Raw genomic sequence first — 56,964 nt, 5'->3', positions numbered from 1 at the left:
GCGCTTTCAGGTGAATACCCTGTGTCGGACAACGAGACGATCCGCTTGTGCGGGAAGCTGGTCGGCCGCCTCGGGATCAATGACCGGCGCCTGTTGGGGGCCGGCTTTGTACCGGAGGAGCGCCATGGACATGCAGCAGTGTCGGAGATGAGCCTTTCCGACAATCTCCTCCTTGCACGGAGCCGGTCCGACCGCCGGGCGTTCCTCGGCGGCGGGGTCATGAACGTCATCCGGCACGGCGCGATTCAGCGGGCAACCCAGCGGATCTGTGAAGAGATGGATGTCCGCAAGAGTGGAGAGGATCCGCGCGCTGGCTCACTTTCCGGCGGCAATCTTCAGAAGTTCATCGTCGGACGCGAACTTGATCGTCAGCCGGCAGTCCTGGTCGTCAACCAGCCGACATGGGGCGTCGACGCAGGCGCGTCGAGCCGCATCCGTCAGGCACTCGTCGACCTTGCCAACGCAGGTTCTGCGGTCATCGTCATCAGTCAGGACCTGGACGAGATATTCGAGGTGGCCACCAGCATCGCGGTGATTTCCGAGGGGAGGCTTTCGCCATCATACCCCGCGCGCGAACTAAGTCGTGAAAGGATCGGCCTGCTGATGGGCGGTGTCCATGATTCGACGCATGCGGAGGCGTCCCATGCGCATTGAACTGCAGAAACGGGACCGGGGAGGGCGCCTGTTCTCCTTCATATCGCCTCTCCTTGCGCTGGCGCTGACGCTGTTCTTCGGCGGCCTGATGTTCTGGTTCCTCGGCAAGGACCCAGTCGATGCGCTCTACAGCTTCTTCGTGGAGCCGTTGCTGGAGGTTTGGTCCCTGCATGAACTGGCCATCAAGGCTGCGCCGTTAATCCTTATCGCGGTCGGTCTTGCGGTCTGTTACCGCTCCAACAACTGGAATATCGGCGCGGAGGGACAGTTCACCATCGGCGCGATAACAGGTGCTATCCTCCCGGTCCTCTATCCGGATTGGCACTCGCCAGCGATCCTGCCGCTGATGCTCGTCATGGGTGCGATCGGTGGAGCAATCTATGCCGGCATTCCGGCGCTCCTGAAGACACGCTTCAACACGAATGAGATCCTGACGAGCCTGATGCTCGTCTATATCGCCCAACTGTTCCTCGACTGGCTGGTAAGGGGTCCCTGGCGCGATCCGCAGGGCTACAACTTCCCGCAGACTAAGGCCTTCGTGCCGGAAGCCGTCCTGCCGGAGATCCTGGATTCCGGGCGCGCCCATCTCGCCATCGTCTTTGCGCTCGTCGCGGCGGTGGCCATCTGGTTCATGATGCGGTTCATGCTGAAGGGTTTTCAGGTGTCCGTGATCGGGCAATCGGAACGTGCGGGCCGTTTTGCCGGCTTCTCATCCCGGCGGATGGTCTGGTTTGCGTTCTTGCTCTCCGGAGCGCTGGCGGGTCTTGCCGGCATTTCCGAGGTCTCAGGCTCCATCGGGCACGTGCAGCCCGCAATATCTCCGGGCTACGGCTTCACGGCCATCATCGTTGCTTTCCTGGGCAGGCTGAATCCGCTCGGCATCATCGCTTCCGGATTTGTTCTCGCCCTTACCTATCTCGGAGGCGAGGCGGCTCAGCTCTCGATCGGCATTTCGGACAAGGTGAGCCGCGTCTTCCAGGGGCTTCTGCTGTTCTTCGTGCTGTCCTGCGATACCCTGATCCACTACCGCATCCGCCTCGTCTGGCGTCAGGCGACAGGAGCCGCCCATGCTTGAGGCGATCCTCTTGACGGTAATCACCGCTGCGACGCCACTTGTCATCGCGTCGCTCGGCGAACTGGTGACGGAGCGGGCAGGCGTGCTCAATCTCGGCGTCGAAGGCATGATGATCATGGGGGCGGTCGCCGCCTTCGCCGTGACACAGGCGACCGGCTCCCCCTATATTGGCGTCGCTGCGGGCATCATCGCAGGCGGGTTATTCTCGCTCCTGTTCGGTGTCCTGACCCTCACGCTGGTCGCCAATCAGGTTGCGACGGGGCTTGCGTTGACGATCTTGGGACTGGGGCTTTCCGGGCAGATCGGGGAGAGCTTCGTCGGGCAGCCAGGGATCAAGCTGCAGCCAATCGCCATCCCACTGCTTTCCGAAATTCCTCTTCTCGGGCCATTGCTGTTCCGGCAGGATATCATCTTCTATCTGTCTGTCCTGCTCGTAGGCGGCATCCACTGGTTCCTGTTCAGGAGCCGCACGGGCCTGAAGTTGCGGGCGATCGGCGACAATCATGGCTCCGCCCACGCGCTGGGGATCAACGTGATCCGGACCCGTTATCTCGCCGTCATGTTCGGCGGCGCCTGCGCCGGGCTCGCCGGCGCACACCTGTCGCTTGTCTACACCCCGCAATGGGTGGAGAACATGACGGCCGGACGCGGCTGGATCGCGTTGGCACTCGTCGTCTTCGCGTCCTGGAGGCCGCTTCGTGTGCTTGCCGGCGGATATTTGTTCGGGGCGGTCACCATCGGCCAATTGCATGCGCAGGCGCTGGGGATCGGCATACCTTCGCAGCTTCTGTCCGCCATGCCCTATGTCGCGACTATTGTCGTCCTGATCATCATCTCGCATAATCGGCGCACGACGCTGATCAATACTCCCGCCTCGCTCGGAAAACCCTTCGTTCCCGAACGTTGAGGCCTGTCCCGCATCCAAGTCTTCAAGCCAACAGAGGTCGAAAAATGAAGAAACTGATCATTGCACTTGCCGCCTCGGCCGCCCTTCTCGGCGGCTTCGTCAGCGGCGCCCAAGCCCAGGACAAGACGAAAGTCTGCTTCATCTATGTCGGCTCCAAGACGGATGGCGGCTGGACGCAGGCGCACGATATCGGCCGTCAGGAACTGCAGGCGCACTTCGGTGACAAGATAGAGACACCGTTCCTCGAAAACGTTCCGGAAGGCCCGGATGCCGAGCGCGCCATCGAGCGCATGGCCCGCTCAGGTTGCGCGATGGTCTTCACGACCTCCTTCGGCTTCATGGACGCGACCATCAAGGTGGCCGAGAAGTTCCCGGACGTGAAGTTCGAGCACGCTACCGGCTTCAAGGCCGCTGAAAATGTCGCCACCTACAATTCGCGCTTCTATGAAGGCCGCTACATCCAGGGCCAGATCGCCGCGAAGATTTCGGAAAAGGGTGTGGCCGGTTACATCGCCTCGTTCCCGATCCCCGAGGTGGTGATGGGCATCAATGCCTTCATTCTCGGTGCGCAGTCGGTCAATCCTGACTTCAAGCTCAAGGTCGTCTGGGCCAACACCTGGTTCGATCCGGGCAAGGAAGCCGATGCGGCCAAGGCGTTGATCGACCAGGGCGTCGACGTGCTGACGCAGCATACCGATACCACCGCGCCCATGCAGGTTGCGGCAGAGCGCGGCATCAAGGCGTTTGGCCAGGCATCCGACATGATCAAGGCCGGACCGGAGACCCAGTTGACCGCGATCGTCGACACCTGGGGTGCCTATTACATCAAGCGTACGCAGGCGCTGCTGGACGGCAACTGGAAGTCCGAGCAGATCTGGGACGGCCTGAAGGACGGCATTCTGACCATGGCGCCCTATACGAACATGCCGGATGACGTGAAGGCGATGGCAGAAGAAACCGAAGCAAAGATCAAGTCGGGCGAGCTGCATCCATTCACCGGACCGGTCAAGAAGCAGGACGGTTCTGACTGGCTCGCGGAAGGCGAGAAGGCCGAAGACGGCGCTCTCCTCGGCATGAACTTCTACGTTGCCGGCGTGGACGACAAGCTGCCGCAGTAAGGCAATGGCATCATGCAGGAAGGGCGCCTTCAAGGGCGCCCTTTTTGTTGCAGCGAGAAACAAGCCGTTTATCGCCTGTCAATCGAGTTGCTGCTAAGTGCCGCTCGACTGAATCGAGGAAATCCATCATGACCCGCACCTGCCTGGCCGTCATTCTTGCCGCTGGCGACAGCACCCGCATGAAGTCGTCAATGTCGAAGGTTCTTCACCCCGTGGCTGGACTGCCGATGATCGGGCACGTGATGCGAGCTGTCGCCTCGGCCGGGATATCGGACGTCGCCCTCGTGCTCGGACGCGATGCAGATGCGGTGGCCAAGGCGGCTGAGATCGATGGGGTGGCAGTCCGTACCTTCCTGCAGACGGAACGGCTTGGAACGGGCCATGCGGTCTTAACTGCGCGTGACGCGCTCTCTGCAGGCTTCGATGACGTTCTGGTCACCTATGGAGATGCGCCGCTTGTCACCGCGGAGCCGCTGGCAGCAGCGCGGGCGGAAATCGCGAAGGGGGCAGATGTTGCAGTCATCGGATTTCACACGGAGCGCCCCACAGGCTACGGGCGGCTGCTCGTCAAGAACGGCGAACTCGTCGCCATCCGCGAGGAGAAGGACGCGACCGAGGAAGAGCGACAGGTCACCTGGTGCAACAGCGGCATCATGGCGATCAATGGTCACAAGGCGCTCGAGCTTCTGGATCGCATCGGCAACGACAACGCCAAGGGGGAATACTACCTGACCGATCTTGTCGAGATCGTCCGCGCTGCCGGCGGCAAGGCTGTGGCGGTCGATGCGCCCGAAGCCGAAATGGCCGGCTGCAACAATCGCGCCGAACTTGCGGTGCTGGAGAGGCTTTGGCAGGAGCGGCGCCGGCATGAGATCATGCTGGCGGGTGTGACCATGATCGCGCCCGAAACAGTTTTTCTTGCACATGACACGACCATTGGCCAGGACGCGGTGATCGAGCCGAACGTCGTTTTCGGACCCGGGGTCACGGTGGATGCCGGCGCCGTCATTCACGCCTTCTCCCACCTCGAGGGAGCACATGTCAGTGCTGGCGCAACGGTCGGTCCGTTCGCGCGGCTGCGTCCGGGCGCGAACCTCGCGGCAAAGGCGAAGGTCGGGAACTTCTGCGAGGTCAAGAAGGCCGAAATTGGCGAAGGGGCGAAGGTCAACCACCTGACCTATATCGGCGACGCTGTCGTAGGCGCGCATGCGAACATCGGCGCGGGCACGATCACCTGCAACTATGACGGCGTCAACAAGCACCTGACCCAGATCGGCGCCGGCGCCTTCATCGGCTCAAACTCGGCGCTGGTCGCGCCGGTCGCGATCGGGGAGGGCGCCTATGTAGGCTCCGGAAGCGTCGTGACGGAGGACGTGCCGGCGAATGCCCTTGCGTTGGCGCGCGCGCGCCAGGAAATAAAGCCTGAGCGAGCCAAGGCGATCCGCGAGCGCGCGTTGGCCCTCAAGGCCGCCACCAAGGCGAACAAGTGAAGCGCTCCACGGTAACCTTCCGACACGCAAAGTGACCGGCAAGGGAATTGCAGCAGTCCGTTTATCGATTAGAACTCCCGCGACATCACGGGAACAATGAGGTTTTGAATGTGCGGGATCGTTGGCATTGTCGGTAAGGAGCCAGTGGCGGATCGATTGGTGGATGCGCTGAAGCGGCTCGAATATCGAGGCTACGACTCGGCCGGTGTTGCGACGATCCACGAGGGACACCTGGCCCGCCGACGGGCGGAGGGCAAGCTGGTCAATCTGGCGAGGAAACTCGCGGCTGATCCTTTGCCAGGAAATGTCGGCATCGCCCATACCCGCTGGGCCACCCATGGCGCTCCCAACGAGACCAATGCCCATCCGCATATCGTGGACGGCGTGGCGGTCGTTCACAACGGCATCATCGAAAACTTCTCCGAGCTGAAGGAGCGGTTGCTGGCTGAGGGGGTCACTTTCGAGACGCAGACGGACACGGAAGTGGTCGGCCAGCTGATCGCGCGCAACCTGCGGGCCGGAATGGGGCGGCGCGAGGCCATGCAGGCCATGCTGAAGGAGATCACCGGCGCCTATGCGCTGGCCGTCATCTTCGCGGATGATCCGTCGACCATCATGGCAGCCCGCTCCGGCCCGCCGCTGGCAATCGGGTTCGGTGATGGCGAGACCTACCTCGGTTCAGATGCGATTGCGCTTGCGCCGCTCACGAACGAGATCACCTACCTCGTAGATGGCGATTGGGCCGTTATTGGTCGCGAAGGAGCCTTCATCTTCGACCATGAGGGCAACCGGATGGAGCGGCCACGCCAGATCACGCAGGCCGCCGCCTATTTCGTCGACAAGGGCAACCATCGGCACTTCATGGAGAAGGAGATCCACGAGCAGCCGGAAGTGGTCTCCCATGCGCTCGCGCATTATGTCGATCTCGGCAATCACACCGTCGATCCGGCGGCCACCGGGCTCATCGATTTTTCCTCCCTGCGCGGCCTTGCGATCTCTGCCTGCGGCACGGCCTATCTTTCCGGGCTGATCGGCAAGTACTGGTTCGAGCGCTATGCGCGCCTGCCGGTCGAGATCGATGTCGCTTCGGAATTCCGTTATCGCGAAATTCCGCTTTCCGCTGACCAGGCGGCCCTCTTCATTTCCCAGTCCGGCGAGACCGCCGATACTCTTGCGTCGCTTCGCTACTGCCGCGAGGCCGGGCTGAAGATCGGCGCGGTCGTCAACGTCAAGGAATCGACCATCGCACGGGAATCGGATGCCATCTTCCCGATCCTCGCGGGGCCGGAGATCGGTGTTGCTTCAACGAAGGCGTTCACATGCCAGCTTACCGTCCTGGCATCGCTCGCGATTGCCGCCGGCAGGGCACGCGGGACGATATCGGAGGCCGAGGAGAAACAACTGATCAAGAGCCTGGCGGAGATGCCGCGGCTCATGAACGCCGTGCTCAACACTATCGAACCCCAGATCGAAGCGCTGGCGCGCGAACTCTCGCGCTACAAGGACGTGCTGTACCTCGGTCGCGGCACCAGCTACCCGCTTGCGATGGAAGGGGCGCTTAAGCTCAAGGAAATTTCCTACATCCACGCAGAGGGATATGCGGCCGGGGAACTGAAACACGGCCCCATCGCGCTGATTGACGAAAACATGCCGGTGATCGTGATCGCTCCCCACGACCGGTTCTTCGAGAAGACCGTTTCGAACATGCAGGAGGTCGCGGCGCGCGGCGGCAAGATCATCTTCGTCACGGACGAAAAAGGCGCCGCTGCCTCGAAGTTGCCGACCATGGCGACAATTACGCTCCCGAACGTGGCTGAGATCGTTTCGCCGATGATCTACTCTCTGCCAATTCAGCTTCTCGCCTACCACACCGCCGTCTTCATGGGCACGGATGTGGATCAACCGCGCAACCTTGCGAAGTCCGTGACTGTGGAGTGAGCCACTCGCCGAGCGGGCGAGACCATCCCATCGGGGCGCCCCTGGTGCGCGCAGTGGGGTGCCTAAATCTGGATATCCCGCCCTTGCATGGCGGGGTCCCCTCGGGCATGGTCGCTTCGACCTGACCACTTTTATGCGATGCAGCATGACGGCGAGACGATGAACGATAGCCCAGAGCGCATTTCGCTGGCGACGCGCATCCGCAACAACTTCCTGACCGGATTGATCATCTGTGCGCCGCTGGCCATTACCATATGGCTGACCTTCAGCTTCATCCGCTGGGCGGACAGCTGGGTGAAACCCTATATTCCGGCTCGCTACAACCCGGAGAACTATCTGGACGTGGCCATGCCCGGGTTGGGGATGGTGATCGCGATCACCCTGATCACTCTGATCGGTTTCCTGGGAAAGAACCTGATCGGCCGCTCGATCGTCAGCTTTGGCGAGTCGGTGCTGCACCGTATGCCCCTCGTCCGAACGATCTACAAGAGCCTGAAACAGATCTTCGAGACGGTGCTGAAGGAACAGTCCACTTCCTTCAAGAAGTGTGGGCTGATCGAGTTTCCGAGCCCCGGCAGTTGGGCACTCGTGTTCATTTCCGGCGACGCCCAGGGCGAGATTGCGGCCCGTCTGAACGAGCACGGCGAGGAGATGGTCTGCGTTTTCCTGGCGCCGACGCCGGTGCCGACTGCAGGCTTTCTCATGTTCGTGCCGCGCAGCAAGATCGTCATGCTGGACATGACGCCGGAGGAGGGGGCCAAGCTTCTGATCTCGGGAGGGCTGCTTGCGCCAGAGTATCGGCCGAAAGCCGGTCCGACGGTGATTTCATCGAATGTCAGCCCGCTCCAAGGAACCTGACGGCTTCATCGCGGCGGAACAGATAGAGCAGGGTGCGGACGTTCTTCCCGCGTTCGCTAGTCAGGTCCGGATCCTTCTCGATGAGATAGCCGGCATCCTTGCGGGCGATCTCCAGCAGGTCCGCATGGGCCTCAAGGCTCGCGATACGGAAGCCGGGCGTCCCGGATTGACGCGTGCCTAGGAGTTCGCCTTCACCACGCAGCTTCAGGTCCTCTTCCGCGATCAGGAAACCGTCTTCGCTGTCGCGCAGGATCGACAGGCGAGCATGTCCCGTCTCGCTCAGCGGCCCCTTGTAGAGAAGGATGCAGGTGGAGGCGTCTGCTCCTCGGCCCACGCGACCACGCAACTGGTGTAGCTGGGCGAGTCCAAATCGCTCGGCATGCTCGATGACCATGATCGTCGCATCCGGCACATCAACGCCGACTTCGACTACCGTTGTTGCGACGAGCAATCGCACAGTGCCGGCTTTGAAGGCAGCCATCACGGCATCCTTGTCCGCTCCGGACATGCGGCCGTGGACCAAGCCGACGTCGCGGCCAAACTCCTTGGCCAGCACGGCGAACCGCTCTTCTGCCGACATCAGGTCCGAAGCCTCCGACTCCTCCACCAGCGGGCAGATCCAATAGGCCTTCTTGCCCTCTGACAACGCGGTCCTCAGCCGAGCGACAATCTCACCGGTGCGCTCCGTCGGGATCGTTACGGTCTGGATGGGCTTGCGCCCTGCCGGCTTCTCAGTGAGCTTGGAGACGTCCATGTCACCGAAGGCGGCGAGCACAAGCGTGCGCGGTATGGGTGTCGCCGTCATCACCAGCATATGCGGCGTGACGCCCTTCGCCGTCAGCCGAAGCCGCTGGTGGACACCGAAGCGGTGCTGCTCGTCGACCACGGCCAGAACCAGATCGTGATAATTGACCGCATCCTGGAAGAGAGCGTGGGTGCCTATGATGATCTGGGCCTCACCCGAAGCAATCCTCTCGACGATCGCGTCTCTCTCGCGACCTTTCGTCCGTCCCGTCAGGACGTCCACTGAAAGGCCGACGGCCGCCGCCAGCTTTGATATGGTCGCATAATGCTGTCGGGCGAGGATTTCCGTCGGCGCCATCAGCACCGCCTGACCTCCGGCCTCGACCGCGGCAGCCATCGCCATCAAGGCGACGAGCGTCTTTCCCGCCCCGACATCGCCCTGCAGCAGGCGCAGCATGCGATCTTCGCCCGCCATATCATTCAAGATATCGGCGACGGCACGTTCCTGGCTGTCGGTGAGGGCGAAGGGGAGGGTGGAGCGTATCCGGTTCGCCAACTGGCCCGTCGAACGCACGGGTCGGCCAGGCACCCGGCGAAGGCGCTGGCGCACCAGCGCGAGAGACATCTGTCCGGCCAGGAACTCATCATAAGCGAGTCGCCGCCGAGCAGCGGACCGCGGGTCGGTGTCGGTTTCGTCACGCGGATCGTGCAGCCGGCGAAAGCTCTCGGAAAGGCAGGGAAACCCTTGACGCTCCACCAGGGTGGCATCGAGCCAGTCCGGGAGTTCGGGCATGCGGACCAGGGCGGCATCCACCGCTCTCCTCAGGACTTTCGGTGAAAGGCCGGCGGTGAGGGGATAGACCGGCTCCACCAGCGGCAGGTTGTCGGCCTCCGACATCTTCACCATGAAGTCCGGATGGACCATCGAAGCGCGCCCGTTGAACCAGTCGACCTTGCCGCTCACCATGACCTCTTCGTCGAGCGGCAGCGCTTTCTCCAACCAATTGCCCTTGACGCGGAAGAAGGTCAGGGCAAGTTCGCCCGTCTCGTCGTGAAGGAAGACACGGTAGGGCAGGTTCGCTTTTCCCGGAGGCGGCGGCTGGTGGCGGTCGACCCGGCCCTGGATGGTGACGATGGCGCCCTGCGGAGCCAGCGCTATCCCCGGCCTGTTGCGGCGGTCGATGATTGAAACGGGCGCATGGAAAAGAAGATCGATGATGCGGCAATCCTCCGCATCCTCTCGTCCCGTCACGCGCGCGATGAGTTCCGCGAGCTTGGGACCGACGCCCGGAAGGGATGCAACGGGCGAAAACAGCGGATCGAGGAGGGCGGGGCGCATGGGCGGCAAAATGCGATGGATTTCGACCGCTTTGCAAGGTGACGAAGCGGAAATTCCGACCTATATGGTCCGGGCTACACAAGGACTTTTCCATGACAGGACTGACACGCAGCAGCGCGGACCTCAGCCCCCGCCGTCGCCGCATCCTCTACCGCTGCTGGCACCGCGGCATTCGCGAAATGGATCTCGTCTTCGGCCAGTTCGCCGAAGAGGAGATCGCGGCGCTTTCCGACGCTGAGCTCGACGAGTTCGAAGCAATCATGGGCGAGGACGATCACGATCTGCATGCCTGGATCACGGGCGCAAAGCCGCTGCCCGAGCATTTGCAGACGCCGCTTTTCGCGCGAGTTGCTTCTTTCAGGCCAGACTTCGATCCGGTGACGACGGCGAGCCTGCAGGCGAAGTCAGAGCGATAGAAAATGATCCCAGGTTTCGATGCCAAGAAAATTGCCGCGGCCGGCAGCTCGCTGACTATCGGCAACGTTCCGCCCGGCATGGAGGCGCTGCTTCTGGCCGAGATGGCCAGGGCAGGTCAGCCGGTAGCCTTCATCATGTCGGATGGCCAGCGGATGGCCGATATCGAGCAGATGCTCGGCTTTATCGCGCCTGAAATCCCCGTCCTGACGCTGCCGGCCTGGGACTGTCTTCCCTATGACCGCGTCTCGCCCGGTGCTGATGTCTCCGCGCGTCGCTTGGCGGCGCTCTCCGGACTTATCGCCCATGCGCGCAAGCCGCATCCGGCGATCGTCCTCGTTACCGTCAATGCCATGCTGCAGAAGATTGCCCCCGCCGAGGTGATCGAAAGCCTGGCATTCTCGGCACGGCCGGGTAACAGCGTCCGCATGGACGATATCGCCGCGCGATTGGAGCGCAACGGTTTCGATCGCGTGCCGTCGGTGCGTGAGGTGGGCGAATTCGCCGTACGCGGCGGCATTCTCGATGTGTTCGTTCCAGGGAACGAAGAGCCCGTCCGCCTCGATTTCTTCGGCGACACGCTGGAGACCATCCGGACATTTGACCCCGCCAGCCAGCGCACGACGGGGCAGGCGCGCTCACTCGACCTCAACCCGATGAGCGAGGTGTCGCTGACACCGGATACCATCAGCCGGTTCCGGACCAACTACCTGTCGCTCTTCGGCGCCGCCACACGAGATGATGCTCTCTACCAGGCAGTCTCGGAAGGACGACGCTATGCGGGGATGGAGCATTGGCTGCCGCTCTTCTACGAGCGTCTCGATACCGCGTTCGACTACCTGAAGGATTTCCGTCTCGTTACGGATCATACGGCCCGCGAGGCTGCCAACGAGCGTTCCAAGCTGATCGTCGACTACTACGAGGCCCGCCGCGACAGTGGCACGCAAGGCAAGGGAGCCGCTGCTCAGGCGGCGCCCTACAAGCCGATACCACCGGGGCAACTCTATCTGGATGCAAAGGCATTCTCCACCGCACTGGATGAGGTGAATTCAGTTCGGCTGACGCCATTCAACGAACATGACACCCAAGGCCGCCGCGTCATCGAGCTTGACGCACGGGTCGGTCCGCGCTGGGCGAAATCGCAGGCCGAAAAGGATGATCGAGACGAGCGCGTCAACGTCTTCGACCTGGCGGTCAAACACATCTCCGAAAGGCGATCTGCCGGCCGTAAGGTGCTAATCACGGGTTGGTCGGCGGGATCTCTCGACCGGTTGTTGCAGGTCCTCGAAGAACACGGGCTCCAGCGCGTCAAGCCGATCGAAGCGTTCGCTGATCTGGAGAAGCTCGAAAAGGGTGAAGCCGCATCGGCCGTTCTCAATCTGGAAGCAGGCTTCGAAACCGACAGCTTCGCCGTCATCGGCGAACAGGACATCCTCGGTGACAGGATGGTCCGCCGCGGCAGGAGACGAAAGCGCGGCAGCGACTTCATCTCGGAAGTCTCCGGTCTCGACGAAGGGTCGCTCGTGGTTCATGCGGAACACGGGATCGGGCGCTTTGTCGGGCTCGTGACGATCGAGGCGGCCGGCGCGCCCCGCGCCTGTCTTGAACTCCACTATGCCGACCAGGCCAAGCTGTTCCTGCCGGTCGAGAATATCGACCTCCTGTCCCGCTACGGATCGGATGCCGCCGAAGCGGCGCTGGACAAGCTCGGCGGTGGAGCCTGGCAGGCCCGCAAGGCGAAGCTCAAGAAGCGCCTGCTGGACATGGCCGAAGGGCTGATCAGGGTCGCAGCCAGCCGGATCACGCGTCGCGCGCCTGTTCTAGCGGCCCCTGACGGCCTCTACGACGAGTTTGCGGCCCGTTTCCCCTATGACGAAACCGAGGATCAGGACAGCGCCATCGAGGCCGTCCGGGACGACCTGGCGGCCGGCAAGCCGATGGACCGGCTTGTGTGCGGCGACGTCGGCTTCGGCAAGACGGAGGTCGCCCTTCGCGCGGCCTTCCTCGCCGCAATGAACGGGGGCCAGGTGGCTGTCGTCGTCCCAACCACACTTCTGGCGCGGCAACACTACAAGACATTTCGGGAGCGCTTCCGCGGCCTTCCGATCAAGGTGGCCCAAGCCTCCCGTCTGGTCCCGACCAAGGAACTCAACCAGGTCAAGAAAGATCTGGCAGAGGGGAAGGTCGACATCGTGGTCGGCACCCACGCGCTTCTAGGAAGCGGCATCAGCTTCGCCAACCTCGCCCTCCTGATCATCGACGAGGAGCAGCATTTTGGCGTCAAGCACAAGGAGAGGCTGAAGGAGCTCAAGAGCGACGTGCATGTGCTGACGCTTTCGGCCACCCCGATCCCCAGAACGCTGCAACTGGCGATGACGGGTGTCCGCGAACTCTCGCTCATCACCACGCCGCCGGTGGACCGCATGGCGGTGCGCACCTTCATCTCGCCCTTCGATCCGCTGGTGATCCGCGAGACTCTGATGCGCGAGCACTATCGAGGCGGCCAGAGCTTCTATGTCTGTCCGCGCCTTGCCGACCTGCCCGACATCCAGGCCTTCCTGCAATCGGATGTGCCGGAGTTGAAGGTGGCGGTCGCGCACGGACAAATGGCGTCCGGTGAACTGGAAGACATCATGAATGCCTTCTACGACGGAAAGTACGACGTCCTTCTGTCAACGACGATCGTGGAGTCGGGGCTCGACGTACCGACCGCCAATACCCTGATCGTCCACCGCGCCGACATGTTCGGGCTAGCCCAGCTCTATCAGTTGCGCGGCCGTGTCGGGCGCTCGAAGGTACGTGCGTTCGCGCTGTTCACACTGCCGGTCAACAAGCAACTTACGGCAACGGCGGAGCGACGCCTGAAGGTGCTCCAGTCGCTCGACACGCTGGGCGCGGGCTTCCAGCTCGCCAGCCACGACCTCGACATCCGTGGCGCAGGGAACCTGCTTGGAGAGGAACAGTCGGGTCACCTCAAAGAAGTCGGATTCGAGCTCTACCAGCAGATGCTGGAGGAGGCCGTGGCCGAGGTCCGAGGCGATGACGAGATCGTCGACACCGGCTGGTCGCCGCAGATATCGGTCGGGATCACCGTGATGATCCGCGAGGATTACGTTCCTGACCTGCATCTGCGCATGAGCCTCTACCGTCGGCTCGGTGAACTGACCGACCTCAAGGAGATCGACGGCTTCGGCGCGGAAATGATTGACCGTTTCGGCCCGCTGCCGTCCGAGGTGCAGAACCTGCTCAAGGTCGTCTACGTGAAATCGCTCTGCCGTACCGCAAACGTCGAGAAGCTCGATGCTGGACCGAAAGGCCTCGTCGTCACCTTCCGAGACAAGCAGTTTCCGAATCCCGCCGGACTTGTGCAGTACATCGCCAAGCAGGGGACGATGGCGAAGATCCGTCCGGACCAGAGCGTCTTCCTGACCCGCGACCTCCCGACCCCAGACAAGCGGCTGGCGGTTGCGGCTCAGGTGATGAAGCAATTCGCCGCGATCGCGAAAGAAACGGAGTAGTGCCGGAAGCCGTCAGGTCGCGGCGATATCGTCAGTGGCCGCCAGGGCAGTTGCCGGCGGGTCGCTGACAACGGAGGCCGGTAGCGGCACGTTTCGCACGCGCTCGCGCGCCAGCGTCAGCAGTCCGGATCCGATGATCAGCAGGATGCCGAGCAGCATCGGCAGATCGACCGCATCGCCGAATACGAGGTAGCCGAAGAGGACCGCCCAGAGCATCTGGCTGTACTGCGTAGGGCCAACGACTGCTGCGGGTGCGTGAGCCGTGGCATGCATCAACAGGATGGTCGCAAGCGCGGCGAAGAGGCCATAACCGGCGAGCATCAGCCATTGCAGCGCGGAGGGCCAGGCGAAGCCGGGCAGCATCAGGACGCCGCAGACCAGCAGAGATCCCAGTACACCGGCGCCATAGAGCGATATGCCTTTTTCCCGATGGCCAATGGCGCGATAGACTACAATGGAGATCGCGCCGCTCAATCCCGCAAAGACCGCTGCGAGGTGACCGATGGAAAGCTCGCGAAATCCGGGGCGCAGTACCACCAGAACGCCGATGAGGCCGATGATGACTGCGCTCCAGCGGCGGATGCCGACCTGCTCCTTCAGGAAAACCACGGACATGATCGTGACAAAGGAGGGCAGCAGGAAGATGAGGGCGAAGGCCTCCGCCATGGAAAGATAGGTGAAGGCGGTGACGCTGGCGATGGTTCCGACTGCTGCCGCCAGCGCCCGCAATAGCCACAGCGGTCGGCTCGTGGTCCGCAGCATGTCCGAAAGTCGGTCCTCGCGCTTCATCAGGAACGGCAGGCCCACCAGACCGAACACCGCCCCCAGGAAGGCCATTTCGAAGGCGCTCAGCGCCCCCTCGATAAGTTTCACGCTCGCATCGCTCCAGGAGAAGGCCGCAAACGCGGCGACGGCGAGGAGCACTCCCTTCAAGGTCGGTTCGGCGGACATGGAGGCGGCCCGTCAAATCATGCCCTTGCGGGCTTCCGCCTTCATGCGCGCAATGTCGCGCAAGGCTTCAGCAAGCACCTCGGGCAGTTGCGCTCCACTGACGGCATACTGGCCGTCGAAGATCAGGAACGGGACACCGTTGACGCCCATCTGCCGGGCGGCCTCTATTTCGTCGAGTATCTTGGCCTTGTCTGCATCCGACGCGAGCAGATTGGTGATCACGGCGGGGTTAAGCCCACATTGTTCGGCAATACCGATCAGCACATCACGGTCCGCGACGTTCGCACCATCCTCGAAATGGGCCTTGAACAAGGCAGTCGCCACACGGTCCTGGATCTCTCGACCCTCTATGGCCGCCCAGTGGAGAAGCCGATGCGCGTCGAGCGTGTTTGCGCGCACCTTGATGTTCTCGAAACGGAACGTGATGCCGATCTCGCGGCCGTGTTGCCTGAGGGTATCCTGCATCTCGTCGAGGCGCTCGGCGCCTCCCAGCTTGTTGATCAGGTGCGTGCGGTAGTCCGTGCCCGTGCTGCTCGCATCCGGATCTAACTGGTAGGGCCTCCAATTGACATCGACGCCGACCTCACCCTGCACCTCGGCGATTGCGAGCTCCAGCCGCGCCTTGCCCAGATAGCACCATGGGCAAACCACATCGGATACGACATCGATGGTAACGCGCTCCATGGCCGCATCCCTTCCTGAAATGGTAATGGCAGTCGGCTGTGGTCAGTCCTGTACGCGTTTGTCGAACCAGACGGGAAGCTGATAGCCGTAGAGAGGTGTCTTGTCTGGATAACCGATATAGCTACGCCGCGCCACCCATTGTTCCGGTACGTGGTAAAGCGGGACCAGATAGTGGCCGGCGATCAGCAGCCGGTCGTAGGCCCGGACTGCCGCCTCGAACTCCTCGCGGCTGCGAGCGCTCAGCATGGCCTCGATCGCGCGGTCGATGGTCGGATCGGCCACGCCGGCGAAATTGTTGCTTCCCTCGCGATCCCGCGAGACCGATCCCCAGCGGCCAACCTGTTCTATCCCCGGAGAGAGCGAGGAGGGGTAGGACTTCACGATCACATCATAATCGAAGGTGCCGGAGCGTGCCTGGTACTGCGCATCGTCCACCGTACGAATGGTTGCCTCGACGCCGATCATCCTAAGCGTCCGCTGGTAAGCGATTGCCAGCTTCTCCTGATCCTGTGTCTGGGTCATGATCTCGAAGCGAAGGGGGTTGCCGGATCCGTCGGACATCCTGCCGCCCTTGATCGTGTAACCGCCTTCCTTCAGAAGCTCGACGACACGACGCAGTATCTTTCGGTCCCCGCCCGAGGCATCGGTCTTGGGAATGCGGTAGCTGCCGTCGAGCACGGTGGGATCAAGGGCATCCTTCGCGTCTCCGAGAATTGCCAGTTCGCGCGGGTCAGCCGGCTTGCCGAGCGAAGAGAGAGAAGAGTTCTGCCAGAAGCTTTCCGTCCGCGTGTAGGCGCCCTCGAAAAGGTTCCTGTTGGCCCATTCGAAATCAAAGGCGAGCGCGAGCGCCTCGCGGACGTTTGGATCGGTGAAGACGGGGCGGCGCGTATTGAAGACGAAACCCAGCATGCCGGTCGGCACTTGCGGCCGGAAGGTGTCCTTGATCACGGCCCCGTTTTGGACATCAGGGAAGTCATAAGCCCGCGCCCAATGGGTCGGGCTCCCATCCGGATAGATGTCGACGACCCCCTTCTTGAAGGCCTCGAACAGGGTGTTCTCCTGCAGGAAGTACTCCACCGAGATCTGGTCATAGTTGTCGAACCCGACCTTGGCCGGAATGTCCTTGCCCCAATAGTCAGGGTTGCGCTCAAACACGATCCGTTGTCCCGGGGTCAGTGACTTCATCCTGTAGGGCCCGGAACCGACCGGGATCGCCAGCGAGGACTGCTCGAAAGCAGCGACGTCCGTGGCATGCTTCGGAAGGATCGGAGTCGCTGTTGCCAGGATCAGCGGGAATTCACGGTCCGATTTCTCGTTGAAGACAAACTTCACGGAATGCGTGCCGACCTTCTCCATCCGGGCCACCGGTGTCAGCCTGTTACTGAACGGCGTACGCCCCTTGTCTCGTAGGAGTTCCATCGTGAAGATCACGTCGTCCGGCGTCACCGGCTGACCGTCCGACCACTTGGCATTGGGATTGAGATTGAACTGGATGAAGCTGCGCTCCTCGTCCATCTCGACGCTTTTCGCCAACAGACCATAGAGAGTGAACGGCTCGTCCGCGGAGCGCTGCATCAGCGGTTCGAAGACGAGGTGTCCGAACTGCGGATCCCACATGCCGCGCGCAGTCGTGCGCATACTCTTCAGGATGAAGGGGTTGAGGCTGTCAAAGGTGCCGACCACGCCATAGCGAACACTGCCGCCTTTCTTCACGTCCGGCTTGGCATAGGGGAAATGCGTGTAGTTGGCGGGCAGCGCCGGCTCGCCATGCATGGCAATCGCGTGCAGAGGTTCGGCGGCGGCGGGCCAGGACATGCCGGCAAGCACCAGGAGCGGGATGAGGCGGCGCATGGTGTATCCTTCGGGAAGTCGAATCGGTCTTGGCCAAAATAGACCAACCATTGAACGGGACCAACCTCCTGCTCCCCGGGGGTGGGATCTTCCATGGTAACCGTCCTGCAAAAAACCCCCTCGGAAGGACTGGATATCACTCTGCCGCCGATGTAACAGGATGTCGAAGCCGGGAGTCATTCAATTGCCTCATTTCGCCGACAGGTGGAGTGCAGTAGGACACCCGATGGAGGGCGGCGAAAGCCGTACCCGGACCGATTTCAGGAGACGGATCTTTCGTTATGAAACTCAAGGTAAATACGGCTCTGCGGACGGCGATGTCCGCGCTCGCTCTTTCGTTCGCGGCATCCACCGTGCCCACCGCCGCGCTGGCGCAGGGTGCACCGGCAGCCGCAGGAGCAGGGGCGCCACCGCTTGGCTGGTTCAAGACCTGTACCAAGCAGGATGACAGCGACCTCTGCGTCGTTCAGAACATCATGCTCGCCCAGAACGGGCAGTTGGTGACCGCCGTCGGCCTGATCACCGTTGAAGGCAAGGTCAACCGCAAGATCCTTCAGGTCTCGGTGCCGACCGCACGACTGATACCGCCCGGCATCACCATGCAGATCGATGGCGGCAAGGGCCAGAAGCTCGATTATGCTGTCTGCCTTCCGGACAAGTGCACGGCAGAAGTGCCGCTGACGGATGCGATGATCGCCAGCCTCAAGAAGGGCGGTGAGGTCGTGTTCACGTCGATCAATTTCCGCCGCGCGCCCAATCCGATCAAGATTTCCCTGAACGGCTTCACCGGGGCCTTTGACGGAGAGCCGATCACGCAGTCGCAACTCGCTGAAAGCCAGCGTACTCTGCAGGAAGGCATGCAGAAGAAGGCCGAAGAAGCCCGCAAGAAGCTTGAAGACGCTCAGAACGCCGCCAAGCAGGGTCAATAATCCGGGCCTTCAGCCAACAATAAAAACGCCGGCCCTAGGCTGGCGTTTTTCGTTTGTGAGTGCTGTTGGACTTAGTGCGCGAACCCCATCTTCGGAGTCAGCCGCCCGCGGGGGCCTTCCTCGAAGATCTGGTAGACCTGCGGGTTGCGAAGCGGCATGTCGCTCTCGTCATGCTCGAGGTTCTGCTCCGACACATAGGCCACATATTCCGTCTCATCGTTTTCGGCCAGCAGGTGATAGAACGGCTGGTCCCGGTTCGGGCGGATCTCGGCGGGAATGGCATTCCACCATTCCTCGGAATTGGCAAACTCCGGATCCACGTCGAACACCACGCCACGGAACGGGAAAACCTTGTGGCGGACCACTTCACCGATAGTGAACTTAGCGCTGCGTTGTTTCATGGTGCGATATCCTTTCGCATCCTGATGTGGGAATAAAATCTCACCGCATCAAGGGGGTAATGCGAAGGCTCGGGGGATGTTCCGCCCCTACATATAGCCATGGAAAAGGCGGCGGGCATGGCCCGCCGCCTTCTTGTCTCGGCGTTGCCTGGATCAGGCCGAGTAGTACATGTCGAATTCGACGGGATGCGGCGTCATCTCGAAGCGCATGACTTCCGTCATCTTCAGCTCGATATAGGCGTCGATCTGGTCGTCGTCGAAAACGCCGCCGGCGGTCAGGAACTTGCGATCCTTGTCGAGGCTCTCGAGAGCTTCGCGCAGCGAACCGCAGACAGTCGGGATCTTCTTCAGTTCCTTCGGTGGGAGATCGTAAAGATCCTTGTCCATGGCCTTGCCGGGATGGATCTTGTTCTTGATGCCGTCGAGGCCCGCCATCAGCATGGCAGCGAAGCCGAGATAGGGGTTCGCCGTCGGATCGGGGAAGCGGACTTCGACGCGCTTTGCCTTCGGGCCGGTTCCGAAAGGAATGCGGCAGGACGCGGAACGGTTGCGGGCGGAATAGGCAAGCAATACCGGTGCTTCATACCCTGGAACGAGACGCTTGTAGGAATTCGTCGACGGGTTGGTGAAGGCGTTGATCGCCTTGGCATGCTTGATGATGCCCCCGATGTAGTAGAGGCAGGACTCCGAAAGGCCTGCATACTCATCGCCTGCGAAGGTCGGCTTGCCGTCTTTCCAGATCGACTGGTGAACGTGCATACCGGAGCCATTGTCGCCGAAGATCGGCTTCGGCATGAAGGTTGCCGTCTTGCCATAGGCGTTGGCGACCTGATGGACCACATACTTGTAGATCTGCATCTTGTCGGCATTGCGGACCAGGGTGTCGAACTTCACACCGAGTTCATGCTGTGCGGATGCCACCTCGTGGTGATGCTTCTCGACGACCACGCCCATCTCGGCCAGAACGGTCAGCATTTCCGAGCGCATGTCTTGGAGGCTGTCGACCGGGGGAACCGGGAAATAGCCGCCCTTCACGCGCGGACGGTGGCCGAGGTTGCCGGTTTCATAATCGGTATCGTCGTTGGACGGCAGTTCCGAGGAGTCGAGCTTGAACCCGGTGTTGAAGGGGTCCGCCTTGTACTTGACGTCGTCGAAGACGAAGAATTCGGGCTCGGGCCCGACATAGACGGTATCGCCGATTCCCGATGCCTTCAGGTAGGCTTCGGCCTTCTTGGCGGTACCGCGCGGGTCGCGGTTATAGGCTTCGCCGGACACTGGGTCGAGAATGTCGCAGACGACCACCATCGTCGACTGGGCGAAGAAGGGGTCCATGTGCACGGTGGCAGGGTCGGGCATGAGCACCATGTCGGACTCATTGATCGCCTTCCAGCCGCCGATTGAGGACCCGTCGAACATGACGCCGTCGGCGAACATGTCTTCATCGACGGCGGCGACGTCCATGGTGACGTGGTGAAGCTTGCCCCGGGGGTCCGTGAAACGCAGGTCGACGAACTTAACCTCGTTTTCCTTGATCTGCTTCATGATTTCGCTTGCGGTCGTCATTTGCTGCTTCCTTGAAATGTGATGACGAATTGTGCCGAGGCTGGGAGGCCTCGCGAACTAGATGGCGTCGACGCCCGTTTCGCCCGTTCGGATCCGGACGACTTCCTCGACATTAGAGACGAATATCTTTCCATCGCCGATGCGGCCGGTCTGGGCCGCGTTGCGAATGGCTTCTATGACGGCGTCGACGCTCTCGTCGGCGAGTACGACTTCGACCTTCACCTTGGGCAGAAAATCCACCACGTATTCGGCGCCGCGATAGAGCTCCGTATGGCCCTTCTGCCGCCCGAAGCCCTTCGCCTCCGTCACAGTTATGCCCTGCAGGCCGACCTCCTGAAGGGCTTCCTTCACTTCGTCCAGCTTGAACGGCTTGATGATGGCTTCGATCTTTTTCATGAGAAACTATCTCTCCCTGACGTGGCCGTTACCGGCGTCCCTACTAATGCAGGTATCATGCCAGTCTGCAAAGACGCTGGGGCAAAAAATTCCATGGCGGAAGCCAAAAGCAGGCGAGTGGTACGCCTCGGGGGATTTTCTCGATGGCTTCCACCGGCCTTCAATTTAGGCGGATGATGCTTTCATCGCCGCCGCGGTACCTTCGCGCTTTCCTGGGATGCATGCAGAGGCTCATCTATTAGGCACTTGCATAGCTTTTGGGCACGTCGACGGTCGATGAGGCGAGCTTGCGTGCTGGCAGACTTTGGTTTCAATTGGCGGGATGATCACGGACCTTGCCACACTGCTCACCCCGAAGGAAATGGCCGATGCGGACGCTGCCGCGGCTGCCTCAGGTATCGACTCCTACGGACTGATGGAGCAAGCAGGGCGGGCGGTTGCGGCGGCGGCGCTGCGGCTTTATCCGCAGACGTGCCGCTTCGTCGTGCTTTGTGGGCCGGGAAACAATGGCGGAGACGGCTATGTTGCCGCCCGTGCGCTTGCCGAGGGCGGCGCCAGAGTGCAGATCTTCGTGCTGGATGTCGCCTTCGAGCCTGCCGGGGACGCGGGGATTGCCAGGCGGGCTTGTCCGCTCCCGGCCTTGCCGCTGTCGGATCTGAGCTTGCAGGCGGGTGACACAATCATCGACGCCGTCTTCGGTGCGGGCTTGGCGCGTGACGTTCCAACCGACCTTCGGGAGGTGATCGCGGCCGTGGAAGCGTCCGGCCTTCCCGTCATCGCCGTCGACCTCCCGTCCGGCCTGTGCGGCCGCAGGGGCATACCGCTCGGCGGTGCGTTTCCCGCGAGCCATACGGTGACCTTTATGGCACGCAAGCCGGGCCACCTGCTGATGCCCGGCAGGTCACTGTGCGGTGACGTCGAGGTCGTCGACATCGGCATCCCGTGGCGCATCGTTCGAAATGCCGGGGGTGCGCTGCGGGTGAACCAGCCGTCGCTGTGGCGCCACCTGCTGCCGAAACCTGATTCAGGATCGCATAAGTACCGGCGGGGACATCTCATCGTCTTCTCCGGCGGCGCATCACACACGGGCGCCGCGCGCCTCTCGGCGGAGGCCGGGCTGGCCAGCGGTGCCGGACTCGTCACGGTCGCTTCGCCTCCCGATGCAATGGGGACGAACGCCGGACACCTAACGGCTGTCATGCTGCGCGAAGTGAAGAATCCAGATGAGATCGGGGAGTGGCTGGCAAGCGGGAAACTCTCGGCCTTCGTTTTGGGACCGGGATTTGGCGTTGGTGCAAAGGCGAGGGATTTCGTCCTGGCGCTCGATGGCCACCCGCTCGTGCTGGACGCTGACGGGATCACATCCTTCCGGGACTGTCCGGACCTGCTCTTCGATGCCTACCGCGGCGAAACCCGCCTTGTCCTGACGCCTCACGAGGGGGAGTTCGCCCGTCTTTTCCCGGATATCGGTGACGCCTTCGAGCTGAGCAAGGTCGAAAAGGCGGTGGCTGCCGCACAACGGTCGAATGCCGTCGTCGTCTACAAGGGGGCCGATACCGTCATTGCTGCGCCCGACGGCCGGGCCGCTGTCAACGAGAACGCTCCGCCTTGGCTCGCGACGGCGGGCTCGGGCGATGTACTCGCTGGAATGATCGGCGCACTGCTGGCCAACGGCATGCCGGCATTCGAGGCGGCCGCCGCGGGCGTCTATCTCCACGGGGAAGCCGCTCTTCGCGCAGGGGAGGGCATGACGGCCGAAGCGCTGGTCCACGCCATTAGGCCGCTCGACGCTGACTGATCAGCCGTCGACCAAACCCTGGAGGGCTATCGCCCCCTGCGGGGCATTCACCTTGCCTTCGTGAATGAAGAAGGCAAAGACGTCACGTGGTTCCTGCTTCGGTTTACGAGCCCCGTCGACGAGCGGCAGGTCACCCGGCACACCACCCGACGCCCATGTCTCCAGGCGATCCGCCCACGCCTTCAGATCGGCTTCCGCATAACAATTCGGGATGTCGTCGGATCCCGTCTGCAGCCGCGCGTAGACGAAATCAGCGGTTACGTCAGCAATCATCGGGTATTCATGATGATCGGCGCAGACGGGCGCTACATTGTATCGGGCGAGGAGTTGCACGAATTCCGGAACCTTGAAACTGTCGTGGCGTACTTCCACGACATGCCGCAGACGCAGTCCGTCGACATTGTCCGGCAGAAGCTTCAGGAATGCTTCGAAATCCTCGGGCTCGAACTTCTTGGTGGGCGCGAACTGCCACAGGATCGGTCCGAGATGCGGGCCGAGTTCCGTCAGCCCCTGGGCAAAGAACCTGTCGATCGATTCGCCGGCCTCCGCCAAGACCTTGCGGTTGGTCGTGAAGCGGCTGGCCTTGAGCGTGAAGATGAAGCCTTCCGGCACTTCGGAGGCCCATTTCGCAAAAGTCTCAGGTTTCTGCGATCCGTAATAGGTGCCGTTGACCTCGATGACCTTCAGCTTGCCGGACGCATATTCAAGCTGCCGCTTCTTCGGCAGCTTCTCGGGATAGAAACTGCCTTCCCACGGCTCGAAGGTCCAGCCTCCGATTCCGGTGCGAATCGTGCCTTTCGCTGGCATCATGCCTCCCCGGCGACTACTCCGCCGCCTCAACCCTCTTCGCCGGTCGTCGATCGAGCAGTTCCTTGAGGAACTGACCCGTATAGGACCGCTTTTCGTTGACAATCGCCTCCGGCGGTCCGGCTGCCACCACTTCGCCGCCGCCGGTTCCACCTTCCGGCCCGATGTCGATGATCCAGTCCGCCGTCTTGATGACCTCGAGATTATGCTCGATGACCACCACCGAATTCCCCTGGTTCACCAGTTCGTGCAACATGTCGAGGAGCTTTGCCACGTCGTGGAAATGCAGACCCGTCGTCGGCTCGTCGAGGATGTACAGCGTGCGTCCGGTCGAGCGCTTCGACAATTCCTTGGCTAGCTTGACGCGCTGCGCCTCGCCCCCCGAAAGCGTGTTGGCCTGCTGCCCCACCTTGATATAGCCCAGGCCGACATTGAAGAGCGCCTGCAACTTGTCACGCACGGAGGGAACGGCCGAGAAGAACTCGACACCTTCCTCGACCGTCATGTCCAGCACATCGGCGATTGACTTGCCCTTGAAATGCACGTCGAGCGTCTCACGGTTGTAGCGCTTGCCGTGGCAGACGTCGCAGGTGACGTAGACGTCGGGAAGGAAGTGCATCTCGATCTTGATGACGCCGTCGCCCTGGCAGGCCTCGCAGCGGCCGCCCTTGACGTTGAAGGAAAAGCGGCCGGGCGCATAGCCCCGCGCCTTCGCCTCGGGGAGGCCTGCAAACCAGTCACGGATCGGGGTGAAGGCGCCGGTATAGGTGGCCGGGTTGGAGCGCGGCGTGCGTCCGATCGGCGACTGGTCAATATCGATCACCTTGTCAATGTGTTCGAAACCGTCGATCCTGTCGTGCTCGGCAGGGATCTCTCGCGCACCCATGACCCGCCGTGCGGCGGCCTTGTAGAGCGTTTCGATCAGGAAGGTGGACTTACCGCCGCCCGAAACGCCGGTTACCGCCGTGAAAACGCCGAGCGGCACAGATGCGGTGACATTCCTCAGATTGTTGCCGCGGGCGCCGACGACCTTGATCTCCTTTCCCTTCTTCGGCTTGCGACGTTCGGCGGGCACCGCGACACCGAGTTCGCCGGAAAGATACTTGCCGGTGATCGATTTAGGGTTTGCCATGACCTGCGCGGGCGTGCCTTCCGCGACCACTTCACCGCCGTGAATGCCTGCGGCAGGACCGATATCGACGACATAATCAGCGGTGAGGATCGCGTCCTCGTCATGCTCGACGACAATCACGGTATTGCCGATGTCCCGCAGGTGCTTCAGCGTATCGAGCAGCCGCGCATTGTCGCGCTGGTGAAGACCGATCGACGGTTCGTCCAGGACATAGAGCACCCCCGTGAGCCCTGAGCCGATCTGCGAGGCAAGCCGGATGCGCTGGCTTTCGCCGCCGGACAGCGTGCCTGAATTCCGGGAAAGGCTGAGATAGTCGAGGCCGACATCGTTGAGGAAGCGCAGCCGTTCGCGGATCTCCTTGAGGATGCGCACCGCAATCTCGTTCTGCTTGGTGTTCAGGTGCTGCGGCAGTTCCTCGAACCAGTCCCGCGCCACCTTGATGGACATGTCGGTCACCTGACCGATATGCAGCGCGTTGACCTTGACGGCCAGTGCCTCCGGTTTCAGACGGAAGCCGTTGCAGGCGGGGCAGGGCGCCGCCGACATGTAGCGCTCTATCTCCTCGCGCGCCCACGCACTGTCGGTTTCCTTCCAGCGGCGTTCGAGGTTGGGAACGATCCCTTCGAATGTCTTCGTTGTCTTGTAGGACCGGGCGCCGTCCGCGTAATGGAACTCGACCTTCTCTTCGGTCCCCTGGAGGATGGCGGACTGCGCCTGCTCGGAGAGTTCCGACCAGCGGGTGGACAGCTTGAAGCCATAGACCTTCCCAAGCCCCTCCAGGGTCTGGTTGTAATAAGGTGAAGTCGACTTGGCCCATGGGGCTATAGCGCCGTCGCGCAGCGTGCGGCTCGGCTCCGGCACGATCAACGCCGCGTCGATCTTCTGCTGGAAGCCGAGCCCGTCACAAGTGGGGCAGGCACCAAAAGGATTGTTGAAGGAGAACAGTCGCGGTTCGATCTCTGGGATCGTAAAGCCCGAAACGGGGCAGGCGAATTTCTCAGAAAAGAGCACGCGTTCGTGCGTTTCGTTCAGCGACTTGTTCGCCGAGCCGCCCGCGGCCGTTTCCTGCGGCGGGAGCGGCTTGTCGGCAAACTCCGCGACTGCCAGACCGTCGGCAAGCTTCAGCGAGGTCTCGAGGCTGTCGGCCAGTCGCGCACCGATGGCCGAACGCACAACGAGGCGATCCACCACCACGTCGATGTCATGCTTGTATTTCTTGTCGAGCGCCGGCACATCGGCGATCTCGTAGAACTGGCCATCCACCTTCACCCGCTGGAAGCCCTTTTTCATCAGGTCGGCGAGTTCCTTCTTGTACTCGCCCTTTCGACCGCGGATCATCGGCGCCAGGATGTAGAGACGGGTTCCCTCCTCGAAGGCGAGGACCCTGTCCACCATCTGGCTGACCGTCTGGCTCTCGATCGGCAGGCCGGTTGCCGGCGAATAGGGAACGCCGACGCGCGCAAACAGCAGGCGCATGTAGTCGTAGATTTCGGTGACCGTGCCGACAGTGGAGCGCGGATTGCGGGACGTCGTCTTCTGCTCGATCGAAATGGCAGGAGAAAGCCCGTCGATCTGGTCCACGTCCGGCTTCTGCATCATCTCCAGGAACTGGCGCGCATAGGCCGAAAGGCTTTCGACATAGCGTCGCTGTCCCTCGGCGTAGATCGTGTCGAAGGCGAGGGAGGATTTGCCTGAACCGGAAAGCCCGGTCATGACGATCAACGAGTTGCGCGGCAAGTCGAGATCGATACCCTTCAGGTTATGCTCACGCGCACCACGGATGGAGATCGTCTTAAGTTCGCTCATTAGTCTGCTCGGTGGGGAAGGATCGATGCCCTTATGTAGTGAATGAAGTGGCGGTGTGAAGGCAGAAACTCCAACAGACCGCGTCAAATGCGAGTCGCTTGACTCGATTATAGAGAATAAATAGAACAAAAAAAGAACAAAAATCGACTGTGGATGAGCGGCAGAGGGAGGCCAATCCCGGCGGCAGATGGTCTAAGCTACCGTCCTCTCGGAAATTGGCTGCACGACAGGCAGCGAACAAGGTGAAGAACTATGGCTGGAAGCGTCAACAAGGTAATCCTGATCGGTAATGTCGGAGCCGATCCTGAAATTCGGCGCACGCAGGACGGCCGTCCGATCGCCAACCTGCGCATTGCCACTTCGGAAAGCTGGCGTGACCGCAACAGCGGCGAACGCAAGGAGAAGACCGAATGGCACAATGTCGTCGTCTTCAACGAGGGCCTGTGCAAGGTCGTCGAGCAGTATGTGAAGAAGGGCGCCAAGCTCTATATCGAGGGCGCGCTGCAGACCCGCAAGTGGCAGGACCAGAACGGCAATGACCGCTATTCCACGGAGGTCGTTCTGCAGGGCTTCAACTCGACGCTGACCATGCTGGACGGGCGCGGCGAAGGTGGCGGGCAGGGGAGCTATGGCGGCGGCAGTGGTGGCCGCGTTAGTGGCGGCAGCGACTACGGCGGAGGCAACTTCGGCGACGACTACGACCGGCCAGCCTCCGGCGGAAGCCGTGGAGGCCAAGGTAGTGGCCAGGGTGGCGGAGGCGGCTTCTCCCGCGATCTGGACGACGACATCCCGTTCTGATCTACGTTCGGTCGCTTTGTGAGCGACCGAACTGACGAGCCTCAGACGGTGTTGAACGCCGACTTCACGCCGTCCACCACGAACTGGACGGAGAGTGCCGCCAGAATAACTCCAAGGAGGCGGGTCAGGATGGCCCGCCCCGTCACTCCGAGGAATCGGTCTAGCCGTTCGGCAATCAGCAGGGCCGCCAATACCACACCCATTGTGAGTGCCAGGACGCCGATCAGCAGAAGGCGGTCCCATGGGCCTGCCAGGGTGCCGGCGAGAAGTACCGTCGCGGAAATGGCTCCGGGTCCGGCGATCAGCGGAAGCGCCAGCGGAAACACCGCAATGTTATGAAGGTGGTCGACCGTGATTGCCGCCTGCGACGTCTTTTCCTTGCGCTCTTGCCGACGCTCGAAGACCATCTCGAAAGAGATCCAGAACAGCAGAAGTCCGCCGGCGATGCGGAAGGCGCCCATGGATATCCCAAGGGAGCCCAGCAGGCTCGCACCGAAGAGGGCGAAGACGGCAAGTATGCCGAAAGCTATCAGCGAGCCGCGCACAGCGACGTGACGGCGCTGTTCACGGCTCATGCCGACCGTCAGCCCCAGGAAAACCGGCGCCAGCCCGGGCGGGTCGAGTGTGACGAGCAGGGTGGTGAAGGCATTGACCAATATGTCTGCAGTCGCCATCTCTCCTCCAGCGCGTTTGCCGATCCTTGCGGACCCCCTCCGACCTTGTTAGGACAGCGTCACCTTCAAGGGAAGGGCGGCCTCGCCATTGTCTGGCGCGCCGCGCCACGGCGGGCTTTCTCGCCAGGGTTCGAAACCTGTTCACAACCGGTGTCGAACTTGGCGCATGAAGCCGCTTTCCGCTATAGAAACACAACTGATTCCGAACAAAGATCGTGATCCGATTTGACTGAGCAAAGCACCCCCGGCGGCGGAAAGCTGCCACCCGGCATCGAACCCATTTCCATCATGGAAGAGATGCAGCGGTCCTATCTCGATTACGCCATGAGCGTCATCGTCAGCCGCGCGCTCCCGGATGTTCGTGACGGATTGAAGCCGGTCCATCGCCGCATCCTTTTCTCCATGAGCGAGATGGGCATCGACTGGAACAAGAAGTATGTGAAGTCGGCGCGCGTCACCGGTGACGTGATGGGTAAATACCATCCTCATGGCGATTCTGCGATCTACGACGCCCTGGCACGTATGGCGCAGGACTGGTCGCTCCGCCTGCCGCTGATCGACGGCCAAGGCAACTTCGGCTCGATCGACGGCGATCCGCCGGCAGCTCAGCGCTACACTGAGTGCCGCCTGGCGAAGGCTGCACATTCGCTTCTTGACGACCTCGACAAGGAGACGGTCAACTTTCGCGACAACTATGATGGGACGATGTCCGAACCGGTCGTGGTACCGGCACGCTTCCCGAACCTCCTCGTCAATGGCGCAGGTGGCATCGCAGTCGGCATGGCGACGAACATCCCGCCGCACAATCTTGCCGAGGTGATCGATGCCTGCATCGCCTTGATCGACAATCCGGCTATCGAACTGCCGGAACTAATGCAGATCATCCCGGGACCCGATTTCCCGACCGGCGCACTGATCCTGGGAAGGGCAGGGATTAAGTCCGCCTATGAGACCGGGCGCGGCTCAGTCATCATGCGCGGCCGGGCGCATATCGAGCCGATGCGGGGAGACCGCGAACAGATCATCATCACTGAGGTTCCCTACCAGGTGAACAAGGCGACGATGATCGAGAAGATGGCCGAGCTCGTGCGCGACAAGCGCATCGAAGGCATTTCCGATCTTCGCGACGAATCCGACCGCCAGGGCTACCGCGTCGTGATCGAGCTCAAGCGCGATGCCAATGCCGAAGTCATCCTCAACCAGCTCTACCGTTACACGCCGCTGCAGACGTCATTCGGCTGCAACATGGTGGCCCTGAACGGTGGCAAGCCCGAGCAGTTGACGCTGATCGACATGCTGAAGGCGTTCGTCGCCTTCCGCGAGGAAGTCGTCAGCCGGCGCACCAAGTACCTTCTGCGCAAGGCCCGGGAACGCGCACATGTCTTGGTCGGTCTGGCGATCGCCGTCGCGAATATCGACGAGGTCATCAACCTGATCCGTCGCGCGCCGGATCCGGCAACCGCGCGTGAGCAACTGATGACGCGCCGCTGGCCGGCGCATGATGTCGATGCGCTGATTCGGCTGATCGACGATCCGCGCCACCGCATCAATGACGACGACACCTACAACCTGTCGGAAGAACAGGCTCGTGCGATCCTGGAACTGCGTCTTGCCCGCCTGACGGCCCTGGGCCGTGACGAGATCGCCGACGAACTCAACAAGATCGGTGCAGAGATCAGCGACTACCTGGAAATCCTCTCCTCGCGGGTTCGCATCTACCAGATCGTCAAAGACGAGCTGACGGCCGTCCGGGACGAATTTGGGACGCCGCGACGCACCGAAATCCTGGAAGGCGGCCCCGACATGGACGATGAGGATCTCATCGCCCGCGAGGACATGGTCGTCACCGTTTCACACCTCGGCTACATCAAGCGGGTGCCGCTCACGACCTATCGCGCACAGCGGCGCGGCGGCAAGGGCCGCTCCGGCATGGCGACGCGTGACGAAGATTTCGTGACCCGGCTGTTCGTTGCCAATACGCACACGCCGGTGCTGTTCTTCTCGTCTCGCGGCATCGTCTATAAGGAGAAGGTCTGGCGCCTGCCGATCGGCACGCCCACCTCGCGCGGCAAGGCACTGATCAACATGTTGCCGCTGGAGCCGGGAGAGCGCATCACGACCATCATGCCGTTGCCGGAAGACGAGACGACGTGGGACAATCTCGACGTCATGTTCTCGACGACACGCGGCACCGTTCGCCGGAACAAGCTTTCCGACTTCATCCAGGTCAACCGCAACGGCAAGATCGCAATGAAGCTCGAGGAGGAGGGCGACGAAATCCTCTCCGTCGAGACATGCACGGATCGTGATGACGTGCTCCTGACGACCGCGCTTGGCCAGTGCATCCGCTTCCCCGTCGATAGCGTTCGCGTCTTTGCCGGCCGTAACTCGATCGGCGTGCGCGGGATCAGCCTCCAACCAGCCGATCGCATCATCTCGATGACAATCGTCGGGCATGTCGATGCCGAGCCCTGGGAGCGCGCTGCCTACCTCAAGCGGTCTGCCGGGGAACGTCGCGCGATGGGCGTTGACGAAGAGGATATCTCCCTGGTCGGCGAAGAGGTCGGCGCCGAAGGTGAACTCACCGAGGAGCGGTACCAGGAACTCAAGGCGCGGGAGCAGTTCGTGCTGACGGTTTCTGAGCGAGGCTTCGGCAAGCGTTCGTCCTCCTACGACTTCCGTACCTCTGGCCGCGGCGGCAAGGGGATCCGCGCCACCGATACCTCGCGCACGAATGAGATCGGGCAACTGGTGGCCGCTTTCCCGGTCGAAGATACCGACCAGATCATGCTCGTGTCGAATGGCGGGGTACTGATCCGCGTACCGGTCAACGGCATTCGCATCGCAAGCCGCGCCACGAAGGGCGTCACCATCTTCTCCACCGCGAAGGATGAACGCGTCGTTTCAGTAGAACGCGTCAGCGAGCCGGAAGGCAGCGATGAGAACGGTGGCCTGGTCCCCGACGAGATCGTTTCGGAAACGGGCGATTTCGGACCATCTCCCAAGGCAGAGGCTCCGCCTCCGGATACGGACGCTGAGTGATGCTCAGAACGAAAATAAGCCGGGCGTCATGCCCGGCTTATTTTTTGGCTGCACGGTCGACATCTCGTGCGACGGTGCAGTCCGCTACCGTGAAATCAGTTAAACTCGATCTCAATGACTAGAAGGTGACCCGGCGGGCCGCAAAGACCTTCATTTCCTCGCGTTCACGGCGCAGTTCGGAAATCGTCGACGCGATCGACGCTACGAACATGACGCTGATCAGACTTGCCAATACCGAAAGGGTCACGAACATAACCTGCCTCTTGCTTCGGGCCGTCAGTAGAACGAGATATCGTGATAACGTCCCGTCATCTGCGGATAGTTTAGGTCGCTCCATTCCGAACGATCCTGGTAAAGGCTCACCGTGGCCGTGAGCATTGCCGCAATCATTGCTGTCCATACCATGTTGATCATGGAAATCTTGTCCAGCATGATCGGCTTCCTTCTCTCGATCATCTCAGTTGTCCTTCTTGTTGGCCAGAACGCTCTTCCGGCGAACTGGTTCCAATTGCATGGAGAAGCATGGGGTCGCTTCTCGGTTCGGTCTCCCGCCCACTGCTGGCAAGAATGCATACCGTCAATGAAACGGGCTTGAATGGCGCATTCATCTGGCGTTCATCTTCGCGGCTTGCAGCGCCGGACCTTCCGTGACAAAAGGCGATAAAACCCGTGAGAGGCTTGATGGCGACCGCATTTTATCCCGGATCATTCGATCCGATGACGAACGGACACCTCGATGTGCTGCTCCAGGCGTTGAACGTCGCCGAAAAGGTGGTCGTTGCGATCGGTATCCATCCAGGGAAGACTCCGCTTTTCACTTTCGAGGAGCGAGCCCAGCTAATCCGAGCATCACTTGCCGAGGCATTGCCATCGGCAGCTGGCGAGATCGATGTCATTTCGTTCGACAACCTCGTGGTGGATGCCGCGCGTGCCCATGGCGCAAGCCTGCTTATTCGCGGACTGAGGGACGGGACCGATCTGGACTATGAAATGCAGATGGCTGGCATGAACCGGCAGATGGCGCCCGACGTGCAAACGGTATTTCTGCCCGCTGGCGTTGCCTCGCGGCCCATTACGGCCACATTGGTACGTCAGATCGCCGCGATGGGCGGTGACGTCGGTGCCTTCGTTCCGGCTCCGGTGCTTGCTGCCATGAAAAACAAGCTGAACCGCTGACTCTCGTTCTTGGAGAAGACATGAAACTGCTTCGTCTCGCCTTTGCCGGTGCTCTCGCATTTACCTCGGTTGTCTTGCCGGCATTCGCCGCAGAGGACGATTATCTGACGATCGAACTCAAGGACGGCCCGGTGGTCGTCGAACTGATGCCGGACGCGGCACCCAACCACGTCGAGCGCCTGAAGGAGCTCGCGGCGAAGGGCGAGTACGACAATGTCGCTTTTCATCGCGTGATTGAGGGTTTCATGGCCCAGACCGGTGATGTCGAGTTCGGCGACATGGAGGATGGTTTCAATCCTGCGCGGGCCGGCACTGGTGGATCGCAGCTGCCCGATCTTCCCGCCGAGTTCTCGCAGCTTCCATTCGAACGCGGTACCGTCGGCATGGCACGGTCGCAGGATCCCGATTCTGCCAATTCGCAGTTCTTCATCATGTTCGACGAGGGATCGTTCCTCAACGGCCAGTATACGGTCGTGGGCAAGGTCGTCTCGGGCATGGAGAATGTCGACAAGATCAAGCGGGGCGAGGGCGGTAACGGCGAGGTTTCCGACCCCGACCGGATGGTGAAGGTCACCGTCGGACGATAAACGAAGGGCGCTCACCGGCGTCGAAACGAAGAATGAAGGAGAAGGACATGGCCGAGATCAAGGATCCGGAAAACACGCTCATCATGGAAACCACGAAGGGCAGGGTCGTGATCTCGCTGATGCCTGATCTTGCACCCGGCCACGTCGCCCGGATCAAGGAGCTCGCCCGTGAGAACGCCTATGACGGTGTCGTCTTCCACCGCGTGATCGCCGACTTCATGGCGCAGACAGGCGACGTGCAGTACGGCAAGAAGGGCGGCGCGAGCTTCAACCCGTCGCGGGCCGGCATGGGCGGTTCCGACAAGCCGGACCTGAAGGCCGAGTTCTCGGCCGTTCCGCATGTCCGGGGCACCTGCTCAATGGCCCGTTCGCAGAATCCGAACTCCGCCAACTCGCAGTTCTTCATCTGCTTCACGGAGGCTCCCTGGCTCAACAAGCAGTACACCGTATGGGGTCAGGTCATCGAAGGCATGGAGCATATCGACCAGATCAAGAAGGGTGAGCCGGTCCAGGATCCCGACTCGATCGTCACGCTGCGGGTTGCTGCCGACGCGGCCGCCTGATCATCCAGGCACGGATGATCCCTGCGCCCCGGGAAGACCGGGGCGTTTTCCGTTTGTGACAATGGCTCAGCGAGGCGATGAAGGTATTTCGATGACTGGCTTTCTTTGGAGCATCCTCGGCGTCGTTGCCGGCGCATGCATCGCGATCCAGGCTCCGATCAACACGCAACTCGGCCGCGCGCTCGGGATGCCGGTGGCGGCCGCCATGATATCCTTCGCCGCCGGTGCGATTGCGCTTGCGGTAGTGGTCGTCGTCTTCTCCCGCCTTCAGGGCGTTGCGCCGGATTGGCGCGCGCCAGCTCCCTGGCTGTACTTCGCGGGTGGCTGCCTCGGAAGCGTTTATGTCACGGCTGCCATCCTGCTGACGCCCCGGATCGGCGCAGCCGCCGTCATGGCGTTTTCCGTCGCAGGCCAACTCACGGCCGGTCTTCTCATTGACCGCATCGGCTTCATGGGTGTAGCCGTGCGCGAACTGACGGCCGGACGGGTAGTGGGGGCTCTGCTGCTCTGCGCCGGCGTCGTGATGATCCGGATGTTCTGACCTCTCATGCGCGTAGACCTCTTCGACTTCGACCTGCCTGACGAAAACATCGCCTTGCGCCCAGCTAGCCCGCGCGACGCCGCTCGCATGCTCGTTGTCCGCCCCGGGGGTACATCTTTCCTCTCCGACCGGGCGGTTCGTGATCTCCCATCCCTCCTGCGAGAAGGCGATGCGCTGGTCTTCAACGACACCCGCGTCATTCCCGCGCAACTGGAAGGGCAGCGTGTACGCGAAGGCGGAAGTGAATTGCCGGTGTCCGCGACACTGCATATGCGGGCAGGTCCTGAACGTTGGAAGGCTTTTGCAAGACCCGGCAAGCGCATCAAGGTCGGTGACCGGATCCTCTTCGGACATAGCGGCGATGCCTGCCTTCTCGGCACGCTGAATGCTACCGTCGAGGCAAAGGGAGAGGGGGGTGAGATCACGCTTCTCTTCGACCTTTCGGGCCCTGCGCTCGACGAGGCGATCATGACGGTGGGACACATTCCTCTGCCGCCTTACATCGCGGACAAGCGGCCCGAGGATGAACGCGACAGAGAAGACTATCAGACCATCTATGCGCGCGAGCAGGGTGCGGTTGCCGCCCCGACGGCCGGTCTGCATTTCACACCAGAGCTATTCGCGGCGCTCGACGAGGCGGGGATCGAGCGGCATTTCGTGACGCTGCACGTCGGTGCGGGAACTTTCCTTCCGGTGAAGGCAGATGACACGAGCGAGCACCGAATGCATGCCGAGATTGGACATGTCAGCTCCGACACCGCCGAGCGACTGAACGCGGTCAGGAAGCGGGGCGGGAGGATCGTTTCCGTTGGAACCACATCCCTGCGCCTGCTGGAGAGTGCGACTGCAGAGGATGGAACCATCAATCCCTGGAGCGGCTCGACCGACATCTTCATCACACCGGGTTACAGGTTCAGGGCCGTCGATATCCTGATGACGAATTTCCATCTGCCGAAATCGACGCTCTTCATGCTCGTCTCGGCCTTCAGCGGCCTCGAAACAATGCGAGGCGCCTACGAGCACGCCATCCGTACCGGCTATCGCTTCTATTCCTATGGCGATGCCACCCTCCTGTTCCGGGACCCAGAATGACAGAAACATTTCAGTTCACCCTCAAGGCTACTGACGGCGGTGCGCGGCTTGGCGAAGTCAGCATGCCACGGGGCGCGATCCGCACGCCGGCCTTTATGCCCGTCGGCACGGTCGGCACAGTCAAGGCGATGTATCTTGACCAGGTACGGGAGACGGGTGCGGACATCATCCTCGGCAATACCTATCATCTGATGCTGCGGCCGGGAGCTGAACGCGTCGGGCGGCTCGGAGGACTGCACAAGCTTATCCGCTGGGAGCACCCGATCCTCACCGACAGCGGCGGCTTCCAGGTCATGTCACTGTCCGGCCTGCGGAAGCTGGACGAGCAGGGCGTCACCTTCAAGAGCCACGTGGACGGCTCGTTGCACCACATGTCGCCAGAGCGGTCGATCGAGATACAGGGGCTCCTCGGTTCCGACATCCAGATGCAACTGGACGAATGCGTCGCGCTCCCCGCAGAGTCGAGAGAGATCGAGCGGGCGATGGAGCTTTCCCTTCGCTGGGCGGAACGATGCCGCGTCGCCTTCGGCGAGCAAGCCGGCAAGGCTATGTTCGGCATCGTCCAGGGTGGTGACCAGCCGGATCTGCGAATACGGTCAGCCGAGGGGCTGAAGCAGCTCGATCTGAAGGGCTATGCGATCGGCGGCCTTGCCGTCGGAGAGCCGCAGGACGTGATGCTGAAGATGCTGGAAGAGACACTGCCGGTCCTTCCGACGACCAAGCCACGCTACCTCATGGGGGTAGGCACACCCGACGACATCCTGAAATCCGTCGCCCGCGGCATCGACATGTTCGATTGCGTGATGCCGACTCGCTCCGGACGCCATGGCCTTGCCTTCACGCGACGCGGCCGCATAAACATCCGCAACGCCCGACATGCTGAAGACATGCGTCCGCTCGACGAGGAGTCGAGCTGCCCTGCAGCGCGCGACTATTCCCGCGCCTACCTGCATCACCTGGTTCGTTCGGACGAAGCGCTCGGAGGAATGCTCCTGTCCTGGAATAACCTTTCCTACTACCAGGACCTGATGAAGGGGATTCGCCTCGCAATTGCTGAAGGACGTTTCGCCGAGTTCTACGCGGAGACGCAGGCGATGTGGGCGAGGGGTGATCTGGACCCCATTTGAGCGTCCACGACTGCGTCAGATGCCTCGGTTGGCGCGATTGGGGCGAAGGCGGATGCCGTTGACCTTGTAGACGCCGCTGTCCAGCAGCCTGATCTCGAAGATCGCCGTCCAGTCACTGCCGTCCCGGTCGGCCAGCATCACCTCCTGCAGTATGAACTCACCTCCGCCGACCAGCTTCGAGCGCCCGAACGCGTAGTTGCGGACGGCCTCAAGCGGCGGGTAGCGTTGGAGGATCATGGCAAGGAAACGGCTCTCGTCCGATATGCTGTTGCGCATGTTCGGACCGGCCTCCGCAAAAGCTCCCGTCGCGTCACGCGCGAGAATGCGATGATCTGGCGAGAGACGACCTCCTGTGCGTCGACCACGGGATCTTCGGCACGCAATGGCCCGCCGGAGAGAATTGCCAGTGCCAGGGCGATCGATACGAAGCGCAAGAGCATCGGCTATCCCTTCGACAAATGCTCATCGACAGCTTACATCAAACGGCATGTCTGAAAAGGTCACAACACCGTCAAACCCGGAGAAGCGCCCATCGCTCGAAGACAGCGAGACAGATGCTGACGTGCCGACGGCACGAATGCTCGCCTGGGCACGAAACTCCGCGCTCTATCGGCTGTCCCGCCGCATGATGACGGAGCAGGAACTGGGTTCTGCCGTTCGCAGAAAGGCGAAGCAGAAGTTCGAGGGCATCACCGAGCTCCAGCTACAGGCATTGGCGGCAAGGGCAATTGACTGCGGGCGGCAGGTGGGCGGACTGGATGACCAGGCCTATTCGGCCTCCAGGGTTCGCGCCGGGGTCCGGGGCGGAAAATCCAGACGACAGATAGCCGATACGCTTCGACGCAAGGGTGTGAGCAACGACACCGTGACCGAAGTCTTGCTGGACGCGGATGATCTCCGTGCCGCGACTGCATACGCCCGCAAGCGCGGGTTCGGTCCATTCCGGACCGCGCCCGCGGACGAGAAACGTCTCGCACGGGAACTGGCGTCGCTGGCGCGAAGAGGCTTCAGCCTGGACATCGTCCGGCGGATCACCAGCATGGAGAGGGAGGAAGCAGAAGAGGTGATGGCGGATTCACACTGGTGAGGCGTGCCAAGCCGTGCGGGCTTTCATAAAATCCAAAAATCACATAAGATGGATTATGGAACTTATAGATCAGGCTGCGATTCCAGAGACTTATACAAACTCCGTGAGCCTTTCTATCAGATTCCAACACGGTCGCGCGTGCACCACCGCTAACTGACCTCGAACTCGTACTCGAAGCTCAGTCCGTCGTGCGCCGGCTGCACATGGTCCGGCGTTGCGTTGTTAACAGCATCGTAGTCCATGGGCGTGTGCATGTGCGTCAGGTAAACCTGGCGCGGCATCAACCGAGCGATCCACTCCAGCGCCTGATCGAGCGAAAGATGGCTCGGATGATGATGATACTGCAGAGCATCGAGTATGAGGACATCGAGCCCCTCCAGACGGCCGACGCTCTCCGGCGGAAAATCACTGACGTCGCTGCAATATCCGACATTGTCGAACCGGAAGCCGAGCGAATGTATCTCGCCATGCACCTGACGGTGCGCCAGAATCTCGATCGGACCACCCGCACCGTCAATGACCAGCGGATCGGCGAGCGACTGGATCAGTCTGGGCTCGACGATCGGCGGATAGTTTCCACCAGCCGGTGTTTCGAGGCAATAACCGAAGCCCATGCGAATCCGCTCCATCGTTGAGCTATCCGCGTAGATGGGAATGCGCTTCCTCTGGGTATGGAAGTAGCCCCGCAGGTCATCGATCCCGTGGAGATGATCCGCATGGGCGTGGGTATAGAGAACTGCATCGATATGCTGGACCCGGGCGGCGATCATCTGTTCGCGAAAATCTGGCCCCGTATCGACGACGATGGTGGTTGCGCCGCCGTCCGGTGAGAACTGCTCTACGAGGAAAGCGGCACGCGTTCGTCGATTGCGCGGATTGTTCGGGTCGCAGGCGCCCCAATCGCCGTTGATGCGCGGCACTCCGGGAGAGGACGCACATCCGAGGATGGTATATCTGCGCCTGTACCGCATGCTCCTCAGAGCCTCGGCATCTTGGCAAAGATCCGGAACGCGTTGTCGGTTGTCATCCGCGCCACTTCGTCGAACGAAAGGCCGAGCGTCTCCGCCAGAACCTCCGCCGTATTGACCACATAGGCAGGCTCGTTGCGTTTCCCGCGCCACCGCTTCGGTGCAAGATATGGAGCATCCGTCTCGACCAGCAGCCGCTCGTGCGGAACCTTTTTCGCTATTTCACGGAGTTCTTCCGACTTCGGAAAAGTCAGGATTCCGGAGAAGGAAATGTAGCCGCCCAACTCGACACCGGTGCGGGCAAGATCCGCTCCGGACGAGAAACAATGGAGGATGAAGGGGAAGGCCCCCTTCCCGCTTTCCTCCCGCAGGATCGCCGCCATGTCATCGTCTGCGCTGCGGCTATGGATGACCAGCGGCAACTGCGTCCTGCGGGACGCCTCGATGTGGCGGCGAAACCCGGTCTGCTGGTCTTCCGGCTTCTGCGTGTCGTAGAAATAATCGAGGCCGGCCTCGCCGATCGCGACGATCTTCTCGTGACTCTCTGCCAACCGAACAAGGTCGTCCGCCGTGATGTCCAGTTCGTCGCCGGCATTATTCGGATGGGTGCCGACCGAGCAGAAGACGGAGGGATACCGGGCGGTCAACGCCAGCAGGCGATCCAGTTTCCGCACATGCGTCGAGATCGTCACCATCTGTCCCACGCCGACGCCGTGGGCGCGCGCAACCAGTTCGTCGCGCTCCTCATCAAAATCGGCAAAGTCGAGATGGCAGTGTGTATCGATGAGCATTTCTTGCCTCGAACTCAGGCACCTGTCTCCGGTGCGACGTAACGCGGGAAGACCGGCGTCGGCGCCTCGAGCACGGTGCCCGGAACAAGCCGTCCCGCCTCGCCGAGCGAGCTGAAATCACGTTTGTCGGCAGGCGCGGCTACAAGGTCCAGAAGCTTCGCGCTGGCATCCGGCATGTAGGGCTGAAGCAGGATGGCGATCTGCCGAACTGTCTCGGCCGTGACGTAAAGCACCGTCGCCATGCGTTCGGGATCCGTCTTCTTCAGCGCCCATGGTGCCTGTCCGGCGAAATAGCGATCAGTCTCGGAAACGAGACCTATCACGGCAGCAACCGCCCGGTGGATCAGTTGCTTGTCCATCTCCTCTCGGCACGTTCCCAGAAGTGAATCGGCCGACGCCAGGATGGCCCGATCCTCCTCGGTGAATTCGCCAGGCTGTGGGATCTTGCCGTCGCAGTTCTTGACGATCATCGAGAGCGACCGGCTGGCGAGATTGCCGATACCGTTGGCAAGATCGGCATTGATCCGGGTCCCAATGGCTTCCTCGCTGTAGCTGCCGTCCTGACCGAAGGAGACTTCGCGCAGGAAGAAGTAGCGCACCTGATCGAGCCCGAAGTGGTTCACGAGATTGACCGGATCGACGACGTTGCCGAGGGACTTCGACATCTTCTCGCCCTTGTTGAGCAGGAACCCATGCGCGAAGACCCGCTTGGGCAATGGCAGACCCGCCGACATCAGGAAAGCCGGCCAGTAGACAGCATGGAAGCGGATGATGTCCTTGCCGATGATATGGGCGTCCGCCGGCCAGTATTTGGCGCGCGGGCCATTCTTATCCGTCAGGAAGCCGGTTGCGGTCACATAGTTCGTCAGCGCATCGACCCAGACATACATCACATGCGCCGGATCGTTCGGCACCTTGATGCCCCAGTCGAAGGTGGTGCGCGAGATCGAGAGGTCCTTCAGGCCGGACTTGACGAATGAGATGACTTCATTCCGCCGCTCCGCAGGACCGATGAAATCAGAATTGTCGGAGTAGTGCTTCAGCAGCTTCTCTTCGTAAGCCGAGAGCTTGAAGAAGTAGCTCTCCTCCTCCACCCATTCGACCGGTGTGCCCTGCGGGCCGTAGCGTACACCATCGTCCCGCACCTCGGTCTCGCCCTCCTGGTAGAAGGCTTCGTCGCGGACGGAATACCAGCCGGCGTAGCTGTCCTTGTAGATGTCGCCATTATCGGCCATCCGGTTCCAGATCTCGCGGCAGGCCTCGTGATGGCGAGGCTCAGTCGTCCGGATAAAATCATCATTCGACGCGTTAAGAAGCCGCCCCATCTCACGGAATTCGTTGGAATTCCTCTCCGCAAGTTCGGACGGATCGATCCCTTCGGCGCGCGCAGTCTGCTGCATCTTCTGGCCGTGTTCGTCCGTGCCGGTCAGGAAGAAGACGTCCCTGCCGTCGAGGCGCTGGAAGCGCGCCATGGCATCCGTCGCGATCAGTTCATAGGCATGGCCGATATGAGGCTTGCCATTGGGGTAAGAAATCGCGGTGGTGATGTAATAGGGAAGCTTGTCCGGCATTATCGCACTCGAGCATGGGAGGGTGGGTTTGGCTATTAGCCTATGTTTCGCAGCAGCGAAACCCATACTTCGCCGTGCCTGCCTATGGATTAGCGATGGGCGGCTTCGAGGATCGATAGAAGCGTCTGCTTCCGGTCGAGGTTGTAGGCCTGCGAGACGGTGACCTTCTCCCCCACCTCGCTGGCCAGATCCGCCATGCGTGCCGCAGCGGCGAGATCTCCCGCGAAGGCGGCCTGGCGCGCCCGGTCGGAAAGATGGTCGCCAAGATGCTCCAGAAAGAAGCCGAGCGCGACGTCCGCATCCTTCGCCGAGAGCACGTCGGACAAACGATGCATCGCTCGTCTTGCGGCCGGCCCCTCCTCCGCCAGCATCTGATTGAATGCGCTGACGATGTCGGCGCCGCCGTAGTTCAGAAGCTTGAGCACCTGCGAGACGCTCCCTTTCGACATGGCGAGCACGGTCTCCCTTGTCCGGCCATCGATCGAAACGCCCAGCGCTTCGAGCGCGCGCAGAAGATCCTGTTCGCCGAGCGGTGAGAGGCGTAGCGGCAAGCAACGGGAGCGTATGGTCGGCAGCAGCTTACCCGGGGCATGCGACAGGACGAGGAACATCGCCCGCTTCGGTGGCTCCTCCAGGATCTTCAGGATGGCATTGGCAGCGTTGCGATTAAGATCGTCGGCGGGATCGATGATGACGATACGCCAATTTCCTGTCCCGGATGTCTGGGAGAAGAAATGCCCCGCCCGCCGGACTTCGTCGATCGTGATCGCGGTCTTCTGCTTTCCCGACTTCTCATCAACCGGCCGGGTCAGATGCAGGAGATTGTGAGAAGCGCCGGAGGCAATCTGACGGCCGATCGCGGACTCTGGATCGGGGATTGCAAGCTGGTCCGGTGCCGTCTCCGGGTCGGGGTGAGCAAGAACGTGGGCCGCAAAACGGAAGGCAAGCGTCGCCTTGCCAATCCCCTCCGGGCCCTCGATGAGGATCGCATGGTGGGCTTTGCCCGTGCGGTAGCTGCGTGCCAGGAATTCTTCTGCAGCCTGATGACCGAACAGGTTCGGATTTCGTGCTGGCGGGATCGCGCCGTCAAGGATGTGAGCGTCCTCACCCATCAGACGTTTTCCGCGCTGGCCGTTACCTTATCCTGCCGCGCCGCCAGCGGTTCGACAATGGACAGAACTTCGGCTGCGATGGCATCCTCGGGCTGGTCCGCGTTTACGACGTGACACCTCCCCGGATCGGCGGAAGCGATCTCGAGAAAAGCCTCGCGACGCTTCTCATGGGTCTGGAGTTCCTCTCTTTCGAAACGATCGGGCGCAGTAGCCCCTCCCCTTGCGCGCGCCCTTGCAAGTCCCTTTTCAGCAGGCAGGTCTAGAATCACGGTGCAGTCGGGGTAGACGCCGTTGACAGCGATCCTCTGCAGGGCTTCCAGGTATTCCGTTTCAAGGTTCCCGGTGACCCCTTGGTAAACTCTGGATGAGTCCATGAACCGGTCGCACAGGACGACGGCACCGCTTTCCAGTGCCGGACGAATGACCTCCTCGACATGGTCGCTGCGGGCCGCGGCGAAGAGGATCGCCTCCATGCGGACGCCGAACTCCTCTGCGGCTCCCGAAAGCAGTACGTGCCGTACCGCCTCCGCGCCGGGAGACCCTCCCGGCTCCCTCGTCACCAGGACGTCGAGGCCTTGCCGCCGGAGCGATTCCGCAAGCCGGCGAATCTGGGTGGACTTCCCTGCCCCTTCGCCGCCTTCGAACGTTACAAACAGTCCTGGTCTTTTTGCCAACCGCAACAACTCTTCACGCTTCCGGGCCACGGCGGCCCTCGGCCACGCTCCAGGCCATCAGCCATGCCTATCGCATCTGTTGCTAAGATAAAACCTCTCTGGCGCTACAACCAGAAGAACATGAGTTCGAGCAGTGCATCGGTCGCCTTGGAGAGCAGCGTTCCGGAGCCGACCGGATGGGCAGCCACAAGCTCGACCTCACGAACCAGCCGCTCATCAGCGGAAATCTTCAGCATACCAACCGCCTGTCCCTCGGCGATCGGCGCCCTCAGCGGCCACTGATAGACGATCCTGCCGCTCAACCTCGGCGGCGTTTCCGTCGGCAGGTAAATATCTACCGGCTCGCGGGCCACCAGATCGAGATAGCGGGTCTCGCCTCCGTAGACGCTCACCTGGCCGACCACCTCGCCCGGAGAGAACAGCAGCTTCGTCTCGAATGAAGACAGCCCCCATTCAAGCACCCGACGAGCCTCTTCCAGCCGCTCCTTCTCGCTCGCCAATCCACCCATGGCCAGAAAAAGCCTGGTGCCGCGACGTTCGACGGATGCCACCAGAGCGTAGCCAGCATCCTTGGCGTATCCCGCGCCCAGCCCATCGACACCGATGTTGAGCGACAGCAGGGGGTTCTTGTTCCGCTGAAAGATCCCGTTCCACTCGAACTCCGGCTGCGAATAGAGCGCATATTGATCTGGATATTCCCGGTGAAGATGACGTGCCAGTTCCACAAGGTCTCGCACCGTCGTGAAACTCTCCGCTGGAGGGAGCCCTGTCGGGTTTGCGAATGTCGAACGACTGAGACCCAGGTCCTTGGCCCGCGCGGTCATACGGGCCGCAAACTCTGCCTCGGAGCCACTGATCCCCTCGGCCAGGACGATGCAGGCGTCGTTCGCATTCTGGATCACGACGCCCCTGATCAGGTCGGCCACAGGAACCGTCGAGTTCAACGCGGCAAACATCGTCGTTGTACCGGACGGTGCACCACCATTTCTCCATGCGTATTCCGTAACGGGAAAGCTGGTGGCTGCGGAAATTTCCCCCCGCTTCAAAGCGCTGAAGACAACCTCCATTGTCATCAACTTGGCGAGCGAAGCAGGCGGGAAGGCCTGGTTCTCGTTGACCGCCAGCAGGACCGTGCCTGTCTTAGCCTCGACGAGATAGGCTTGCCTGGCCTTGGTGACGAAGCCGGCATCCGCCTGCTGTGCAACAGCCGCATCCATGCCGATCATTGCCTGCACCAGGGCAAGCAGCACCAATACCAGAAATCTCATGACTGCTCCGCGTATGATCGGCATACGCGTATCAACATGGCACGGTCGGGGCAATTGCGCTCGTCTTACTGCGACGCTTTTTTGCCTTGTCGCCGAGCGGCGTACGAAAGGATGGAGCTTTCGGTAAGGCCGTCATTGCGGACCATTATCGCATCGAAGACGAGCTCCACCTCGCTCACCGGTTCTACGACATAGGCCGATCGCAGGCCGCTTGAGAGCCCCGCGACCCCATAACCGGGACGCTCGGCAGGCAGCGGCCCCATCTCGGGCAGAGTTGCGAACGTATCCTGCGTGGCGAGGGTGTCGAACGCCTGGGCAGACGGCGCCCGTGGTCCGCTCGGCGTGGGTCCGCCGAAGGCGACCGGCACAGGCACCGCGCCGCCATAGCTCTGCAGTTCCTGGCCAAACGGGGCATTGGAAGCAACCATGACGCCACTGGCGATCTGGCCTTCCGGCTGGACCGCAGGCAGACGGTCTCCCTTGCCGATATAGGAGGCCATCAGATACGGCATGTCGTGTCCGTCCATTCGTGCACGCCCGACATACTGGACGTTCACCTTCGCGGTTCCCGCCCGTTTCATGTCGAGGAGTTCCGCGGTCTTGGCGGAGACATCGATGATGCGTCCGGGATGGAACGGGCCGCGATCATTGACGCGAACGATGACGGACGCACCGGTTTCAGTGTTCGTCACCCGCGCATAGCTAGGCAGAGGAAACGTGGGGTGAGCCGCCGACAGATGTTCCTTGTCGTAGACCTCGCCGTTGGCCGTAAGCCGGCCGTGGAAGGCCGAGCCGTACCATGAAGCCAAACCGGTCTTGTTGTAGGAGTGATCCTCCTTGGGGACGTAGGTCTTGCCCTTGACCTCGTAGGGCTTGCCGACCATGAAGCGTCCTCCCCCCTTGGGGACGGGCTTGCCTTCGGTAACCACGCGCGGGCTCGCCTTTACGCCATATTCCTGCTCGGAAAAATATTCCTTGCTCCGCGGCTTCTGGCCTTTGGGTTGCGTCGTGGAACACGATGCCACGCCGAAACACATCAATGCCACCCCGAGCCATTTCGCCGAATGGGAAAGTCTGCCGCCGCCAGATTTCAACTCTCAATGCCCCTGCCGTCACCGGGCGCCCCTGCACCCGTCATTGGTCAGTGCCCCAAGAAGGAGCCGTTCCGACCGAACAATGGTGACAACCAATGTTTTTAAAGTGGCGAAAATGCGAATGATTTCTGTGGGCAAATCGACGTTTCGCCGCGCATGGTTAGCGAGAGGTTAAATCGCAACGACTAAGTATTCCAGCGCGTCTGGAAATCCAGCGAACCGACGAGAATCGTTTCACCCCTCTCGTCACGCACAGAAACGCGAATGCCGCCACTGGAGACGCCGGGCAGTTCCTCGCGAGCAACGTCCGTCAGGATGCGGCTCACCTCCTTCAATAGGAGATCCTGCCGCATTGGGAGGGTCACTCCCATATCATCACGGGTCAGGCCATCGCCATTGGCAAGGTCGAAGAAGTATCGGGGCATGTGCTGTCTCTTCTGGCGTATGTCCGCCGAAAACTTCTTAGGCAACTTTGTTCCAACCATCGGTGTTCTCCTCCACAACGAAACCCAACGTGTCGCCACCAAGAAGACAGGCTAGATGATCGAAGCGCTATTCCAGAACCTCGAACACCGGGACGTTCTTTCGGGAGCGGAGCGAGTTCTTCTCCGCGCCACACTCTCGAAGGAGCGGAGCTTTGGAAAGGGCGACGACATCGTCGCCGAGGGTGCGCGGCCGGCGGTCAGTACATTGCTCTGCGAGGGATTTGCCGCCCGCTACAAGATCACCGAAGGAGGGAGCCGCCAGATCACGGCGCTCCACGTCGCCGGCGATTTCGTCGATCTTCACGCCTTCCTGATGAAGACGATGGACCATGGGATTGTCGCGCTTTCACCATGCCGCGTTCTTCTGGCCGAGCACGGTGAACTCAAGTCGCTTACGGAAAATTCGCCTCACCTGACGCGGCTGATGTGGCTCGATACCCTGATCCACGGGGCAATCCATCGATCCTGGATCGTCGCCATGGGCCGGCGTTCGAAGGCCTCCCATCTGGCCCACATCATGTGCGAACTCTATGTGCGCCTACAGGTAACCGGTCGCGTCGAAGGGCTAAGCTTCCACTTGCCCCTCAGCCAGGCCGAAATGGCGGACGTGATGGGCCTGTCTCTCGTCCACATGAACCGGGTGATCCAGGCCATGCGACGCGAAAATCTGGTCACATGGATCAACCAGACGATCACCATTCTCGACTGGGACCGTCTACGCAGCCTGGCCGAATTCGACCCCACCTACCTCAACCTGTGGATCGAACCGCGTTAGATGGCAAGCGGAGCGAGCACATCGCCTGCCCGGGCCCCGCAGTCGCCAGACTCGCATGTTGACGCTACCGAAGCCAGGAGCTAAAGCCCTTGCACCACATGGATCAGCATCGGCTCAGGAAGAGTGTCCGAGTGGTTTAAGGAACCGGTCTTGAAAACCGGCGTGCGGGAAACCGTACCGTGGGTTCGAATCCCACCTCTTCCGCCACTAGCACGCCGAATGACCGCAAATGGCTTGCGATCCCGCTATTTTTTGTCAGTGCTCACTTAGTCCCTTCTCTTCCGTGAATATGCTCCAGGCGGAGATAAAGAGAGCGGCAACGAGCGGACCGATGATGAAGCCGTTGACCCCGAACAGCGACAGGCCGCCGATGGTCGAGATCAGCACAACGTAGTCGGGAAGCCGCGTTTCCTTCCCGACCAGCGGCGGGCGCAGCAGATTGTCGACCAGCCCGATAACCAGGACGCCGACGAAGACGAGGATGGCGGCCTTCAACCACGCACCCGTCAGGGCAAGGTAGATGGCCGTGGGCACCCAGACGACCGCCGCACCAACGGCCGGAAGGAGCGATAGAAAGGCCATCAGCACGCCCCACAGGAGCGCCGCGTAGATGCCGAGCGCCCAGAAAGTCAGGCCTCCGATCGCACCCTGTATGAGCGCGATGATCAGGTTGCCGCGAACGGTGGCTCGAACCACAGAGGCAAACTTGGCTGCAAATCGCTGAGTGTGGCTCTCACTGAGCGGTGATGACCGCCGAAGCACTCCGATCAGCCACCGCCCATCACGAAACAGGAAGAAGAGCAGATAGAGCATCACGCCGAAGACAATGAAGAACTGCAGGGTATTCTGACCTATGCTCAGGGCTCTGCCGGCGAAGAATCGGCCACCCTCCATGAAGACCGACGTAATTCGGTCTCTGATCTCATCAAAACCCGTCAGTTCAAGGCTTTCGATCGGCTGTCGCACGAACTCCGGAAGGGAGTTCTGTAGCTGCTGAAGCATGCGCCGGATATCGATCTGGCCCGTGTCTATCTGCTGATAGAGGTTGTTTCCTTCCCGCACCAGCGAACTCAGGATCACCATCCCCGGTACAATGACGAGGCAGACGCAGATGGTGACGGACAGCACTGCCGCCAGGTTCCGGCGCTCACCCACCCGGGCCTCCAGCCTGGCATGCACGGGAAAGAAGATGATCGCCAGCACGACCGCCCAGAAGATGGCAGAATAGAACGGCAGCATAACCGCGACGAATGCGATCGTCACCAGGACCAGCAGGACGTAGAAACTAAAGCGCTGGACGGACATCACGGTACCTTTCTTCGATGAGAAGCCACGGACGCTGGCGGCTCGCTAAAGCCGTACCGCCGCTCGGCGCTCCAGTGCGGCCAATGCGTCATATATCAGCACCGCCAATGCCCCGACGAGCAACCCACCCTGCACCACGAAGGCGAGGTTGTTGGACTGAAGCCCGGCGATAATCACTTCCCCCAGGGTCTTGGCCGCCACGGTCGATCCTATCGTGGCCGTCGCAAGGCTGATGACGACGGACAAGCGGATACCGGCGAGAATGATCGGCAAGGCGAGCGGCAGTTCGACCCTCAGCAGACGCTGCCAATCGGTCATTCCCGTACCGCGGGCCGCTTCCATGACCGGCTGAGGCAGTGTCGTCAGCCCGGTCAGAGTATTCTCGAAGATCGGCAGCAGGCCATAGAGGAAGAGCGCGATCAAGGTCGGCTTCTCGCCGAACCCGAAGATCGGTACGGCGAGAGCGAGGACGGCGACGGGGGGAAATGTCTGGCCGATGTTGACCAGGCTTCGCGACAATGGAAGGAATTCGCGTCCCACTGGCCGACTCACCAGGATCGCCAGACCGATCGCGACAATCGCAGCCGCAGTGATCGCGATCGCAACCGTCAGAAGGTGTTGGGTGGTTAGCAGCAACAGGCTGCCCTGATTGTAGATGGCCGGCGCGTTTCGCTGCACGAGCGGCTTGAGAAGAGGTTCGAAGCTCTGCGGCGCCAAAAGAAACGCAACCAGCAATCCGAACAGGACAAGACGGAGAGTGCGTGGCAGCCATTTCTTCATCCTGTACCGCCCGCTCGCCTCAGGAGCGCTTCCAGGGTGACTCGACCCGCCGGGCTGCCGTCACCCGCCACCACCGGCAGGGCCTCCCGGCGCGACCATAGAAGTTCTGCGAGTGCATCCTTCTGGCTTGTCCGTATCGGCATGGCAGGGCCGTCGGCCTCTCCCGCCTCAACCGCCTCCTCGAGCGTGCCGAGCGCCAGCAGGCGATAGGGACGCTCTGCCGTACCAATCAGCGCCTCGACAAATGGCGTGGCCGGCCGCCGCACAAGTTCGTTCGGGCGTCCGTACTGAAGAAGCCGGCCACCATCCATCACCGCAATCTTGTCAGCGAGCCGAAAGGCTTCCTCCATGTCGTGGGTGACCAGGATGATGGTGGTGGAGAAATGCTGTTGGATGGTCAGCAGATCGTCCTGAGCCTTCGCCCGGATAATCGGGTCGAGCGCACCGAAGGGCTCGTCCATGAGCAATATGTTTGGCTCGGCGGCAAGTGCCCGCGCAACGCCGACGCGCTGCTGCTCGCCGCCTGAAAGCTGGTGCGGGTAGCGAGGCCCGAAGATCTCGGGGTCAAGCTGAAAGAGCGACAGGAGTTCCCTCGCCTTTGCGTCGATCCGTGCGGTCTCCCACCCAAGCAACCTAGGCACCGTCGCGATGTTCTCGAAGACGGTCCGGTGCGGGAAGAGCCCATGCCCCTGGATGGCATAGCCGATGCGGCGGCGGAGTTCGTGGCCGGGGATCGACCGGTTGTCCTCGCCGTCGATCCGGATCGAACCTGCATCCCGCTCCACCAGCCGGTTGATCATCCGCAACAGTGTGGTCTTTCCCGACCCGGACGTGCCGACGATCACCGATATGGTATGCGGCGCCACCACCATGGAGACGTCGTCCACCACCGGCCTTCCGTCATAGAGCTTTGTGACGGACTCTATTTCGATCATCAGGCCCTTCCTCCCTGTGTGCGTGACGCGGTCATCTCGCTCAGCGCATCAAATACCACCGCCGAGGCAAAGGCGAGCAACACGGTCGGCAGGGCTCCCAGCAGAACGAGATCCGTAGCCGTCTGCCCCAGCCCCTGGAAGACGAAGGTTCCGAGACCTCCTCCTCCGATCAAGGCAGCCACTGTCGCAAGTCCGATATTCTGGACGAGGACGATCCTGACAGCAGTCAGGATCACCGGCAGAGCCAGCGGGAATTCTATCCGGAAGAGCCGCTGGGCCGACGTCATCCCGAGGCCCCTCGCCGCCTCCCGCGTAGCCCTCGGTACTCCATCCAGTCCCGCTACCGTATTGGCCACCACCGGAAGGAGCGAATAAAGGAAGAGTGCTACGAATGCCGGAGCCGCACCGATGCCGCGAATGCCGACCGCCGACGCTCCAGGAACATTGGCTGCAATCCAGCCCAGTGGACCGATGAGAATGCCGAAAAGCGCAATGGAAGGGATGGTCTGGATCAAGTTCAGCGTGTTGAGCATGGCGGACCTGACGGCAGGCGTTCTCTCGCAGAAAACACCCACCGGAAGCCCCACGACGGTCGCGGCAGCAAGGGAGCCCAGCGCCAGCAGAAGATGCCGCGTCATTTCGGTCCAGAAGACGTCGGCACGAGCGGCGTATTCCTTCATGATCGAGAGATCATTCCAGACACCGGACAACAGGACGAGCATCAGCGTTGCCGCGGTCGCGACGAGGTAGAGAAGCCGCACCACTGGACGCGGCCTTGAGCGCGCTATGGCATCGATCGCCAGGAGAGCGAGCGCGAGAAACAGGATCCAGAACCCCGAGGCAGGGGAAATGCGGGCATAGCTGTTGCCGTCCGGCGCCAGGAACTGCCCCGCAAGGCCGATGCCGAGGACGACTGCGGCAATTCCCATGACGGCCATAAGCAGGCGCATCGACGTCCGGGTGACCAGGAGGCCGGATAGCGCGGCGAGAGTGGCCAGGGCGAGAATCGCCCCGGCTGCCCATGCGGGCAAAGCAGAGAAAAGGCCGACCGCCTCGCCCTGCACGATCCTGTTCGCCCTGACTGTCGCGAATGGGGAAGCGACGCCCAGGGCGACGAGTAACGCGATCGCGATCCCGAGCTTGTCGATCCGTGTGGTCACTCGCCAGTCCTGTCGGCTCGCCCGGTCATGGCCGCATGTTGGCATCGCTGCGACGGGCAGACAACTATTTCAGCAAGCCGTTGCTCATCAGGAAGTCCTCGGCGACAGCCTTGGCCGGCTCACCGCCCACCTGCACCCGTCCGTTCAGATCCTGAAGCGTGACGAGGTCGAGCTTCTCGAAGACCGGCTGAAGTAGGGCCTCGATCTCCGGATGTTCCTTCAGCACCGACTCACGCACAATCGGAGCGGGCTGATAGACGGGCTGCACACCCTTGTCGTCATCCAGAACCACGAGACCGGATGGCGCGATACCCCCGTCGGTCCCGTAGACCATCGCCGCATTGGCGCCATTGGTCTGGTTGGCCGCTGCGGCGATCGTCGCTGCGGTGTCACCGCCCGAGAGCGTGATCAGTTGCTCCGGCTGCAATGTGAATCCGTAGGTGGACTGGAAAGCCGGCAAGGCTGCGGCGGAGTTCACGAATTCCGACGAAGCGGCGAGCTTGACCTCTCCCCCACCGGCGACATAGGCACCGAAGTCGGACAAGGTCTTGAGGTTGTTTTCTTCCGCGAGATCCTTGCGTACGGCGATTGCCCAGGTGTTGTTCGCGGGCGACGGCGTCAACCAGACAATCTTGTTGGCATCGTAATCAAGCTGCTTTGCGAGGGTATAAGCCTGTTCCGCATTCTTCCAGGCCGGATCTTCCGCCTTTTCGAAGAAGAATGCGGCGTTGCCGGTATATTCCGGGTAGATGTCTATCTCCCCAGCAGTTATCGCGGAGCGCACGACAGGTGTCGCCCCCAACTGAATCCGATCGGTGGTTGGGATACCATTGGTGTCCAGCACCTTAAGGATGATGTTTCCGAGAACGCCTCCTTCGGTGTCGATCTTGGATGACACGACGACCTGCGCAAAGGCGCTTCCAGTTCCCAAGGCCAGCGCAAGTGCGAGTCCGGCCGTCCTGATAATCGAATGCATCAAATAACCCTCCGTCCTGAAATCATCATGACGGGTTCTCAAGTACCCCGTCATGCCTCGCCGAAAAATAGATATGGGGCCCTCGCGCGCCGTGGCGAGTATCTCGTCATCAATTTTGCAGTGAAGGCGGAAAGTCCTCTTGAAGGCCGCATTGATTTCGCGCTTCTTACGAAGCAGCCGTCTCCTCCACCCTTACGTTGACATATTTCGCGCGGCCTGCGAGCCAGCCGTTCACTGCGGCGCCCAGGCCGAGCGCGACAAAGAGCACGGACGTCGCCGCGAAGCTGCCTGTCCAACCGCGAATGAAGCCGACGATAAGTGGACCGATTGATGCGAGCAGATATCCGACACATTGGGCCATGCCCGAGAGATGGGACGCAATCAGCGGATCGGGAGAGCGCAGTACAATATTGGTCATGGCGGCGGCAATCAGTCCACCCTGCCCTATACCCTGCAGCACGGCCCAGAGCCAGACCGTCGACAAGGGCGCGAACAGCAGGCCGAGTAGCGCGCCAACCGAAATGACGCAGAGCGCGGCGTTGACGACCCGCTGGTCTTTTCCCCGCACCGCGATGTGGGGCACGACCAAGCATGCTGCGGCCTGCACCATGACCGAGACCGAAACAATGCCACCGGCCGCGATCCCGTCCAGTCCCCTTTCGCGCAAGATCGGGACCAGCCACCCGAAGACGCAATAGGCCAGTGCGGACTGGAGCCCCATGTAGAGCGTTACCTGCCAGGCAAGCCGATCCCGCCAAAGACCGACGACCCGCTTGCTGACACGCCTGTCGTGACGTCCAGCCCGCACGACCTGCGGCAACCAGACGAGCGCGGCGATCGCCGCAGGCAGCGCCCAGATGGCCAGGGCACCGCCCAGCCAGTTGCCGAGCGCGTGCTCGACCGGGAGCGTCAGCCCCGCGGCCGCGGCCGCACCACCGCAAAGTGCCATTGTGTAGAGACCGGTCAGAAGCGCCATGCGGTCCGGAAAGTCGCGTTTGACCAGCCCCGGCAGCAGAACGTTGGCGACAGCGATGGACGCGCCCGCAACGGCAGTTCCGATGAACAGTAGCGGGAGGGAGGGAATGCCACGGATCGCCGTGCCGACAGTCAGCAGGATCACGACGAGGAGCAGGGTTCGCTCGGACCCGATCCTCTGCGCCAGGCGCGGTGCCAATGGCGAGAAGGCGCCGAGGCAGACGACAGGCAAGGTCGTGAGGAAACCGGCTCCCATGTCTCCCATCCCGAGCCCCGAGCGGATCTCCGGAAGGAGTGCGGAAACGCTCGAAAACACCGGCCTCAGGTTGAAGGCGATCAGGACGAGGCTTGCACCGAGAAGAAAGCGGGTGGCCGGTGACGGCTTGCGGCTGGCAACGGCCTGCCCAGGCCCTTGCTTTGAACGATTAGGCAATTGCTGGTCCTTCAGTTCAGTCTGGATTGTGATTTCGATCGGTCGGCGGAGTATTCGCAAGCGGCCGGATACATCATCCGGCTGGTACCAGTTGGCGCCTTGGCCGGCAATGCCGCTTGTCTGCCGCGCGGTACGCAGCGGATGGAGAACGCAAGCCTCTTGTTTTTGCCTCGTCGGCATGCTTGCGGTAGCGGGCATCTCACCGGACACTCACCATGCCAAACTACGCAATTCCCGCCGCCACCATCGGCCTCCTTCTCCTGTCCAACCTTTTCATGACCTTCGCCTGGTATGGCCACCTCAAGTTCAAGACGTCACCGCTTTATGTCGTCATCCTAGCGAGCTGGGGAATTGCGTTGCTTGAGTACTGCTTCCAGGTTCCGGCAAACCGGATCGGGCATGGCTATTTCAACGCGGCGCAGCTGAAGACGATCCAGGAAATCATCACCCTGTCTGTCTTCGTACTCTTCTCGATCTTCTACCTCGGGGAGTCCTTCCACTGGAAGCAGGGCCTCGGCTTTGCGTTTATTGCGCTCGGCGCCTTCTTCATCTTCGCCAAGTGAGCGGAACCGGAATACGGGGCAGCAGTTTCACCTGCCGGGTCGCGTGTGGCGGCCAGCAAGGCAGGAGGCACCGCAGCCCATGGCGGCGCGTGGCGCGATAAGGATCGGTATATCAGGCTGGACCTACAAGCCGTGGCGCGGCGTCTTTTATCCGGAGGACCTGCCGCAGAAGCGTGAACTGAGCTATGCGGCCGGGAAATTCCCAACGATCGAGATCAACGGGACCTTCTACGGATTGCAGCGGCCTGAGTCCTTCGCCAAGTGGTACGACGCGACACCGGAGGATTTCGTCTTTGCCGTCAAGGGCTCTCGCTACATCACCCACATGAAGCGGCTGCGCGGCATCGAGCTTCCGCTGGCAAACTTCTTCGCGTCCGGCCTGCTGAAGCTTCGTCACAAGCTGGGTCCCCTGCTGTGGCAATTTCCGCCGCGCATGTCCTTCGACAAGTCGCGTTTCGAGGAATTCCTGGCGATGCTCCCAAAGAACACCGAAGACGCCGCCCGGCTCGCGCGGCGCCACGACGGACGACTGGAAGGCAGGGCTTTCGCTGAGGCCGACCTGAACCGGCCCCTGCGGCACGCCTTCGAGATCCGCCACGAGAGTTTCCGCTGCGAGGAGTTCATTGCGCTCTTGCGACGTCATGGAGCAGGTCTTGTGGTCGCCGACACCGTCGAATGGCCCCTTCTCATGGACTTGACCGCCGACTTTGTCTACTGCCGTCTCCACGGATCCGAGGAGCTCTATGTCAGCGGCTATGATGCGCCGGCGCTCGACCGATGGGCCGCGCTGATCCGTGCCTGGGCATCGGGGCGAGATCCCGAGGAGGCGGAGCGCGTCCTCCCTGCCGCGGCGGACCTTCCCCGCGGGCGTGATGTCTATGTCTATTTCGACAATGACGCAAAAGTGCGCGCGCCGGCAGATGCAACCGATCTGATCAGGCGGCTTGAGAGGCAGCGTTAGCCCGTCCGAGGGTGGCCGGTTCCTCCTGCGCCACCCTTGCCGCAAATGCCTTCATTTCCTTCGCGGATTGTTCTAGAGACAATCGACATGCCGCGCTTCGCGCGGCCTCGACAAATTCGCAAGGTACCGTAGGCAATGCTCAATTCCCTCAGAAACGCGTCCCGATCCTGGGTTGCCAAGGCGCTCCTCCTGCTCCTGGTCGCATCCTTCGCTGTCTGGGGCGTTTCAACGTCACTCGTCACCACGGACGCAAACACAGTGCTCACCGTGGGCGAACAGGAAGTGTCGGCGCAGGAATTCGCTCTCGCCTACCAGCGACAGGTATCCGCACTCGGGCGCCAGTTCGGCATGCAGTTGACGGCAGATCAGGCGCGTGCCTTCGGCATCGACCAGCAGGTCTATTCGCAACTGGCGGCAGGCGCAGCCCTAGACCAGCTCGCGGACGACATGAACCTTGGCCTGTCGCAGGACCGGCTGGCGATGTTGATTGCCGAGGACCCTGCCTTTCAGGGAGCGAACGGCCAGTTCGACCGCAATCTGTTCACCTCGCGGCTGCGTAATGCAGGTCTTCGTGAAGACGACTACATAACGGAGCGCAGCAAAGTTGCGGTCCGCAGCCAGATCGTCGAGGCGGTTTCCGACGGATTTAAGCCTCCTCAGGTCATGCTGGACGCACTGCGGCAGTATCGCGACGAGGTCCGGACCGTGGAGTACGTCCTCCTGTCGAACGCGAATATCGAGCCCATCAAGGCGCCGGCGGATGATGTGCTCGCTGCGTGGTTCGAAGGAGTAAAGGCTCGTTATCGGGCTCCCGAATACCGCCGCTTTACCTATGTGACGCTTCGGCCGGAAGACATCGCCGATCCCGCATCCGTTACCGACGAGGAGGCTCGCGCCGAGTACGAGCGGAAGAAGGAAAGCTTCACCACCCGCGGCACCCGCACCATCGAACAGCTGACCTATGCGGACAAGGAAATGGCGGATGCGGCCGCGGCACAGCTCGCTGATGGAAGCGCCACCTTCGACCAACTCGTGGCTGATCAAGGCAAGACGGCGTCGGACGTGCTGCTCGGGCAGTTCAGCCGCGAGACCATGCCCGACCAGAGGCTCGCGGACGCCGCCTTTGCCGTGTCCCAGGAAGGCGGCACCACGCCCGTTGTCGAAGGCGCCTTCGGACCGGTGATCCTCCGCGTGACCGACATCACGCCGGAAGCGACGAAGTCGTTCGACGAGGTGAAGGAAGAGGTCCGGAAACAGCTGGCGCTTTCCGCCGCCTCTCAGGAAATCCTCAACACCCACGATCGTTTTGAGGATGTCCGGGCGTCGGGCGCGACCCTGCCTGAAGCGGCGAAGGAGCTGAAGCTCGAGGCCGTAACCGTGACCGCCGACGCGTCCGGCAACAACCAGGAGGACGAGAAGATCGCCACCCTGCCGGCAGCCGAAACGCTTCTGGCCGACGTCTTCCGGACCGAGCCGGGTAGCCAGCCTCTCCCGGTGTCGCTGGGCAATGACGGCTATGTCTGGTTCGAGGTCGAGGAAGTTCTGCCCGAACGGGATCGTACGCTAGACGAGGTACGTGAGAAGGTTGTCGCGGATTGGACCGCCGAACAGCAGCGGGAAGCTCTCGGCGCTCGCGCGACCGAACTGAAGGAGCGGATCGAGAACGACGAGACCCTTGCTGCGATCGCCGAGGACCTTGGGGTCGCGGTGGAGACCAAGCAGGGCCTGCGCCGGAATGGCGACGATGCGATCTTCGGGCCTGAAGCGACCAGCGCCGTCTTCGCCGGCCCAGTCGATCTGGTGACAACGGCAACGGCTGCAGACGGAGAAAGCCGCCTTCTGATCCGGGTCACCTCGACGGATCAGGTTCCGGCGGATGCCCTTGCGCAGGATGAGCCGCTTCGACAGATCGCCGACGCTGCCGGTGACGACATGCTGGACCAGATGGTCAACCGCCTGCAGAATGAATACGGCGTCTCGATCAATCAGGCTGTTGCCGATCAGGTAACCGGCATGATCCGCTGACGGAGGGGGTAACGTATGCCTGAACTGAAGCCCCTGCTGGCGAAGGTCGCTAATGGCGAAAGCTTGACCCGGGCGGAAGCCCGCGAGGCTTTCGAGGTCCTCATGTCCGGCGAAGCCACGCCTTCCCAGATCGGTGGCTTCCTCATGGCATTGCGGGTCCGTGGTGAGACCGTCGACGAGATCGCGGGCGCCGTGGCAACGATGCGCTCAAAGATGCTACCCGTCACTGCGCCGGCCGATGCGGTGGATATCGTCGGGACCGGTGGTGACGGTACAGGCACCTACAACATCTCTACGCTTGCTTCGCTCATCGTCGCCGGCTGCGACGTGCCGGTGGCCAAGCATGGCAACCGCGCCTTGAGCTCGAAATCGGGAGCAGCCGACGCCCTGTCCGCGCTTGGCGTCAACCTCGAGATCGGGCCGGACCGGATCGGCAGGTGCATTGCGGAAGCGGGCATCGGCTTCATGTTCGCCTCCATGCATCACTCGGCCATGCGCCATGTCGGTCCAAGCCGGGTCGAGCTCGGCACCCGGACGATCTTCAACATCCTCGGGCCCTTGTCGAACCCGGCCGGAGCCCGTCGGCAGTTGCTCGGCGTCTTCTCTCCCCGCTGGCTGATGCCCATTGCCGAGGTTCTGCGCGATCTGGGTTCCGAGCGCGTCTGGGTCGTCTATGGCGATGGCATGGACGAGATCACGACCACCGGAACCACCAATGTGGTTGCCCTGGAGGCCGGAGAGATCCGAACGTTCGATCTAACGCCGGAGGATTTCGGTGTCCGGCGCACCAGCCTCGATGAGTTGAAGGGCGGCGATGGCCACGCCAACGCGGCTGCACTTCGCGCCGTGCTTGGCGGAACGAAGAACGCCTATCGCGACATTTCGCTCTGCAATGCAGCCGCCGCGCTTGTCGTTGCAGGCAAGGCCGCAGACATCCCAGAAGGCATGCAACTGGCTACCCGCGCCCTGGACAGCGGAGAAGCCGCTGCCGCGCTCGACCGGCTCGTGGCCGTGTCAAATGATGAAGATTGAGACCTAGCCGATGACCGATAT

Annotated in this window: 53 protein-coding genes and 1 tRNA gene (2 of these 54 running past the window's edge); 27 read left to right on the top strand and 27 right to left on the bottom strand. The window is 61.7% G+C overall.

The genetic code is table 11. From position 1 onward, the window contains the following. The 7 genes from FN060_RS08200 to FN060_RS08170 form a co-directional block, all read left to right on the top strand. Positions 1-654, top strand: the final stretch of a protein-coding gene (locus tag FN060_RS08200) for an ABC transporter ATP-binding protein (protein WP_142588442.1). Its footprint begins 909 nt before the window's first position; 654 of the gene's 1,563 nt are visible here — the last part of the coding sequence; its start codon lies off the left edge, out of view; its stop codon occupies positions 652-654. After that, the gene (locus FN060_RS08195) at positions 644-1,729 is read left to right on the top strand and encodes an ABC transporter permease (protein ID WP_077546272.1); all 1,086 of its coding nucleotides are present in this window, start codon (positions 644-646) and stop codon (positions 1,727-1,729) included. The genes FN060_RS08200 and FN060_RS08195 overlap by 11 nt, the downstream gene beginning before the upstream one ends. Further along, positions 1,722-2,636, top strand: a complete 915-nt coding sequence (locus FN060_RS08190; RefSeq protein ID WP_142587632.1) for an ABC transporter permease — start codon at positions 1,722-1,724, stop codon at positions 2,634-2,636. Before FN060_RS08195 ends, FN060_RS08190 begins: the two co-directional genes overlap by 8 nt. 44 nt (positions 2,637-2,680) lie before the next feature. Further along, positions 2,681-3,754 (top strand): BMP family ABC transporter substrate-binding protein, encoded by a 1,074-nt coding sequence (locus FN060_RS08185; protein ID WP_052638413.1) that lies wholly within the window; start codon positions 2,681-2,683, stop codon positions 3,752-3,754. A gap of 128 nt (positions 3,755-3,882) precedes the next feature. Continuing rightward, positions 3,883-5,244 carry a bifunctional UDP-N-acetylglucosamine diphosphorylase/glucosamine-1-phosphate N-acetyltransferase GlmU gene (gene glmU, locus FN060_RS08180; RefSeq protein WP_142587631.1) on the top strand — a complete coding sequence of 454 codons (1,362 nt, stop codon included), beginning with the start codon at positions 3,883-3,885 and terminating at the stop codon, positions 5,242-5,244. Between the two features lie 108 nt (positions 5,245-5,352). Then, entirely contained in the window at positions 5,353-7,182 is a 1,830-nt protein-coding gene (gene glmS / locus FN060_RS08175) for a glutamine--fructose-6-phosphate transaminase (isomerizing) (RefSeq protein ID WP_142587630.1), read from the top strand. A 159-nt stretch (positions 7,183-7,341) separates the two neighbouring features. Further along, a complete protein-coding gene (locus FN060_RS08170) occupies positions 7,342-8,040 on the top strand; it encodes a DUF502 domain-containing protein (RefSeq protein WP_142587629.1) in 699 nt (232 codons plus the stop codon). On the opposite strand, the gene recG is transcribed toward FN060_RS08170, so the two are convergent. After that, positions 8,018-10,123, bottom strand: coding sequence for an ATP-dependent DNA helicase RecG (recG, locus tag FN060_RS08165; protein ID WP_142587628.1), 2,106 nt, complete (start codon positions 10,121-10,123; stop codon positions 8,018-8,020). The genes FN060_RS08170 and recG overlap by 23 nt on opposite strands. Positions 10,124-10,215: 92 nt before the next feature. Here recG and FN060_RS08160 point away from each other — a divergent pair, with 92 nt between their 5' ends. Beyond that, positions 10,216-10,539 carry an FAD assembly factor SdhE gene (locus FN060_RS08160; protein WP_142587627.1) on the top strand — a complete coding sequence of 108 codons (324 nt, stop codon included), beginning with the start codon at positions 10,216-10,218 and terminating at the stop codon, positions 10,537-10,539. Between the two features lie 3 nt (positions 10,540-10,542). After that, entirely contained in the window at positions 10,543-14,055 is a 3,513-nt protein-coding gene (gene mfd, locus FN060_RS08155) for a transcription-repair coupling factor (RefSeq protein WP_142587626.1), read from the top strand. A gap of 12 nt (positions 14,056-14,067) precedes the next feature. Here the strand turns inward: mfd and FN060_RS08150 are convergent, their stop codons facing one another. Genes FN060_RS08150 through FN060_RS08140 form a run of 3 tightly spaced genes read right to left on the bottom strand, consistent with a single transcriptional unit; the run spans position 14,068 to position 17,541 of the window. After that, a complete protein-coding gene (locus FN060_RS08150) occupies positions 14,068-15,006 on the bottom strand; it encodes a DMT family transporter (protein WP_142587625.1) in 939 nt (312 codons plus the stop codon). A gap of 12 nt (positions 15,007-15,018) precedes the next feature. Continuing rightward, positions 15,019-15,690: a DsbA family oxidoreductase gene (locus tag FN060_RS08145; RefSeq protein WP_142587624.1), complete on the bottom strand. Its 672-nt coding sequence runs from the start codon at positions 15,688-15,690 to the stop codon at positions 15,019-15,021. A 42-nt stretch (positions 15,691-15,732) separates the two neighbouring features. Beyond that, on the bottom strand, positions 15,733-17,541 hold the full coding sequence (locus FN060_RS08140) for an extracellular solute-binding protein (protein WP_142587623.1): 1,809 nt from the start codon (positions 17,539-17,541) through the stop codon (positions 15,733-15,735). Positions 17,542-17,822: 281 nt separating this feature from the next. On the opposite strand from FN060_RS08140, the gene FN060_RS08135 reads away from it, so the two are divergent. Then, entirely contained in the window at positions 17,823-18,470 is a 648-nt protein-coding gene (locus FN060_RS08135) for an invasion associated locus B family protein (protein ID WP_142587622.1), read from the top strand. 71 nt (positions 18,471-18,541) lie between these two features. Here the strand turns inward: FN060_RS08135 and hspQ are convergent, their stop codons facing one another. The 3 genes from hspQ to FN060_RS08120 form a co-directional block, all read right to left on the bottom strand. Then, entirely contained in the window at positions 18,542-18,871 is a 330-nt protein-coding gene (hspQ, locus tag FN060_RS08130; protein ID WP_052638403.1) for a heat shock protein HspQ, read from the bottom strand. A 153-nt stretch (positions 18,872-19,024) separates the two neighbouring features. Beyond that, a complete protein-coding gene (gene glnA, locus FN060_RS08125) occupies positions 19,025-20,434 on the bottom strand; it encodes a type I glutamate--ammonia ligase (RefSeq protein WP_052638402.1) in 1,410 nt (469 codons plus the stop codon). A gap of 57 nt (positions 20,435-20,491) precedes the next feature. After that, complete coding sequence (locus tag FN060_RS08120; protein WP_052638401.1) at positions 20,492-20,830, bottom strand: P-II family nitrogen regulator; 339 nt, start codon at positions 20,828-20,830, stop codon at positions 20,492-20,494. Positions 20,831-21,143: 313 nt separating this feature from the next. On the opposite strand from FN060_RS08120, the gene FN060_RS08115 reads away from it, so the two are divergent. Beyond that, positions 21,144-22,628 (top strand): NAD(P)H-hydrate dehydratase, encoded by a 1,485-nt coding sequence (locus FN060_RS08115; protein WP_142588441.1) that lies wholly within the window; start codon positions 21,144-21,146, stop codon positions 22,626-22,628. On the opposite strand, the gene FN060_RS08110 is transcribed toward FN060_RS08115, so the two are convergent. Beyond that, positions 22,629-23,435, bottom strand: a complete 807-nt coding sequence (locus FN060_RS08110; protein ID WP_142587621.1) for a DUF72 domain-containing protein — start codon at positions 23,433-23,435, stop codon at positions 22,629-22,631. A gap of 16 nt (positions 23,436-23,451) precedes the next feature. Then, the gene (gene uvrA / locus FN060_RS08105) at positions 23,452-26,373 is read right to left on the bottom strand and encodes an excinuclease ABC subunit UvrA (protein WP_142587620.1); all 2,922 of its coding nucleotides are present in this window, start codon (positions 26,371-26,373) and stop codon (positions 23,452-23,454) included. A 252-nt stretch (positions 26,374-26,625) separates the two neighbouring features. Here uvrA and FN060_RS08100 point away from each other — a divergent pair, with 252 nt between their 5' ends. After that, positions 26,626-27,171: a single-stranded DNA-binding protein gene (locus tag FN060_RS08100; RefSeq protein ID WP_142587619.1), complete on the top strand. Its 546-nt coding sequence runs from the start codon at positions 26,626-26,628 to the stop codon at positions 27,169-27,171. A gap of 41 nt (positions 27,172-27,212) precedes the next feature. Here FN060_RS08100 and FN060_RS08095 read toward each other — a convergent pair whose 3' ends face one another. After that, the gene (locus FN060_RS08095) at positions 27,213-27,845 is read right to left on the bottom strand and encodes a MarC family protein (protein WP_077546257.1); all 633 of its coding nucleotides are present in this window, start codon (positions 27,843-27,845) and stop codon (positions 27,213-27,215) included. Positions 27,846-28,070: 225 nt separating this feature from the next. Here FN060_RS08095 and gyrA point away from each other — a divergent pair, with 225 nt between their 5' ends. Further along, a complete protein-coding gene (gene gyrA / locus FN060_RS08090) occupies positions 28,071-30,887 on the top strand; it encodes a DNA gyrase subunit A (protein WP_183949688.1) in 2,817 nt (938 codons plus the stop codon). A gap of 118 nt (positions 30,888-31,005) precedes the next feature. On the opposite strand, the gene FN060_RS23360 is transcribed toward gyrA, so the two are convergent. Beyond that, positions 31,006-31,140 (bottom strand): hypothetical protein, encoded by a 135-nt coding sequence (locus FN060_RS23360; RefSeq protein WP_280514321.1) that lies wholly within the window; start codon positions 31,138-31,140, stop codon positions 31,006-31,008. A gap of 23 nt (positions 31,141-31,163) precedes the next feature. Continuing rightward, positions 31,164-31,343 carry a hypothetical protein gene (locus FN060_RS08085; protein ID WP_142587618.1) on the bottom strand — a complete coding sequence of 60 codons (180 nt, stop codon included), beginning with the start codon at positions 31,341-31,343 and terminating at the stop codon, positions 31,164-31,166. Between the two features lie 225 nt (positions 31,344-31,568). Between FN060_RS08085 and coaD the strand changes: the two genes are divergently transcribed. The 6 genes from coaD (at position 31,569) to tgt (ending at position 35,973) form a co-directional block, all read left to right on the top strand. After that, positions 31,569-32,063, top strand: coding sequence for a pantetheine-phosphate adenylyltransferase (gene coaD, locus FN060_RS08080; protein ID WP_142587617.1), 495 nt, complete (start codon positions 31,569-31,571; stop codon positions 32,061-32,063). Between the two features lie 20 nt (positions 32,064-32,083). Then, on the top strand, positions 32,084-32,650 hold the full coding sequence (locus tag FN060_RS08075) for a peptidylprolyl isomerase (RefSeq protein WP_142587616.1): 567 nt from the start codon (positions 32,084-32,086) through the stop codon (positions 32,648-32,650). A 47-nt stretch (positions 32,651-32,697) separates the two neighbouring features. Continuing rightward, positions 32,698-33,213: a peptidylprolyl isomerase gene (locus FN060_RS08070; RefSeq protein WP_142587615.1), complete on the top strand. Its 516-nt coding sequence runs from the start codon at positions 32,698-32,700 to the stop codon at positions 33,211-33,213. Between the two features lie 91 nt (positions 33,214-33,304). Continuing rightward, a complete protein-coding gene (locus FN060_RS08065) occupies positions 33,305-33,754 on the top strand; it encodes a DMT family transporter (RefSeq protein WP_142587614.1) in 450 nt (149 codons plus the stop codon). A gap of 6 nt (positions 33,755-33,760) precedes the next feature. Then, positions 33,761-34,846, top strand: a complete 1,086-nt coding sequence (gene queA, locus FN060_RS08060; protein ID WP_142587613.1) for a tRNA preQ1(34) S-adenosylmethionine ribosyltransferase-isomerase QueA — start codon at positions 33,761-33,763, stop codon at positions 34,844-34,846. Continuing rightward, a complete protein-coding gene (tgt, locus tag FN060_RS08055; RefSeq protein ID WP_142587612.1) occupies positions 34,843-35,973 on the top strand; it encodes a tRNA guanosine(34) transglycosylase Tgt in 1,131 nt (376 codons plus the stop codon). Before queA ends, tgt begins: the two co-directional genes overlap by 4 nt. A gap of 15 nt (positions 35,974-35,988) precedes the next feature. Here the strand turns inward: tgt and FN060_RS08050 are convergent, their stop codons facing one another. Beyond that, entirely contained in the window at positions 35,989-36,249 is a 261-nt protein-coding gene (locus FN060_RS08050; protein ID WP_142587611.1) for a DUF4864 domain-containing protein, read from the bottom strand. A gap of 211 nt (positions 36,250-36,460) precedes the next feature. Here FN060_RS08050 and FN060_RS08045 point away from each other — a divergent pair, with 211 nt between their 5' ends. Then, positions 36,461-37,060 (top strand): regulatory protein RecX, encoded by a 600-nt coding sequence (locus FN060_RS08045; protein ID WP_142587610.1) that lies wholly within the window; start codon positions 36,461-36,463, stop codon positions 37,058-37,060. A 149-nt stretch (positions 37,061-37,209) separates the two neighbouring features. Here FN060_RS08045 and FN060_RS08040 read toward each other — a convergent pair whose 3' ends face one another. The 8 genes from FN060_RS08040 to FN060_RS08005 form a co-directional block, all read right to left on the bottom strand. Next, positions 37,210-38,031, bottom strand: coding sequence for an MBL fold metallo-hydrolase (locus tag FN060_RS08040; RefSeq protein ID WP_142587609.1), 822 nt, complete (start codon positions 38,029-38,031; stop codon positions 37,210-37,212). 5 nt (positions 38,032-38,036) lie between these two features. Beyond that, positions 38,037-38,819 carry a TatD family hydrolase gene (locus FN060_RS08035; protein ID WP_142587608.1) on the bottom strand — a complete coding sequence of 261 codons (783 nt, stop codon included), beginning with the start codon at positions 38,817-38,819 and terminating at the stop codon, positions 38,037-38,039. 14 nt (positions 38,820-38,833) lie between these two features. After that, positions 38,834-40,390: a methionine--tRNA ligase gene (gene metG / locus FN060_RS08030; protein ID WP_142587607.1), complete on the bottom strand. Its 1,557-nt coding sequence runs from the start codon at positions 40,388-40,390 to the stop codon at positions 38,834-38,836. A gap of 89 nt (positions 40,391-40,479) precedes the next feature. Continuing rightward, positions 40,480-41,502, bottom strand: coding sequence for a DNA polymerase III subunit delta' (locus FN060_RS08025; RefSeq protein WP_142587606.1), 1,023 nt, complete (start codon positions 41,500-41,502; stop codon positions 40,480-40,482). Beyond that, positions 41,502-42,176 (bottom strand): dTMP kinase, encoded by a 675-nt coding sequence (gene tmk, locus FN060_RS08020; RefSeq protein ID WP_142587605.1) that lies wholly within the window; start codon positions 42,174-42,176, stop codon positions 41,502-41,504. The genes FN060_RS08025 and tmk overlap by 1 nt, the downstream gene beginning before the upstream one ends. Positions 42,177-42,280: 104 nt before the next feature. Further along, positions 42,281-43,444 carry a D-alanyl-D-alanine carboxypeptidase family protein gene (locus FN060_RS08015; protein WP_142587604.1) on the bottom strand — a complete coding sequence of 388 codons (1,164 nt, stop codon included), beginning with the start codon at positions 43,442-43,444 and terminating at the stop codon, positions 42,281-42,283. A 65-nt stretch (positions 43,445-43,509) separates the two neighbouring features. Beyond that, positions 43,510-44,481, bottom strand: a complete 972-nt coding sequence (locus FN060_RS08010) for a septal ring lytic transglycosylase RlpA family protein (protein ID WP_142587603.1) — start codon at positions 44,479-44,481, stop codon at positions 43,510-43,512. Positions 44,482-44,723: 242 nt separating this feature from the next. Next, on the bottom strand, positions 44,724-44,963 hold the full coding sequence (locus FN060_RS08005; RefSeq protein WP_142587602.1) for a DUF6894 family protein: 240 nt from the start codon (positions 44,961-44,963) through the stop codon (positions 44,724-44,726). Between the two features lie 115 nt (positions 44,964-45,078). Here FN060_RS08005 and FN060_RS08000 point away from each other — a divergent pair, with 115 nt between their 5' ends. After that, positions 45,079-45,798 (top strand): Crp/Fnr family transcriptional regulator, encoded by a 720-nt coding sequence (locus FN060_RS08000; protein ID WP_142587601.1) that lies wholly within the window; start codon positions 45,079-45,081, stop codon positions 45,796-45,798. Positions 45,799-45,915: 117 nt separating this feature from the next. Beyond that, positions 45,916-46,005, top strand: a tRNA-Ser gene (locus tag FN060_RS07995). Positions 46,006-46,053: 48 nt separating this feature from the next. On the opposite strand, the gene FN060_RS07990 is transcribed toward FN060_RS07995, so the two are convergent. The 6 genes from FN060_RS07990 to FN060_RS07965 all read right to left on the bottom strand — a co-directional run bounded on the left by FN060_RS07990 (position 46,054) and on the right by FN060_RS07965 (position 52,362). Beyond that, a complete protein-coding gene (locus FN060_RS07990; RefSeq protein WP_142587600.1) occupies positions 46,054-47,103 on the bottom strand; it encodes an AI-2E family transporter in 1,050 nt (349 codons plus the stop codon). A 45-nt stretch (positions 47,104-47,148) separates the two neighbouring features. Further along, positions 47,149-47,883 (bottom strand): ABC transporter permease, encoded by a 735-nt coding sequence (locus tag FN060_RS07985; RefSeq protein ID WP_142587599.1) that lies wholly within the window; start codon positions 47,881-47,883, stop codon positions 47,149-47,151. Next, positions 47,880-48,818: an ABC transporter ATP-binding protein gene (locus FN060_RS07980; protein WP_142587598.1), complete on the bottom strand. Its 939-nt coding sequence runs from the start codon at positions 48,816-48,818 to the stop codon at positions 47,880-47,882. The genes FN060_RS07985 and FN060_RS07980 overlap by 4 nt, the downstream gene beginning before the upstream one ends. After that, complete coding sequence (locus tag FN060_RS07975) at positions 48,818-49,978, bottom strand: ABC transporter permease (RefSeq protein WP_244665722.1); 1,161 nt, start codon at positions 49,976-49,978, stop codon at positions 48,818-48,820. The genes FN060_RS07980 and FN060_RS07975 overlap by 1 nt, the downstream gene beginning before the upstream one ends. A 64-nt stretch (positions 49,979-50,042) precedes the next feature. Beyond that, positions 50,043-50,954, bottom strand: a complete 912-nt coding sequence (osmF, locus tag FN060_RS07970; RefSeq protein ID WP_142587596.1) for a glycine betaine ABC transporter substrate-binding protein OsmF — start codon at positions 50,952-50,954, stop codon at positions 50,043-50,045. A gap of 166 nt (positions 50,955-51,120) precedes the next feature. Then, positions 51,121-52,362: a CynX/NimT family MFS transporter gene (locus FN060_RS07965; protein WP_244665721.1), complete on the bottom strand. Its 1,242-nt coding sequence runs from the start codon at positions 52,360-52,362 to the stop codon at positions 51,121-51,123. Positions 52,363-52,577: 215 nt separating this feature from the next. Between FN060_RS07965 and FN060_RS07960 the strand changes: the two genes are divergently transcribed. From FN060_RS07960 to trpC, 5 genes are all read left to right on the top strand, one after another. Then, a complete protein-coding gene (locus tag FN060_RS07960; RefSeq protein ID WP_077545986.1) occupies positions 52,578-52,925 on the top strand; it encodes a DMT family protein in 348 nt (115 codons plus the stop codon). A 79-nt stretch (positions 52,926-53,004) separates the two neighbouring features. Next, positions 53,005-53,886, top strand: a complete 882-nt coding sequence (locus FN060_RS07955; protein WP_142587595.1) for a DUF72 domain-containing protein — start codon at positions 53,005-53,007, stop codon at positions 53,884-53,886. A gap of 135 nt (positions 53,887-54,021) precedes the next feature. Continuing rightward, a complete protein-coding gene (locus FN060_RS07950; RefSeq protein ID WP_142587594.1) occupies positions 54,022-55,911 on the top strand; it encodes a peptidylprolyl isomerase in 1,890 nt (629 codons plus the stop codon). A 15-nt stretch (positions 55,912-55,926) separates the two neighbouring features. Continuing rightward, positions 55,927-56,943, top strand: coding sequence for an anthranilate phosphoribosyltransferase (trpD, locus tag FN060_RS07945; RefSeq protein WP_142587593.1), 1,017 nt, complete (start codon positions 55,927-55,929; stop codon positions 56,941-56,943). A gap of 10 nt (positions 56,944-56,953) precedes the next feature. Beyond that, positions 56,954-56,964, top strand: partial view of an indole-3-glycerol phosphate synthase TrpC gene (gene trpC / locus FN060_RS07940; protein ID WP_142587592.1) — the start only. The gene runs 808 nt beyond the window's last position; 11 of the gene's 819 nt are visible here — the first part of the coding sequence; the start codon lies at positions 56,954-56,956; its stop codon lies off the right edge, out of view.

The organism is Pseudorhizobium halotolerans, assembly GCF_902153235.2.
GTDB classification, from domain to species: Bacteria; Pseudomonadota; Alphaproteobacteria; order Rhizobiales; family Rhizobiaceae; genus Neorhizobium; species Neorhizobium flavum.
Note: the sequence above shows the minus strand (reverse complement) of the source record. Positions and strands in the feature narration are given on the sequence as shown.

Excerpts from the sequence above, each read along its gene's own strand:
- FN060_RS08190 (WP_142587632.1), top strand. The coding sequence starts at position 1,722 with ATGCTTGAGGCGATCCTCTTGACGGTAATCACCGCTGCGACGCCACTT.
- mfd (WP_142587626.1), top strand. The coding sequence starts at position 10,543 with ATGATCCCAGGTTTCGATGCCAAGAAAATTGCCGCGGCCGGCAGCTCG.
- FN060_RS07960 (WP_077545986.1), top strand. The coding sequence starts at position 52,578 with ATGCCAAACTACGCAATTCCCGCCGCCACCATCGGCCTCCTTCTCCTG.
- metG (WP_142587607.1), bottom strand. The coding sequence starts at position 40,390 with ATGCCGGACAAGCTTCCCTATTACATCACCACCGCGATTTCTTACCCC.
- osmF (WP_142587596.1), bottom strand. The coding sequence starts at position 50,954 with ATGCATTCGATTATCAGGACGGCCGGACTCGCACTTGCGCTGGCCTTG.
- FN060_RS08195 (WP_077546272.1), top strand. The coding sequence starts at position 644 with ATGCGCATTGAACTGCAGAAACGGGACCGGGGAGGGCGCCTGTTCTCC.
- FN060_RS08015 (WP_142587604.1), bottom strand. The coding sequence starts at position 43,444 with ATGAGATTTCTGGTATTGGTGCTGCTTGCCCTGGTGCAGGCAATGATC.
- FN060_RS08135 (WP_142587622.1), top strand. The coding sequence starts at position 17,823 with ATGAAACTCAAGGTAAATACGGCTCTGCGGACGGCGATGTCCGCGCTC.
- FN060_RS07985 (WP_142587599.1), bottom strand. The coding sequence starts at position 47,883 with ATGAAGAAATGGCTGCCACGCACTCTCCGTCTTGTCCTGTTCGGATTG.
- FN060_RS08065 (WP_142587614.1), top strand. The coding sequence starts at position 33,305 with ATGACTGGCTTTCTTTGGAGCATCCTCGGCGTCGTTGCCGGCGCATGC.
- FN060_RS07955 (WP_142587595.1), top strand. The coding sequence starts at position 53,005 with ATGGCGGCGCGTGGCGCGATAAGGATCGGTATATCAGGCTGGACCTAC.
- FN060_RS08000 (WP_142587601.1), top strand. The coding sequence starts at position 45,079 with ATGATCGAAGCGCTATTCCAGAACCTCGAACACCGGGACGTTCTTTCG.
- FN060_RS08010 (WP_142587603.1), bottom strand. The coding sequence starts at position 44,481 with ATGTGTTTCGGCGTGGCATCGTGTTCCACGACGCAACCCAAAGGCCAG.
- FN060_RS08085 (WP_142587618.1), bottom strand. The coding sequence starts at position 31,343 with ATGATCGAGAGAAGGAAGCCGATCATGCTGGACAAGATTTCCATGATC.
- FN060_RS07980 (WP_142587598.1), bottom strand. The coding sequence starts at position 48,818 with ATGATCGAAATAGAGTCCGTCACAAAGCTCTATGACGGAAGGCCGGTG.
- FN060_RS08050 (WP_142587611.1), bottom strand. The coding sequence starts at position 36,249 with ATGCGCAACAGCATATCGGACGAGAGCCGTTTCCTTGCCATGATCCTC.
- glmS (WP_142587630.1), top strand. The coding sequence starts at position 5,353 with ATGTGCGGGATCGTTGGCATTGTCGGTAAGGAGCCAGTGGCGGATCGA.
- tgt (WP_142587612.1), top strand. The coding sequence starts at position 34,843 with ATGACAGAAACATTTCAGTTCACCCTCAAGGCTACTGACGGCGGTGCG.
- FN060_RS08150 (WP_142587625.1), bottom strand. The coding sequence starts at position 15,006 with ATGTCCGCCGAACCGACCTTGAAGGGAGTGCTCCTCGCCGTCGCCGCG.
- hspQ (WP_052638403.1), bottom strand. The coding sequence starts at position 18,871 with ATGAAACAACGCAGCGCTAAGTTCACTATCGGTGAAGTGGTCCGCCAC.
- FN060_RS08100 (WP_142587619.1), top strand. The coding sequence starts at position 26,626 with ATGGCTGGAAGCGTCAACAAGGTAATCCTGATCGGTAATGTCGGAGCC.
- glnA (WP_052638402.1), bottom strand. The coding sequence starts at position 20,434 with ATGACGACCGCAAGCGAAATCATGAAGCAGATCAAGGAAAACGAGGTT.
- FN060_RS07950 (WP_142587594.1), top strand. The coding sequence starts at position 54,022 with ATGCTCAATTCCCTCAGAAACGCGTCCCGATCCTGGGTTGCCAAGGCG.
- recG (WP_142587628.1), bottom strand. The coding sequence starts at position 10,123 with ATGCGCCCCGCCCTCCTCGATCCGCTGTTTTCGCCCGTTGCATCCCTT.
- FN060_RS08095 (WP_077546257.1), bottom strand. The coding sequence starts at position 27,845 with ATGGCGACTGCAGACATATTGGTCAATGCCTTCACCACCCTGCTCGTC.
- FN060_RS08070 (WP_142587615.1), top strand. The coding sequence starts at position 32,698 with ATGGCCGAGATCAAGGATCCGGAAAACACGCTCATCATGGAAACCACG.
- FN060_RS23360 (WP_280514321.1), bottom strand. The coding sequence starts at position 31,140 with ATGTTCGTGACCCTTTCGGTATTGGCAAGTCTGATCAGCGTCATGTTC.
- FN060_RS08160 (WP_142587627.1), top strand. The coding sequence starts at position 10,216 with ATGACAGGACTGACACGCAGCAGCGCGGACCTCAGCCCCCGCCGTCGC.
- queA (WP_142587613.1), top strand. The coding sequence starts at position 33,761 with ATGCGCGTAGACCTCTTCGACTTCGACCTGCCTGACGAAAACATCGCC.
- FN060_RS08035 (WP_142587608.1), bottom strand. The coding sequence starts at position 38,819 with ATGCTCATCGATACACACTGCCATCTCGACTTTGCCGATTTTGATGAG.
- FN060_RS08040 (WP_142587609.1), bottom strand. The coding sequence starts at position 38,031 with ATGCGGTACAGGCGCAGATATACCATCCTCGGATGTGCGTCCTCTCCC.
- FN060_RS08005 (WP_142587602.1), bottom strand. The coding sequence starts at position 44,963 with ATGCCCCGATACTTCTTCGACCTTGCCAATGGCGATGGCCTGACCCGT.
- trpD (WP_142587593.1), top strand. The coding sequence starts at position 55,927 with ATGCCTGAACTGAAGCCCCTGCTGGCGAAGGTCGCTAATGGCGAAAGC.
- FN060_RS08140 (WP_142587623.1), bottom strand. The coding sequence starts at position 17,541 with ATGCGCCGCCTCATCCCGCTCCTGGTGCTTGCCGGCATGTCCTGGCCC.
- FN060_RS07990 (WP_142587600.1), bottom strand. The coding sequence starts at position 47,103 with ATGTCCGTCCAGCGCTTTAGTTTCTACGTCCTGCTGGTCCTGGTGACG.
- FN060_RS08110 (WP_142587621.1), bottom strand. The coding sequence starts at position 23,435 with ATGCCAGCGAAAGGCACGATTCGCACCGGAATCGGAGGCTGGACCTTC.
- glmU (WP_142587631.1), top strand. The coding sequence starts at position 3,883 with ATGACCCGCACCTGCCTGGCCGTCATTCTTGCCGCTGGCGACAGCACC.
- FN060_RS08170 (WP_142587629.1), top strand. The coding sequence starts at position 7,342 with ATGAACGATAGCCCAGAGCGCATTTCGCTGGCGACGCGCATCCGCAAC.
- FN060_RS08145 (WP_142587624.1), bottom strand. The coding sequence starts at position 15,690 with ATGGAGCGCGTTACCATCGATGTCGTATCCGATGTGGTTTGCCCATGG.
- FN060_RS08025 (WP_142587606.1), bottom strand. The coding sequence starts at position 41,502 with ATGGGTGAGGACGCTCACATCCTTGACGGCGCGATCCCGCCAGCACGA.
- FN060_RS08045 (WP_142587610.1), top strand. The coding sequence starts at position 36,461 with ATGTCTGAAAAGGTCACAACACCGTCAAACCCGGAGAAGCGCCCATCG.
- FN060_RS08075 (WP_142587616.1), top strand. The coding sequence starts at position 32,084 with ATGAAACTGCTTCGTCTCGCCTTTGCCGGTGCTCTCGCATTTACCTCG.
- uvrA (WP_142587620.1), bottom strand. The coding sequence starts at position 26,373 with ATGAGCGAACTTAAGACGATCTCCATCCGTGGTGCGCGTGAGCATAAC.
- FN060_RS08120 (WP_052638401.1), bottom strand. The coding sequence starts at position 20,830 with ATGAAAAAGATCGAAGCCATCATCAAGCCGTTCAAGCTGGACGAAGTG.
- coaD (WP_142587617.1), top strand. The coding sequence starts at position 31,569 with ATGGCGACCGCATTTTATCCCGGATCATTCGATCCGATGACGAACGGA.
- FN060_RS08185 (WP_052638413.1), top strand. The coding sequence starts at position 2,681 with ATGAAGAAACTGATCATTGCACTTGCCGCCTCGGCCGCCCTTCTCGGC.